Origin of the sequence: Dokdonella ginsengisoli (assembly GCF_042652785.1) — a bacterium.
Classification (GTDB): Bacteria; Pseudomonadota; Gammaproteobacteria; order Xanthomonadales; family Rhodanobacteraceae; genus Dokdonella_A; species Dokdonella_A ginsengisoli.
This window is the reverse complement of the sequence record NZ_JBHSHD010000002.1, coordinates 225,955-283,625: the sequence shown is the minus strand read 5'-3', so window position 1 is coordinate 283,625 and position 57,671 is coordinate 225,955. Positions and strand designations below refer to the sequence as shown.

The 57,671-nt window shown below is 70.2% G+C and carries 41 protein-coding genes and 2 pseudogenes (2 of these 43 only partly in view); 23 read left to right on the top strand and 20 right to left on the bottom strand.

Going from position 1 to position 57,671, the window contains the following annotated elements:
- From uvrD to wsfD, 3 genes are all read left to right on the top strand, one after another.
- Positions 1-1,183: the 3' portion of a DNA helicase II gene (gene uvrD, locus ACFO6Q_RS01525; protein WP_380018716.1), read on the top strand. Its footprint begins 1,046 nt before the window's first position; 1,183 of the gene's 2,229 nt are visible here — the last part of the coding sequence; its start codon lies beyond the left edge, outside the window; the stop codon is at positions 1,181-1,183.
- Between the two features lie 227 nt (positions 1,184-1,410).
- The gene (locus ACFO6Q_RS01520; RefSeq protein ID WP_380018715.1) at positions 1,411-7,620 is read left to right on the top strand and encodes a DUF3616 domain-containing protein; all 6,210 of its coding nucleotides are present in this window, start codon (positions 1,411-1,413) and stop codon (positions 7,618-7,620) included.
- A 101-nt stretch (positions 7,621-7,721) separates the two neighbouring features.
- A complete protein-coding gene (gene wsfD / locus ACFO6Q_RS01515) occupies positions 7,722-9,176 on the top strand; it encodes a glycan biosynthesis hexose transferase WsfD (RefSeq protein WP_380018714.1) in 1,455 nt (484 codons plus the stop codon).
- A gap of 331 nt (positions 9,177-9,507) precedes the next feature.
- Here the strand turns inward: wsfD and ACFO6Q_RS01510 are convergent, their stop codons facing one another.
- On the bottom strand, positions 9,508-10,422 hold the full coding sequence (locus ACFO6Q_RS01510) for an arginine deiminase-related protein (protein WP_380018713.1): 915 nt from the start codon (positions 10,420-10,422) through the stop codon (positions 9,508-9,510).
- Positions 10,422-11,009 (bottom strand): DNA-3-methyladenine glycosylase I, encoded by a 588-nt coding sequence (locus ACFO6Q_RS01505; RefSeq protein ID WP_380018712.1) that lies wholly within the window; start codon positions 11,007-11,009, stop codon positions 10,422-10,424. The genes ACFO6Q_RS01510 and ACFO6Q_RS01505 overlap by 1 nt, the downstream gene beginning before the upstream one ends.
- A gap of 67 nt (positions 11,010-11,076) precedes the next feature.
- On the opposite strand from ACFO6Q_RS01505, the gene ACFO6Q_RS01500 reads away from it, so the two are divergent.
- The gene (locus ACFO6Q_RS01500) at positions 11,077-11,958 is read left to right on the top strand and encodes a DMT family transporter (protein ID WP_380018710.1); all 882 of its coding nucleotides are present in this window, start codon (positions 11,077-11,079) and stop codon (positions 11,956-11,958) included.
- A gap of 28 nt (positions 11,959-11,986) precedes the next feature.
- Here ACFO6Q_RS01500 and ACFO6Q_RS01495 read toward each other — a convergent pair whose 3' ends face one another.
- Both ACFO6Q_RS01495 and ACFO6Q_RS01490 read right to left on the bottom strand, forming a co-directional pair.
- The gene (locus ACFO6Q_RS01495) at positions 11,987-12,436 is read right to left on the bottom strand and encodes a DUF2214 family protein (protein WP_380018709.1); all 450 of its coding nucleotides are present in this window, start codon (positions 12,434-12,436) and stop codon (positions 11,987-11,989) included.
- Positions 12,437-12,519: 83 nt separating this feature from the next.
- Positions 12,520-13,485 carry a pyridoxal-phosphate dependent enzyme gene (locus ACFO6Q_RS01490; RefSeq protein WP_380018708.1) on the bottom strand — a complete coding sequence of 322 codons (966 nt, stop codon included), beginning with the start codon at positions 13,483-13,485 and terminating at the stop codon, positions 12,520-12,522.
- A gap of 93 nt (positions 13,486-13,578) precedes the next feature.
- On the opposite strand from ACFO6Q_RS01490, the gene pepN reads away from it, so the two are divergent.
- Both pepN and ACFO6Q_RS01480 read left to right on the top strand, forming a co-directional pair.
- On the top strand, positions 13,579-16,227 hold the full coding sequence (gene pepN, locus ACFO6Q_RS01485) for an aminopeptidase N (protein WP_380018707.1): 2,649 nt from the start codon (positions 13,579-13,581) through the stop codon (positions 16,225-16,227).
- 152 nt (positions 16,228-16,379) lie between these two features.
- Positions 16,380-23,945, top strand: coding sequence for an InlB B-repeat-containing protein (locus ACFO6Q_RS01480; RefSeq protein ID WP_380018706.1), 7,566 nt, complete (start codon positions 16,380-16,382; stop codon positions 23,943-23,945).
- Positions 23,946-24,119: 174 nt separating this feature from the next.
- Here ACFO6Q_RS01480 and ACFO6Q_RS01475 read toward each other — a convergent pair whose 3' ends face one another.
- A complete protein-coding gene (locus ACFO6Q_RS01475) occupies positions 24,120-24,305 on the bottom strand; it encodes a hypothetical protein (protein ID WP_380018705.1) in 186 nt (61 codons plus the stop codon).
- Positions 24,306-25,307: 1,002 nt separating this feature from the next.
- Between ACFO6Q_RS01475 and mnmG the strand changes: the two genes are divergently transcribed.
- Entirely contained in the window at positions 25,308-27,185 is a 1,878-nt protein-coding gene (gene mnmG, locus ACFO6Q_RS01470; protein WP_380018704.1) for a tRNA uridine-5-carboxymethylaminomethyl(34) synthesis enzyme MnmG, read from the top strand.
- Positions 27,186-27,257: 72 nt separating this feature from the next.
- Here mnmG and ACFO6Q_RS01465 read toward each other — a convergent pair whose 3' ends face one another.
- From ACFO6Q_RS01465 to glyQ, 3 genes are all read right to left on the bottom strand, one after another.
- Positions 27,258-28,094, bottom strand: coding sequence for a YbaY family lipoprotein (locus ACFO6Q_RS01465; RefSeq protein WP_380018703.1), 837 nt, complete (start codon positions 28,092-28,094; stop codon positions 27,258-27,260).
- 299 nt (positions 28,095-28,393) lie between these two features.
- Entirely contained in the window at positions 28,394-30,538 is a 2,145-nt protein-coding gene (gene glyS / locus ACFO6Q_RS01460; RefSeq protein ID WP_380018702.1) for a glycine--tRNA ligase subunit beta, read from the bottom strand.
- 109 nt (positions 30,539-30,647) lie between these two features.
- Positions 30,648-31,553 carry a glycine--tRNA ligase subunit alpha gene (gene glyQ, locus ACFO6Q_RS01455; RefSeq protein WP_380018701.1) on the bottom strand — a complete coding sequence of 302 codons (906 nt, stop codon included), beginning with the start codon at positions 31,551-31,553 and terminating at the stop codon, positions 30,648-30,650.
- Between the two features lie 188 nt (positions 31,554-31,741).
- Between glyQ and tfpB the strand changes: the two genes are divergently transcribed.
- The 4 genes and pseudogenes from tfpB (at position 31,742) to ACFO6Q_RS01435 (ending at position 36,685) form a co-directional block, all read left to right on the top strand.
- On the top strand, positions 31,742-33,562 hold the full coding sequence (gene tfpB / locus ACFO6Q_RS01450; protein WP_380018841.1) for a type IV pilus assembly ATPase TfpB: 1,821 nt from the start codon (positions 31,742-31,744) through the stop codon (positions 33,560-33,562).
- Between the two features lie 157 nt (positions 33,563-33,719).
- A pseudogene (locus tag ACFO6Q_RS01445) lies at positions 33,720-33,875 on the top strand (ECF-type sigma factor); the annotation flags it as partial.
- Positions 33,876-34,181: 306 nt separating this feature from the next.
- Positions 34,182-35,630 (top strand): choice-of-anchor Q domain-containing protein, encoded by a 1,449-nt coding sequence (locus tag ACFO6Q_RS01440; protein WP_380018700.1) that lies wholly within the window; start codon positions 34,182-34,184, stop codon positions 35,628-35,630.
- 299 nt (positions 35,631-35,929) lie between these two features.
- The gene (locus tag ACFO6Q_RS01435) at positions 35,930-36,685 is read left to right on the top strand and encodes a glutamine amidotransferase (protein WP_380018699.1); all 756 of its coding nucleotides are present in this window, start codon (positions 35,930-35,932) and stop codon (positions 36,683-36,685) included.
- A 27-nt stretch (positions 36,686-36,712) separates the two neighbouring features.
- Here the strand turns inward: ACFO6Q_RS01435 and ACFO6Q_RS01430 are convergent, their stop codons facing one another.
- From ACFO6Q_RS01430 to ACFO6Q_RS01405, 6 genes and pseudogenes are all read right to left on the bottom strand, one after another.
- The gene (locus ACFO6Q_RS01430) at positions 36,713-36,928 is read right to left on the bottom strand and encodes a hypothetical protein (protein WP_380018698.1); all 216 of its coding nucleotides are present in this window, start codon (positions 36,926-36,928) and stop codon (positions 36,713-36,715) included.
- Between the two features lie 132 nt (positions 36,929-37,060).
- The gene (gene tatC, locus ACFO6Q_RS01425) at positions 37,061-37,825 is read right to left on the bottom strand and encodes a twin-arginine translocase subunit TatC (RefSeq protein ID WP_380018697.1); all 765 of its coding nucleotides are present in this window, start codon (positions 37,823-37,825) and stop codon (positions 37,061-37,063) included.
- A 114-nt stretch (positions 37,826-37,939) separates the two neighbouring features.
- A pseudogene (gene tatB / locus ACFO6Q_RS01420) lies at positions 37,940-38,126 on the bottom strand (Sec-independent protein translocase protein TatB); the annotation flags it as partial.
- A 43-nt stretch (positions 38,127-38,169) separates the two neighbouring features.
- A complete protein-coding gene (gene tatA, locus ACFO6Q_RS01415; protein ID WP_380018696.1) occupies positions 38,170-38,385 on the bottom strand; it encodes a Sec-independent protein translocase subunit TatA in 216 nt (71 codons plus the stop codon).
- Between the two features lie 76 nt (positions 38,386-38,461).
- Complete coding sequence (locus tag ACFO6Q_RS01410) at positions 38,462-39,142, bottom strand: lipid-binding SYLF domain-containing protein (RefSeq protein ID WP_380018695.1); 681 nt, start codon at positions 39,140-39,142, stop codon at positions 38,462-38,464.
- 71 nt (positions 39,143-39,213) lie between these two features.
- Positions 39,214-40,116 (bottom strand): NHL repeat-containing protein, encoded by a 903-nt coding sequence (locus ACFO6Q_RS01405; RefSeq protein WP_380018694.1) that lies wholly within the window; start codon positions 40,114-40,116, stop codon positions 39,214-39,216.
- A 166-nt stretch (positions 40,117-40,282) separates the two neighbouring features.
- Between ACFO6Q_RS01405 and hemH the strand changes: the two genes are divergently transcribed.
- Complete coding sequence (gene hemH / locus ACFO6Q_RS01400) at positions 40,283-41,398, top strand: ferrochelatase (RefSeq protein WP_380018693.1); 1,116 nt, start codon at positions 40,283-40,285, stop codon at positions 41,396-41,398.
- Positions 41,385-42,239 (top strand): alpha/beta fold hydrolase, encoded by an 855-nt coding sequence (locus ACFO6Q_RS01395; RefSeq protein WP_380018692.1) that lies wholly within the window; start codon positions 41,385-41,387, stop codon positions 42,237-42,239. Before hemH ends, ACFO6Q_RS01395 begins: the two co-directional genes overlap by 14 nt.
- 4 nt (positions 42,240-42,243) lie before the next feature.
- Here the strand turns inward: ACFO6Q_RS01395 and ACFO6Q_RS01390 are convergent, their stop codons facing one another.
- The 5 genes from ACFO6Q_RS01390 to ACFO6Q_RS01370 all read right to left on the bottom strand — a co-directional run bounded on the left by ACFO6Q_RS01390 (position 42,244) and on the right by ACFO6Q_RS01370 (position 47,105).
- On the bottom strand, positions 42,244-43,158 hold the full coding sequence (locus ACFO6Q_RS01390; protein ID WP_380018691.1) for a hypothetical protein: 915 nt from the start codon (positions 43,156-43,158) through the stop codon (positions 42,244-42,246).
- Positions 43,159-43,253: 95 nt separating this feature from the next.
- The gene (locus tag ACFO6Q_RS01385) at positions 43,254-44,018 is read right to left on the bottom strand and encodes a M48 family metallopeptidase (protein WP_380018690.1); all 765 of its coding nucleotides are present in this window, start codon (positions 44,016-44,018) and stop codon (positions 43,254-43,256) included.
- 32 nt (positions 44,019-44,050) lie between these two features.
- On the bottom strand, positions 44,051-44,968 hold the full coding sequence (locus tag ACFO6Q_RS01380) for a recombination-associated protein RdgC (RefSeq protein ID WP_380018689.1): 918 nt from the start codon (positions 44,966-44,968) through the stop codon (positions 44,051-44,053).
- Positions 44,969-45,100: 132 nt separating this feature from the next.
- Positions 45,101-45,970: a tRNA 2-thiocytidine(32) synthetase TtcA gene (gene ttcA, locus ACFO6Q_RS01375; protein WP_380018688.1), complete on the bottom strand. Its 870-nt coding sequence runs from the start codon at positions 45,968-45,970 to the stop codon at positions 45,101-45,103.
- A 160-nt stretch (positions 45,971-46,130) separates the two neighbouring features.
- Positions 46,131-47,105: a LysR family transcriptional regulator gene (locus ACFO6Q_RS01370; protein ID WP_380018687.1), complete on the bottom strand. Its 975-nt coding sequence runs from the start codon at positions 47,103-47,105 to the stop codon at positions 46,131-46,133.
- Between the two features lie 128 nt (positions 47,106-47,233).
- Between ACFO6Q_RS01370 and ACFO6Q_RS01365 the strand changes: the two genes are divergently transcribed.
- From ACFO6Q_RS01365 to ACFO6Q_RS01320, 10 genes are all read left to right on the top strand, one after another.
- Positions 47,234-48,703: a form I ribulose bisphosphate carboxylase large subunit gene (locus ACFO6Q_RS01365; RefSeq protein ID WP_380018686.1), complete on the top strand. Its 1,470-nt coding sequence runs from the start codon at positions 47,234-47,236 to the stop codon at positions 48,701-48,703.
- 30 nt (positions 48,704-48,733) lie between these two features.
- Positions 48,734-49,168, top strand: coding sequence for a ribulose bisphosphate carboxylase small subunit (locus ACFO6Q_RS01360; protein WP_380018685.1), 435 nt, complete (start codon positions 48,734-48,736; stop codon positions 49,166-49,168).
- A gap of 53 nt (positions 49,169-49,221) precedes the next feature.
- Complete coding sequence (cbbX, locus tag ACFO6Q_RS01355; RefSeq protein WP_380018684.1) at positions 49,222-50,109, top strand: CbbX protein; 888 nt, start codon at positions 49,222-49,224, stop codon at positions 50,107-50,109.
- Positions 50,106-50,900 (top strand): HAD-IA family hydrolase, encoded by a 795-nt coding sequence (locus tag ACFO6Q_RS01350; RefSeq protein ID WP_380018683.1) that lies wholly within the window; start codon positions 50,106-50,108, stop codon positions 50,898-50,900. The genes cbbX and ACFO6Q_RS01350 overlap by 4 nt, the downstream gene beginning before the upstream one ends.
- Positions 50,891-51,964, top strand: coding sequence for a class 1 fructose-bisphosphatase (locus ACFO6Q_RS01345; protein ID WP_380018682.1), 1,074 nt, complete (start codon positions 50,891-50,893; stop codon positions 51,962-51,964). Before ACFO6Q_RS01350 ends, ACFO6Q_RS01345 begins: the two co-directional genes overlap by 10 nt.
- 28 nt (positions 51,965-51,992) lie before the next feature.
- Positions 51,993-52,895 (top strand): phosphoribulokinase, encoded by a 903-nt coding sequence (locus ACFO6Q_RS01340; RefSeq protein ID WP_380018681.1) that lies wholly within the window; start codon positions 51,993-51,995, stop codon positions 52,893-52,895.
- A complete protein-coding gene (gene tkt, locus ACFO6Q_RS01335; RefSeq protein WP_380018680.1) occupies positions 52,892-54,922 on the top strand; it encodes a transketolase in 2,031 nt (676 codons plus the stop codon). The genes ACFO6Q_RS01340 and tkt overlap by 4 nt, the downstream gene beginning before the upstream one ends.
- Positions 54,923-54,990: 68 nt before the next feature.
- The gene (gene fba / locus ACFO6Q_RS01330) at positions 54,991-56,037 is read left to right on the top strand and encodes a class II fructose-bisphosphate aldolase (protein WP_380018679.1); all 1,047 of its coding nucleotides are present in this window, start codon (positions 54,991-54,993) and stop codon (positions 56,035-56,037) included.
- Positions 55,935-56,762 (top strand): phosphoglycolate phosphatase, encoded by an 828-nt coding sequence (locus tag ACFO6Q_RS01325; RefSeq protein ID WP_380018840.1) that lies wholly within the window; start codon positions 55,935-55,937, stop codon positions 56,760-56,762. The genes fba and ACFO6Q_RS01325 overlap by 103 nt, the downstream gene beginning before the upstream one ends.
- A gap of 69 nt (positions 56,763-56,831) precedes the next feature.
- Complete coding sequence (locus ACFO6Q_RS01320) at positions 56,832-57,038, top strand: YdcH family protein (RefSeq protein WP_380018678.1); 207 nt, start codon at positions 56,832-56,834, stop codon at positions 57,036-57,038.
- 52 nt (positions 57,039-57,090) lie between these two features.
- On the opposite strand, the gene ACFO6Q_RS01315 is transcribed toward ACFO6Q_RS01320, so the two are convergent.
- Positions 57,091-57,671, bottom strand: the final stretch of a protein-coding gene (locus ACFO6Q_RS01315; protein WP_380018677.1) for an N-acetylmuramoyl-L-alanine amidase. Its footprint extends 1,213 nt past the window's final position; only the last 581 of its 1,794 coding nucleotides appear in the window; the start codon falls outside the window, past its right edge; it ends in the stop codon at positions 57,091-57,093.

Here is a 57,671-nt window from a genome sequence, read left to right as displayed (position 1 = left end):
CGTGGCGATCCTGTACCGCTCCAACGCGCAGTCGCGCAACTTCGAAGAACAGCTGATCCAGCACGACGTCGCCTACCGCGTGTACGGCGGCCTGCGCTACTTCGACCGGGCCGAGATCAAGGACGCGCTGGCGTACCTGCGCCTGGTCGCCAACCGCCACGACGACGCGGCCTTCGAGCGCGCGGTCAACACGCCGCCGCGCGGCATCGGCGAACGCACGCTCGACGGCTTGCGTCAGCGCGCGCGGCGCGATTCGTCCTCGCTGTGGGAGGCGGCGCTGGCGGAACTGGGCGCGGGGGCGCTGGCCGCGCGCGCGAAGAACGCGCTGCGCGGCTTCCTGGAGCTGATCGAAGCCCTGGCGCGCGAATGTCTCGATGAGCCGGGAACCGGGAATGGAGAATCGGCAATCGCGGAAGCGGACGTTTCCGATTCCCGACCTCTCTCCGAACAGATCGAGCGCGCCCTGGCGCATTCGGGCCTGCGCGACTTCTACGAGAAGGACAGCCGTGGCAGCGCCGAATCGCGCGTGGAAAACCTCGACGAACTGGTCAACGTCGCGGCGCGCTTCCGGCGCACGCCGGAGGACGTCGAGGCGGGCCTGTCGGAACTGGCCGCGTTCCTCGCCCACGCCGCGCTCGAGGCCGGCGAGGGGCAGGGCGAGGCCTGGCAGGACTGCGTGCAGCTGATGACCCTGCACTCGGCCAAGGGCCTGGAGTTTCCGCTGGTGTTCCTGGTCGGCCTCGAGGACGGCCTGTTCCCGAGCCAGAAGTCGACCGAGGAGCCCGGCCGCCTCGAAGAAGAACGGCGTCTGGCCTACGTCGGCATCACGCGCGCGCGCGATCGCCTGGTGCTGAGCTACGCCGAGTCGCGCCGCCTGCACGGGGTGGAGTCGTACGCGCGGCCGTCGCGTTTCCTCAACGAGATCCCGGCCGAACTGCTGCACGAGGTGCGGCCGCGCGTGCAGGTCAGCCGCCCGGCCTTCGCCGGCCGCGTCGTCTCCGCCGCCGTCCCGGACACCGCCGCGCCGTTCAAGCTCGGCCAGCGCGTGCGGCACGCGAGCTTCGGCGAGGGCATCGTGCTCAGCTACGAGGGCGCCGGCGCGCACACGCTGGTCGAGGTCAACTTCGCCGACGCCGGGCGCAAGCGCCTGGTGCTGGCCTACGCCAATCTGGCGGCGCTGTAGGCGGTCCCGGCGAAGGCTGCGGCTGCGCCGAGCGCGTCGCCATCAGGCGCGATCTGGACTATCGTCCGCCCCGCGTCCGGGCACCCGGCGCCGCCTCTGAGCCGGCGGCGCCGGACATCGGCAGTGTGATGGCTGTCACGCCGAAGTCATGGGCGCCCCCTACGCTTTTTGATTGAATTCGGGGCCGCACGCTGCGGGTCCGTGCGTCGTCATCTGGAGAGCACTTCATGAAGGTCCATCGTTTCGCCCGGATCGCCCGGGCCGGAGCCTGTCTGCTTTCGCTCGGCCTGTGGCCGGCCTTCGCCGCGGCGGCGGCCGATCACGTGGTGATCAGCCAGGTCTACGGCGGCGGCGGCAGCGGTGCGCCGGTCACCTACAAGCGCGACTACGTCGAGCTGTTCAATCCGACCACGTCCGCGGTGAGCCTGGCCGGCTGGTCGCTGCAGTACGGCTCGGCCACCGGCACCGGCAACTGGTCCGTGCACACGCTGCCGGCCTCGCTGTCGATCGGCCCCGGCCAGTACCTGCTGATCGAGGAAGGCGGCGGCACCGCCGGCGCCGACCTGCCCACGCCCGACGTCACCGGCGGACCGCTGAACCTCAGCGCCACCACCGGCAAGGTCTCCCTGGTCAGCGCGACTGCCGCGCTGTCGGGCGCCTGCCCGACGGCCGGCGTGGTCGACCGCGTCGGCTACGGCAGCGCGAACTGCTCCGAAGGCGGCGCGGCGACGCCGGTGCTGACCAAGGAAAGCGGCGCGGTGCGCAAGGAAGCCGGCTGCGCCGACACCGACAACAACGCGGCCGACTTCGACGTCGTCGGCAACCCGGTGCCGCGCAACGGTGCCAGCCCGGTGCACAGCTGCGTCACCAGCATCGGCGGCCGCCTGCGCATCACCGAGTTCATGTACCAGGGCGCCAACGGCGAATTCGTCGAATTCACCAACGTCGGCGACCAGCCGGTCGACCTCGCCGGCTGGAGCTTCAGCGACAGCGCGCGCGCACCCGGTGCGGTACCGCTCGGCGCCTACGGCGTGGTCCAGGCCGGCGAGTCGGTGATCCTGACGGAGACCCCGGCGGCCGACTTCCGCACGGCCTGGGGCCTGTGCAGCGGCGTCAAGGTCATCGGCGGCAACACCGTCAACCTCAGCCGCGGCGACGAGATCAATCTCTACGACGCGAGCCAAGGCCAGATCGACCGCCTGACCTTCGGCGACAACGTCGCCGGCGTCGGCGGACCGCGCACGCAGAACGTCAGCGCATGGCCGTCCGCGGCCGCGCTCGGCCAGAACCAGATCACCGGCTGGACCCTGTCGGCCGCCGGCAACGCCGAAAACGCGCAGGCTTCCAGCGGCGGCGACGTCGCCAGCCCGGGCCACAGTGCGCACGCGATCGTCGCCTTCGACCCGTGCTTCGTCGATCCGGCCACGCCGCAGGTGGCGGTCGACGCGACGGCCACCTCGCCGTTCCTCGACCTGGCCGCCGCCACCGAAGGCGCCGCCAGCGGCGTCATCGACGACCCGACCGATCCGGCCGCCGTCGACGGCATCGCCTTCGCCTTCGCCGCCCCCGGCGGCGACGCGAACGCGCTGACGATCGCGGCGGCGAGCAGCAACGCGGCGGTGGTCGACGCCGCCGGCTTGCAGCTCTCCGGCAGCGGCGCGCAGCGCCTGCTGAAGATCGTTCCGCACGGCGTCGGCTACGCCACCATCACCGTCAGCGCGACCGATGCGAGCCAGCGCACCGGCACCTACACGATCCGCTACGCCGCCTCCGCCGCGGCGCCGTCGCCGGCCGACACGGTGTTCCTGACCGGCGCCAGCGACGCCTCGGCGACGGTCGCCGTCGACGCGCAGCACATGTTCGTCGCCGACGACGAGACCAACGTCCTGCGCCTGTACCGCCGCGACCGCTCGGGACTGCCGCTGGCCGGCTTCGACTTCAGCTCTAGCCTGAACCTGACCGACCTGGAGAACCCGGAGCTGGACATCGAAGGTTCCGCGCGCGCCGGCGACCGCGTGTTCTGGACCGGTTCGTTCAGCAACTCCAAGAGCTTCCACGTGCGTCCGAACCGCCACCGCGTGTTCGCCACCGACGTCACCGGCAGCGGCGCGTCGGCGACGCTGAGCTACGCCGGTCGCTACGACTGGCTGCTCGAGGACATGGTCGCCTGGGACCAGGGCAACGGCCACGGCCTCGGCGCGAACTACCTCGGCTTCGCCGACAGCAGCGCCGACGGCGTCGACTCGAAGGCGAAGGACGGCTTCAACGTCGAGGGCCTGGCGATCGCGCCGGACGGCACCACCGGCTACCTCGCGTTCCGCGCGCCGCAGCTGCCGACCACCGCGCGCCAGCAGGCGCTGATCGTGCCGGTGCGCGACTTCGACGCGCTGGTCACCGGCGCCGCCCCCGGCTCGCTGCCGCAGGGCTCGGCCGTGTTCGACGCGCCGATCTTCCTCGACCTCGGCGGCCGCGGCATCCGCAGCCTGGACCGCAACGAGGCCGGCCAGTACGTCATCACCGCCGGCGCGGCCGGCGACACCGGCGCGGCGCCGGACGACTTCCGCCTGTACGCCTGGACCGGCCATGCCGCCGACGCGCCGGTGGCGCTGGCGACCGACCTGACCGCGCAGGACATCGCCGGCGGCAGCTTCGAGTCGCTGGTCGAACTGCCGTCCGTGCTCGGCACCGGCACGATCCTGCAGGCCCTGCTCGATAACGGCGACAGCGTCTGGTACGGCGACGGCATCATCGCCAAGGACCTCGCCGAGCCGCGCTTCCGGAAGGCGGCCAGCGTACGCGTCGTCGCCGACATCGGCTTCCCGGCGAACACGGTGGCGACCAGCGACGGCACGCCGCAGAGCGCGGCGGTGAACCAGCCGTTCGCGGCGCCGCTGGTGGCGCGCGTGACCGACTCGTTCGGCAACGGCATCGCCGGCGTCAGCGTCGGCTTCGCCGCCCCGGGCAGCGGCGCCAGCGCGGCGCTGTCCTCCGTCACCGCGGTCACCGGTGCGGACGGTCGCGCCAGCGTGACGGCGACGGCGAACGCTACCGCCGGCAGCTACGCCGTGGTCGCCAGCGTCTCCGGCGCCGCGTCGACCGCCTCGTTCGCGCTGACCAACACCGGCGGCACCACGCCGGGCGCCGATCACGTGGTGATCAGCCAGGTCTACGGCGGCGGCGGCGCGACGAGCCTGCCGGCGGCGTACAAGAAGGACTACATCGAGCTGTACAACCCGACCGCGCAGGCGGTCGACATCGGCGGCTGGTCGCTGCAGTACGCCTCGGCCACCGGCACCGGCAACTGGTTCCCGCACGTGCTGCCGGCCGGCCTGTCGATCGCGCCGGGCCAGTACCTGCTGATCGAGGAAGGCGGCGGCACCGTCGGCGGCGATTTCCCGCTGACGCCGGACGTCGCCGGCGGCCCGCTGAACCTGTCGCAGTCCAACGGCAAGATCGCGCTGGCGAACTCGGCGACGGCGCTGTCCGGCGCCTGCCCGAGCGCCGGCGTGGTCGACCAGGTCGGCTACGGCACGGCGAACTGCTTCGAGGGCGCGGCCGCGACCGCGGCGCTGGGCAAGGAAATCGGCGCCGTGCGCAAGGGCGACGGCTGCACCGACAGCGACGACAACGCCGCCGACTTCGACATCGTCACCAACCCGGTGCCGCGCAACGGCTCCAGCCCGCTGCACTTCTGCGACGGCTCGGGCGGTCCGCTCACGCTGTCGGTCGGCGACGTCGCGGTCACCGCGCCGACCGCCGGCACCGTGCCGGCGGAGTTCACCGTCACGCTCAGCCGCGCCGCGGACAGCGACGTGCACTTCGATCTCGCCACCGTCGACGGCACCGCCGTGGCCGGTGTCGACTACGTGGCCGCTGCGCAGACCGGTGCGACGATCACCGCCGGCGGCACGACCTTCCAGTTCGTCGTGCAGGTCAACGCCAACAACACGCCCGGTGCGCCGAAGACCTTCAAGCTGCGTGTCGACAACATCAGCGGCGGCGACGTCACCACCACCGAGGCGGAGGGCACCGCCACGATCGCCAACTCGACCGGCCGCGTGCCGATCGGCGCGATCCAGGGTGACGGCGCGCATCCGGCGATGCTCGGTCAGCCGGCCTCGTTCTCCGGCACCGTCACCGCGATCGGCGCGGGCGGCTACTTCGTGCAGGACGGCGGCGACGGCAATCCGCTGACCTCCGACGCGGTGTTCGTCTACGGCGGAGTGCCGGCCACGCTCGCGGTCGGCGACACCGTCGACGTCAGCGGCACGGTGGCCGAGTTCTACGGCCTCACCGAAGTCACGAGCGCGACGACCACCGTCACCGGCACCGGCACGCTGCCGGTGGCGATCACGCTCGACGCGACCACGCCGTCGCCCGATCCGGAGCATCCGCGCTGCGAAGGCGGCAGCTTCGGCGCCGGCGACAGCGTCGCCGTGCGCAACTGGCGCTGCCTGCAGAGCATGCGCGTGACGGTCGCGGACGCCGCGATCAGTGCGCCGAACTTCCGCTCCAGCTCGCAGCCGCTCAGCGAAGCGTTCGCCTACGTCGCCAGCCAGCCGCGCCCGTTCCGCGGTCCCGGCCTGCCCTACGGCACGCAGGCGCCGTCGCCGCCGCCGGGCTACGACCCGCCGATCTGGGACGCCGTGCCGTACGTGTTCGGCATCGACACCAGTCACTTGATGACCGCGCAGGCCTTCAGCGGCGGCATGCACTTCAGCGCCACCGGCGTGATGGGCTTCGACTTCGGCATCGGCATCCTGTGGCCGACCGAGTTGGCGATCACCGACGACGGCCCGGACTATCCGGTGGCGGTGCCGGCGGCCCCGGCCGGCGCGCTGACGATCGGCTCGCAGAACATGCTGCGCCTGTTCAACGACGTGCACGACTCGGGCAGCATCGACGCCTGCGCCGACACCGATCCGGGTTCGTCCGACGTCTGCCCGACCAGCGAGCAGTTCCAGGTCCGCCTGAAGAAGCTGTCCAGGCAGGTGCGCGAAGTGCTCGGCGCGCCGGCCGTGCTCGGCACGCAGGAGATCGAGAACCTCGCCGCGCTGCAGGCGCTCGCCGACCAGATCCACGCCGACGACGCGAGCCTGACCTATCACGCGTATCTGGAGGAAGGCAACGACGTCGGCGGCATCGACGTCGGCGTGCTGGTGCGCAGCGACGTGACCGTCAACGCGGTGACCCAGCTGCGCAAGACCGAGACCACCGACACTGGCTGCAGCTCGAGCAATCCGCCGCCGTGCCTGCTCAACGATCGTCCGCCGCTGCTGCTGGACGCCAGCTTCGCCGGCGAGCGCTTCGCCGTGCTGGTCATCCACAATCGCTCGCTGAGCAGCGTGGAGACGCAGGGCTACGTGCGCGCCAAGCGTCTCGCGCAGGCGATGTCGGTCGCGCGCATCGCGCAGGCCTGGCAGACCGGCGATTCGGCGTCCGTGCCCGGCGCGGCCGCCGGCGTGCCGCTGGCCATCGTCGGCGACTACAACGCGTTCGAGTTCACCGACGGCTACGTCGACGTCACCGGCATCATCCGCGGCACCGCGGTGGAGTCGGAAAACCTGCTGTGGGACGCGAGCCTGCCGATCGTCGATCCGCCGCTGTTCGACGCCGGCACCACGGTGGCCGACGACCAGCGCTACTCGTTCTCCTACGACGGCTACGCGCAGGACCTCGACCACGGCCTGGTCACCGCCGACCTGCAGGCGCGCCTGCTGTGGATGGGCATCGCGCGCGGCAACTCCGACGTGCCCGCCGGCGGCCCGGACGCGACCGATGCGACCACCGCGCGCCGCAGCGCCGACCACGACGGCTTCGTCATGGCCTTCGCCGGCGCCGCGCCGACGACCTGGACGGTGACGCCGTCGGTGTCCGGCGGCCACGGCCAGATCGATCCGTCGGTGGCGCAGACGGTGGCCGACGGCGCCACGACGAGCTTCACGCTGACCGCCGATCCGGGCTACCACGTCGACGTCGTCGGCGGCACCTGCCCGGCCGGCGCGCTCGCCGGCGACGTCTACACGACCGGCGCGATCGTCGCCGACTGCACGGTCACGGCGAGCTTCGCCGCGAACGTCGCCGCCGCGGTCGCGGTGGACTCGGGCGATACGCAGAGCGCGATCGTCGGCCAGGCGTTCGCCGCGCCGCTGGTGGTGCGCGTGACCGACGCCGGCGGCCTGCCGGTCGCCGGTGCCACGGTGACCTTCACCGCTCCGGCCAGCGGCGCCAGCGCCGTGCTCGCGGCGGCCAGCGCGACCACCGACGCCGACGGCAAGGCCAGCGTCACGGCCACCGCCAACGGCGTCGCCGGCTCGTACACGGTGCAGGCCGGCGTGGCCGGCGTGGCCGCTCCGGCCACGTTCCAGCTGAGCAACCTCGAAGATCCGGGCGACGTGATCTTCCGCGACGGCTTCGACGCGACCCAGCCCGACTGAGCGGTGTGACGAGGCGGGAAGCCGGACGGCTTCCCGCCCGTCGCCGCACAAGACCGCGGCACGCTCTAGACTCCGCGCAAGACACGACGACGCAGAGCCCGGTGCACCGACGCGCGCGACACCCCCTCGTTTCGATCCTGCTGGTGCTGTTCTGGCTCGCCGGCATGCTGCGCGCGTTCGTGCTGTGGTCGCACGATCCGCTGTACGCCTACGCCAACAGCTACGACCAGACGCGCTACACGAACTGCTTCCATTTCTATCCCGACCGTCCGGCCGCGATCCCGCCGCAGCAGAACAGCCCGCAGGCGCCGTTCTCGGACTACCGCTTCGTCGCCACCGGCGACCCGATGTGCTACTGGTCGAGCGAGCTGGCCTTCACCGGCGCCACCGCGCTGATCTGGAAGACCGCACAGGCCTTGGGCAGCGGCGAGGTGCACGACGTGCGCTGGGTCGGCGCGCTGCGCTGGCTCGCCGTGCTGGCGCTGTCGATCGCGCTGTCGCTGGCCTGGCTGCGCCGCGGCGACGCGCGCGCGGCGCTGGCCAACGCCGCGCTGCTGCCGCTGCTGTTCGCCGACCCCGGCAACACGCTGTACCTCAACACGTTCTACGCGGAATGGACCGCCCTGCTGGCGGTGTACGCGCTGTTCTCGCTGGTGCTGCTGTGGCGCGACGCGCCGCGCGGCGGCCTGCGCTTCGGGCTGATCGCCGCCGCCGCGTTCCTGCTCGCCACGAGCAAGATCCAGCACCTGCTGCTGCCGTCGACGCTCGCCGTCGTCGTGCTCGCGCTCGATCGCTTTCGCCTGGGCCGCTTCGGCTGGCGCGGCGCGGCGCTGGCCGCCGGCGCGCTCGCCGGCTTCGCCGTGCAGTTCGTCCAGCTGCAGCGCGAGGGCGCGATGATGGACGCGATCGACCAGTACAACCGCGCCGACGTGGTCTTCACCGCGCTGCTGCCGTTCGCCGACGACCGCGCCGCGCTGCTGACCGAGCTGGGCATCGATCCGGCCTGCGCGATCTACAGCGCGCACCATGCCTGGGAATTTCCGGACCTGCCCGAGAACGTCTGCCACGGGCTGTCGGAGTTCTCGCGCCGCGACGAGCTGGCCACGCTGCTGCGCCACCCCGGCATCACGCTGCGCCTGGTGGTGCATGGCGTGCTCGGCCTGGATCCGTGGATCGCCAAGAACCTGGGCCAGGTCGAAGGCGGCGATTTCGCGGTGATGCCGGCGGCGCAGGCCAGTCTCGGCCGCGCGCTGCACGCCTGGCCGGCGCTGCAGCTCGGCCTGCTGGCGATTGCGCCGCTCGCCCTGCTCGTGCTGCTGCGCCGGCCCGGCCTGCGGCGCGGTTCGCGCGCGCTCGATCACGTCGCGCTGACGGTCGCGACGATGCTGGCGACGCTGGCGATCACCGTGCTCGGCGACGGGCTGGCCGACGTCGCCAAGCAGGGCCACCTCGTCGTCAACGCGGCGCTCGCATTGGTCCTGGCGGCCGTCGTCGCCAGCCTCGTGCGCGTGCGCGAGGAACCGCCGCGCCACGGCATGAGCGTCCTGTCGCGCTGACGGGGTGCTCGAACGACGCCGTTCCCGCGAATGCGGGAATGCCATGGCGGGCGCCGCCGGAAAAGCGAAATGGATTCCCGCTTTCGCGGGAATGACGTCGTCAACGTGGCGTTCGCCCGGGTCTTTGCGGCCGTCGTCGCCAGCCTCGTGTGCGTGCGCGAGGAAGCGTGGCGCTGGTGTCTCGTTCGCGCGAATGACCGGAATCGATGTCATCCCCGCGAACGCGGGGATCCATTGGCTTTCCCGAGGCGTAAGGCATGGGATTCCCGCGTTCGCGGGAATGACGTACGCGGTATCGGTGGGGCGTCGTAGCGCTACCGACGACTCGCCGCTAGAAAATCTCCGCGACGCAGCAGCGCAGGCTGCCGCCGGCCTTCTCGATCTCGTCCAGCTCGACCTCGCCGAGGGCGAAGCCGTGCCGCGCGATCGTCGCGCGCTGCTGCGGCGACAGCGACGCGGCAGCGACGGCGCTCAGCCACGCGCGCGTCGGTGCCAGCGCGATCGCGTTGCCGGCGAAGGCGCGCTTGTGCGCGTCGCCCAGGTGCACCGCGTCGCCGTAGGCCTGCGCGATCGCCGCCGGCACGGCCGCGTCGCGGAAGCCGTCGGCGGCGAGCAGCGGCAGGCGTCCGGCCAGCAGCGCGAAGACGACGTTGGTGTGGTATTCGCCGTCGGCCAGCGCGAAGCAGAACGTGAGGCCGAGCCCGAAGGCCTCGTGCATCGCGCGCGCGCCGGCCTCGTCGCAGCGTTCGGACAGGCCGCAGTAGCCGATGCCGCGTGCGCGGTCGATGACCAGCGCGCCGGTCAGCTCGGCGACGAGGTCGGTGCGTGGCGACAGGTCGGTCTGCGCGTAGCCGAGCACGTCGCGGAAGAACCCGCGCACGTCGGTGCGCGCCGCTTCGCGCCGGCGCACCGCATGGCGCATGCGGCCGACGATCAGGCGCCCGCGCGTGGTGGCGAACACGTTGTTCGGAAACAGCCCGTCCGGGCAGGCCGGGTCGCCGGGAAACGTCAGCACCGGCACGTCCTCGCCCAGGCGGCGCGCGAGTTCGGCGTGCTGGCGTGCCGCGCGAGCGAGGTCGAGCGCCGGTGCCGCCGCCATGTAGCGGTTGTCCTGCGCCGATTCCGAGGCGAGGTCCGCGCTCGCCGGCGCGACCAGGAACGCACCGCGCGCGGTCGCCGCGTGGCGGACCGGAAAGCGCCCGCTGCCGAACGCGGCGAGGAATTCGCGCGGCCCGGTGACGAACATCAGCGCGCCGCCGCGCGCAGGCACTCGCGATGACGGAAACACTCGACCAGATGGTCGTTGACCATGCCGGTCGCCTGCATGAAGGCGTAGCAGATCGTCGAGCCGACGAAGCGGAAGCCGCGCCGGCGCAGCTCCTTGCTCATGCGGTCGGACAGCGGTGTGGTGGCCGGCACCTCGCCGACCGCGTGCCAGCGGTTCTGCAGCGGTGCGCCGTCGACGAACGACCACAGGTACGCCTCGAGGCTGCCGAACTCGTCGATCGCCGCGAGCGCCGCGCGCGCGTTGTCGCGCACCGAGGTGATCTTCAGCCGGTTGCGGATCAGGCCGGCGTCGGTGAGCAGCTTCTCGATGCGCGCGTCGGTGAGGCGGGCGCAGCGCGCGATGTCGAAGCCGTCGAAGGCGCGCCGGTAGTTCTCGCGCTTCTCCAGCACGGTGCGCCACGACAGTCCGGCCTGCGCGCCTTCCAGGCACAGGAACTCGAACAGCGCGCGATCCTCGCGCAGCGGCACGCCCCATTCGCCGTCGTGATAGGCCTGCATCTTCTCGTTCTCGCCGCGGGCCCAGCTGCAGCGCGTCTTCTCGGTCATGGCGTGCTCCTCGTGGCGCGTATCATACGGAGCCCGCCGTCCGCCGACGCGTTTCGCCTGCGTGCCCATGTCCGTTTCCACCGAGCGCCGCGGCGCCCTGCTCGTGCTGCTGCTGCCGATCCTGGTCTGGAGCTACAACTGGATCGTCATGAAGCAGGTGCTGGCCTGGATCGGCCCGTTCGATTTTTCGGCGCTGCGTTTCGCCATCGGCGTGCTGGTGCTGATCGCGCTGATGCTCGTGCGCGGCGAATCGCTCAGGCCGCCGCCGCTGGGTCAGGTCGTGCTGATCGGGCTGGCGCAGACCGCCGGTTTCCAGGCACTGGTGCAGTGGGCGCTGGTCGACGGCGCCGCCGGCCGCACCGCGCTGCTCGCCTACACGATGCCGTTCTGGGTGGTGCCGCTGGCGTGGTGGCTGCTCGCCGACCGGCCCGGCCCGCGCCAGTGGTTCAGCCTCGCCGTCGCCGCGCTCGGCCTGATCTTCGTGCTGGAGCCGTGGCGCGGGCTCGGCGGCGCCGGCAGCGCCGCGCTGGCGATCGGCGGCGGGCTATGCTGGGCGCTCGGCACGGTGCTGTCCAAGCGCCTGTTCCAGCGTGGCGGCATCAGCGCGCTGTCGCTGACGACCTGGCAGATGGCGGTCGGCGCGCTGGCACTCGTGCTGCTGGCGCTGTTCACGCACGAAAGGCCGATCGTCTGGTCGAACGAGCTGGTCGGCGCGCTCGCCTACAACGCGGTGCTCGCTTCCGGGGTGGCGTGGCTGCTGTGGTCGTGGGTGGTCGAACGGCTGCCCGCCAACGTGGTCGGCCTGTCGAGCCTGGCGGTGCCGATCGCCGGCATCGCGTTCGCCTGGGTCATGCTCGGCGAACGGCCGTCGCCGGCCGAGTGGATCGGCATCGCGCTGATCGCGGCGGCGCTGGCGATCGTCAACCTGCGCCGTCCGCGGGCGTCCTGAAACGTTCCGTCGCTGCGCGGCGGGGCGATCAGCGCAGGCCGCGCGCCATCACCACCGCGGCAAGCGGAATGAGCGCGAGCAGGTGCAGCTCGATCATCACGAACCGCCGCGCCCGGCGCCACTGTGCTTCGGGAACGCGCCAGGACGGGTCGGCGCGCCACGCGCGGCGCCAGCGCAGGAAGGCCAGTGTCGGGGCGATGGAAAGCAGGCCGACCAGCACGAACAGGCCGACCTTGGCGTGGAAGGCCGGATTGTGCGCGTAGAACGACCAGCCCTTGAGGCCGAACACCGCACGCGCGGCGCCGGTCAGCAGCACCAGCACGGCGAGGAGGCCATAGCCGGCGTCGGCGCTGGCCAGGCGCGGCACGTCGAGCGCGGCGGCGCCGGCGCGCAGCAGGGTCCATTCCTTGGCGAGGAACCAGATCATGGTGAAGATCGCGGCGAAATGCAGGTAGGCGAGGATCGCGTCGGTCCACATGGATCGGACTCCTTGGGCTCGCAGCGTCGTGCGAGGTGGGTGGAAAAGCGCAGTCGCGGATGGCGGCTCGTCGATTCGGGCGGTCAGGGACGCTCGCCGAAATACCGGTCCAGGTCGACGTTGCCGCCGGAGAGGATCACGCCGACGCGGCGGCCGGCGAAATGCCCGGGGTGGCCGAGGATCGCCGCCAGCGCGATCGCCGAGGACGGCTCGACGATCAGCTTCAGGCGTTCCCAGATCAGGCGCATCGCCGCCAGCGTGGCGGCATCGGCCACCGGCAGCACGTTCACGGCGTATTTCTTCAGCAGGGCGAAGTTGATCGCGCCGAGCAGGCCGCGCAGGCCGTCGCAGACCGTGTCCGGCGCGAGTTCGGTGACGCGCTCGCCGCGGCGCAGCGACTCCCAGGCGTCGGCGGCGCCCTCGGGTTCGGCCGCATAAACGGCCATGCCCGGTGCCAGCGCGGCCGCCGCGATCGCGCTGCCGCCGATCAGCCCGCCGCCGCCGACCGGTGCGATCAGCGCGTCCAGCGGGCCGGTCTCGCGCAGCAGTTCGAGAGCCGCGGTGCCCTGGCCGGCGATCACGCGCGGATCGGCGTACGGATGGATCAGCGTCGCGCCGGTGTCGGCGCGTACCTTCTCGGCGGCCGCCTCGCGCGCGGCGATCGTCGGTGCGCAGCGGTGCAGGATCGCACCGGAGGCCTCGATCGCGGCGAGCTTGGATTTCACCGCGCCCTCCGGCACCACCACGTGCGCCGGGATGCCGCGTGTGCGCGCCGCCAGCGCGAGCGCCGCGCCGTGGTTGCCGGACGAGTGCGTCACCACGCCGCGCGCGGCGACCTCGTCGGACAGCGACCACACCGCGTTGCAGGCGCCGCGGAACTTGAACGCGCCGACACGCTGCAGGTTCTCGCACTTGAAGTGCAGTTCGGCGCCGGTCAGCGCGTCGAGCGAGCGCGAGCGCAGCACCGCAGTGCGCTGCGCGTGCGGCGCGATGCGCGCGGCGGCGGCCTCGACGTCGGCGAATTCGGGCAGGTCGGCGGATGGATTCACGGTGCGTGCACGGTTTCGCGAAAGGCGACGACGATACACGCGCGCGGATCGTGCATGCTAGCCTGCCGGTCGTCACTTTCTCCCTTTTTCCGCATGTCCGATTCCGCCAAGCCGCCCGTGCTGCTGTGCGACTACCGTGCGCCGGCCTGGCGCGTCACCGACGTCGAACTCGAATTCGATCTCGATCCGGCGGCGACGATCGTCGCCGCGCGCCTCGCCGTCGAGCGCGATCCGTCCGAGCCGGCGGCGCCGCTGCGGCTCGATGCCGAGCAGCTCGAGCTGCTCGACCTGCGCGTCGACGGCCGCAGGCTCGCGCCGGAGGAATACCGCTTCGAGACGGACGCGCTGACGATCCTCCTCGCCGTGCCGCGTGCGCGCATCGAAACGCGCGTGCGCATCGCGCCCGACACCAACACCGCGCTGCAGGGCCTGTACGCCAGCGGCGGCGGCCAGTCGCGCTTCCTGCTGACGCAGTGCGAAGCCGAAGGCTTCCGCCGCATCACGCCGTTTCCCGACCGTCCCGACGTGCTGGCGCGCTACACGGTCACCCTGCGCGCCGACAAGGCGCGCTTTCCGCTGCTGCTGGCCAACGGCAACGCCGACGGCGCCGGCGACCTCGACGGCGGCCGCCACTGGGCGCGCTTCGTCGATCCGCACCCCAAGCCGAGCTACCTGTTCGCGCTGGTCGCCGGAAGGCTGGAGTCGATCGAGGATTGCTTCGTCACCGCCGAAGGCCGTCGCGTACGCCTGTTCATCCACGCCGAGCCGGACGCGATCGGCCGCTGCGGCTGGGCCATGCAGTGCCTGAAGATGGCCATGCGCTGGGACGAGGAGCGGTTCGGCCGCTGCTACGACCTGGACGTGTTCCACATCGTCGCCACGCACGACTTCACGATGGGCGCGATGGAGAACAAGGGCCTGAACGTCTTCAACGCCAAGTACCTGCTGGCCGATCCCGAACGCGCCACCGACGACGGCTACCGCCATGTGCTGGCGGTGGTCGGCCACGAATACTTCCACAACTGGAGCGGCAACCGGGTGACCTGCCGCGACTGGTTCCAGCTGAGCCTGAAGGAAGGGCTGACCGTCTACCGCGAGCAGGAATTCGAGTCCGACCTGGCCTCGCGCACGCTGCGCCGCATCGAGGACGTGCGCGTGCTGTGGCGCGCGCAGTTCAGCGAGGACGCCGGTCCCCTCGCCCATCCGGTGCGGCCGGACCGCTACAGCGAGATCAACAACTTCTACACGGCGACCGTGTACGAGAAGGGCGCCGAGCTGGTGCGCATGCTGGCCAGCGTGCTCGGCCGCGACGGCTTCCGGCGCGGACTCGATCGGTATTTCGAACGCAACGACGGCCGCGCGGCGACGGTCGAGGATTTCCTCGCCGCGCTGGAGGAAGCCAACGACGTCCGCCTGTCGCCGTGGCTGGCCTGGTACGCCCAGGCCGGCACGCCGACCCTGGAGGCGAGCGAACGCTACGACGCGGCGGCGCGCTGCTACGAGCTGACCCTGGCGCAGCACACCGCGCCGACGCCGGGCCAGCCGCGCAAGCAGGCGCTGCCGATTCCGGTGGTGGTCGCGCTGTTCGACGAGCGCGGCGCGCGGCTGCCGCTGCGGCTCGACGGCGAGGCCGGCACGGCCGAGCGCGAGCGGGTGCTGCCGCTGCTGACCGAGCGCGCCACCTTCCGTTTCGTCGACGTGCCGGTGCGTCCGGTCGCCTCGCTCCTGCGCGGCTATTCCGCGCCGGTGCGCCTGCGCTGGAACGCCGATGCCGACGACCTGGCCGTGCAGATCCGCCACGACGACGACGGCTTCAACCGCTGGTTCGCCGCCGACGCGCTGTCGCGGCGCCTGTTCGCCCAGGCGCTGGCGAGCGGCGCGCCCGATGCGCGGCAGCTGGACGTGTGGACGCGCAGCCTCGCGCAGGCGCTGGCGGACCCGGCGCTGGATCCGGCGCTGGTCGCCGAGATGCTGTCGATCGCCGATGCCGGTTCGCTGGCCGAAGGGCTGGTCGACATCGATCCGGACGCCGTGCACGTTGCGCGCGCGCGCGTCGAGACCGCGCTTGCGCAGGCGCTGGCGGCGCCGCTGCTGGCGCGCTACGGCGAGCTGTCCGGCGCCACCGATGCGCAGGCGGTGGAACCGGCGGCGCAGGCGCGCCGCCGCCTGCGCAACGCCTGCCTCGCCGCCGTCTGCCGCGCCGACCCGGCGCAGCTGCCGCTGGCCGCGGCGCAGTTCGCGCAGGCGCGCAACCTGACCGATCGCCTCGGCGCGCTGTCGGTCCTGCTCAGTGCGCAGGCCGCCGGTGCGGAGGAGGCGCTCGACGCGTTCGCCGCACGCCACGCGGGCGATGCGCTCGTGCTCGACCAGTGGCTCACGCTGCAGGCCGTGCAGCCGCACGACGAGACGGTGGAGCACGTCGCCGCGCTGACCGCGCATCCGGCGTTCCGCTGGACCAATCCGAACAACGTCTACGCGCTGGTCGGTGCATTCGCGCTGCGCAATCCGCGCGCCTTCCATCGCGCCGACGGCGCCGGCTACCGCTTCGTCGCCGACGCCGTGGCGCGGCTCGACACGCTCACGCCGCAGGTGTCGGCGCGTCTGGCGACCGCGTTCGGCGGCTGGCGCCGCTTCGAGCCCCTGCGTCGCGCGCTGATGCATCGCGAACTGCAGCGCCTGGCTGCTCGCGACGCGCTGTCGCCGGATCTGGCCGACATCGTGGGACGAAGCCTGGCCGGCTGAAACGGGTCGATCGCGCCGATCGCGGTCGGCCATCTGCGCACATTCGTGATTTTCATTCGGGGACCTTGATCCCCCGGCAGACGAGATTCCGTAAGGAATGCCGTCGGAATGGCCGTTCGGGCCGTTCCACGAGGCATGCACCGGGGATCTCCATGAAATCGTTCGTTTCCAGATTCATTCTTTTCGTCGGGATCGTCTTCGCATCCCAGGCCGGTGCAGCGGGGTTGGGCGAGCCCGATCCCTCCTTCGGCGACGGCGGCACCCAGACCGTCGCGTTCAACCTCGCGGGAGATCTCCCCGGCGGGCAGAAGCACGACATCGCCTGGGCGATGGCGAAATCGCCGGACGGGCGCATCTACCAGGCCGGCGCGCTCGACAACGGCGGTGGCACCTTCAAGCTCGGCCTGACGCGCTTCTCGCCCGACGGCGCCGTCGACTTCAGCTTCGGCGTCGGCGGCAAGATCACCTACCAGCATCCCGGCCTGACCAGCCTGCTGGTGCTGGACATGGTGTTTCACCCGACCACCGGCCGGTTCCTGGTCACCGGCGCCGCGACGCGCACGGGCAGTCCGGACGTGGGCATGCTCACCTGCCGGTTCTACGCGGACGGCAGCATCGACACGACGTTCGCCACCACCGGCCCGGATCCGCTGCCGGGTTGCCGCTTCATCAAGATGGGCGAGCATGCGGTGGCCAAGTCGCTGGTCATCCAGCCGAGCGGCCGCGTCGTCATCGCCGGCTACACGGTGGTGAACGGCCTCGAGCGCGCGGTGATCGCCCGTCTGCTGCCCAACGGTGCGCTCGACGACGGCCTGTACGGCGTCGAGTTCGGCGACAACGGAATCCGCATTCCGTTTCCGGCCACGCCGAAGGGCAACCTGTTCGAGGATCTGGCGCTGTCGCCCGACGGGACGATCGTCGCCGTCGGCACCTTCGACGTCGGCGGCGATTCGTCGTTCCTGGTCGCGCGCTTCAACGACTACGGCGTGCTGGACCAGTCGCTCAAGGGCATCGGCGTGACGGCGGTCCAGTTCAACGACGGCGGAGCGAACCAGGACAAGGGACAGGCCGTCCACGTTTTCGACGACAACAGCATCCTCGTGCTCGGCAACGTCGAGCACGCCAACGGTTTCCATCCGGCCCTGCTCCGGCTGAAGCAGGACGGCACGCCGGACGACACGTTCGGCCCCAACCAGCCGGCGGACGGCAAGTCCATCTTCAAGGTGTGCAACAACTGCAACGTGCAGGCGTGGGATTTCCGCGTCCATCCCAACGGCTGGATCTACGTCGGCGGCGCGTATTCGAGCATCGGCATGTTCGCCGCCCGCTTCAACGCCGGCGGCCTGGTGGACCTGGGCTGGAATCAGAACCAGGGATTCACGATCGTCGATTTCGGCGGCCAGCCGGCGGACACCGCGTTTCGCGTCGACCTGCAGGGCTCGCGCCTGGTGCTCTCCGGGGCGACCGACACCGGCGGCGCCGCCGGCCTGAACTACGCCATCGCGCGTCTGGACCACGGCTCGGGCCAGCTGTTCGCCGTGACGCCGAAAGTGGCGGCTCCGGGCGGCGGCACGATCGCGCCGAACGCGGTGCAGCCGGTCATCCACAGCGGCCACGTCGCCTTCACCGTCGCTCCCAGTCCCAACCGCACGATCCAGAAGGTGACCGGTTGCGGCGGCGCCCTGATCGGCAACGTCTACACGACGGCGCCGGTCACCGACGACTGCACCGTGACGGCGTATTTCTCGACCAACGTCGAGCTCAACTACTACGCCGGCGCCGGCGGCTGGCTGCAGGGCGACGTCGCGCACATCGTGCAGAACGTTCCGTACGGCGGCAGCGGTACCCAGGTGCAGGCGTTCGCCGCCGAAGGCTTCCAGTTCAAGCGCTGGAGCGACGGCAACCTCAACAATCCGCGCATCGACGTGAACGTGACGCAGAACAAGAGCGTCGAAGCCGAGTTCGAAGTGCGCAGCTACAAGGTCGCACTGGTGCCGACGCCGGCGGCGGGCGGCACGGTGACTCCGGACGTCGGCCAGCTGATCGAGCACGGCAGCAAGGGCCTGTTCACCATCGCGCCCAAGCCCGGATACGGCGTCGCCGGCATCGGCGGATGCGGCAGCGTGGGTTCGCTGGTCGGCAACGTCTACCAGACGGTGCCGGTGACCGAGAACTGCATCGCGCCGGTGAATTTCGCCGCGAGCGACGCGCACTACACGCTCCGGTACCGGCAGGGACTGCACTGCGCCCTCATCGACGCCGACCCGAACGGTCTCGTCGAGCAGGTCGTCGCGTCGGGCCACGACGGTGATTTCGTCAAGGTGACCGGCCAGCCGGGATACGTCTTCCTGAAGTGGAGCGACGGCTCGACCGATCCCATCCGCAAGGACGACAGCGTCTTCGATCATCTCGACGTCACCGCCGAGTGCGTCGCCGAGAACTCGCTCATCCACACTGTCACGCCGGTATCGGGAAGCGGCGGCGCCCTGTCGCCGGTCGCCTCCGTGCTGGTCGCCGATGGCTACGTGACGAAGTTCGAGGTGCTGCCGAGCGAAGGCTTCGCCATCGATTCGGTGTCCGGTTGCGGCGCGGGAACGCTCGAAGGCAACGTCTACACGACCGGCAAGGTGACCACCGACTGCGCCGTGGAAGCGAGCTTCGTCGCCACGGACGCGCAGTACTCGCTGCAGTACGCGCCCGGCATCGGCGGCGAGGTGGAAGGCACGGCGGTGCAGGTCGTCAAATCCGGTGGCTGGGGCACGCCGGTCGAGGCCGTGCCGCATCCGGGGCGCGTCTTCCTGCAGTGGAGCGACGGCGTCACCGACAATCCGCGCCAGGACAAGTACGTCATCGCCGACGTCGAGGTGACGGCGGAGTTCGCCGAAGCCGGCGCATTGACGGTCACCCCGTTCGCCGGGCTCGGCGGAACGATCGCGCCCGACAAGATCCAGGTCGTGAAGGAGAGCGACGTCCTGGCATTCGTCGTCACGCCGGTTGCGGGATACGCCATCGCCGGCGTGAGCGGTTGCAGCGGCACGCTGGACGGCAAGACCTACACGACCGGCGCGATCGCGCAGAGCTGCATGGTCCAGGCCTGGTTCGAGCCGACGGACGAGGCCTATCTGCTGAAGTACGCGGCGGGTCCGAACGGCAGCCTCGACAACGGTCAGCCCGTCGTCGAAGCGTCCGCGCCGTCGGGCGGCGACGGCCCGTGGGTCACTGCCGTGCCCGCCGACGGCTACGTGTTCGTGCAATGGAGCGACGGCGTGGCGCAGAACCCGCGCCAGGACACCGGCGTCGTGGCCGACGTCGACGTGGTGGCGCAGTTCGTGCCGGAAGGCAGCCTGATCGTCACGCCGATCGTCGAGGGCGTCGGCGGCACGCTCGATCCCTCGCTCAAGCAGGTCGTCAGCGTGGGCGAACTCGCGCAGTTCGCGGTGCTGCCGCTGCCGGGCTTCGCCATCGACGAAGTCGCCGGCACCTGCGGCGGTGCGCTGGTCGGCAAGCTCTACACGACCGTCGCGGTCACGCAGAGCTGCACGGTCAAGGCCCGCTTCAAGCCCAGCGGCGAGATGTTCGCGCTGAAATACGAAGCGGGTCCCAACGGCACGGTCAACGGCGGGGCCGAAGTGCTCGACAGCATCATCGCCGGCGGCACCGGACCGGACGTGTTCGCCGAGCCGGAGCCGGGCTACGTCTTCACGCACTGGAGCGACGGCTCGCAGCAGAATCCGCGCGTCGACGCCAACCTCGTCGGTCCGATCAGCGTGATCGCGAACTTCGCGCCGGAAGGCAGCGTCGTGGTCACGCCGAAGGCGGGCCTGGGCGGCTCCATCGAGCCGTGGATCGCGCAGGTCGTCAATCCGGGCACCGCCGTCGCGTTCCAAGTGCTGCCCGGTCCGGGCTTCGCCATCGCCGGCGTCGCGGGAACCTGCGGCGGCCAGCTGGCCGGCAAGACGTTCACGACCGTCCCGGTGGCGCAGCACTGCACGGTGGAAGCCGACTTCGTGCCGAGCCAGGCGATGTATTCGCTGAAATACACCGCCGGCGCGAACGGCAAGGTCAACGACCAGGCGGTCGTATCCGAGCCGCACGTGATCGCCGGCGGCACCGGGCCGGAGGTGATGGCCCAGCCCGATCCCGGCTACGTTTTCGTGCAGTGGAGCGACGGCGTCACCGACAATCCGCGCATCGACGCCAACCTCATCGGCGACGTCGACGTCACCGCGATCTTCGCCGTGCAAGGCAGCCTGACGGTCACGCCGGTGGTGATCGGCGGCGTCGGCGGCGCGTTGTCGCCCGGCGACGTCCAGATCGTCGCGCCGGGCGCCATCGTCCAGTTCGAAGTGCTGCCGCAGCCCGGCTACGCCATCGGCTCGTCGCAATCCGATTGCGGCGGCATGCTGGTCGGCAAGCTCTACACGACGGCACCGATCGCCGCCAACTGCGCGGTCGAGGTCGCCTTCGTTCCGAGCGATGCGACCTTCACGCTGACCTACATGGCCGGCGAGAACGGATCGATCGACAACGGCCAGGACGTCGTCGTCGCAAGCAACGTTCCTGCCGGCGGCAGCGGCCCGCTGGTGACCGCGACGCCGGATCCGGGCTACTTCTTCGTCACGTGGAGCGACGGCAGCACGGAAAATCCGCGCGTCGACGCGAGCATCGTCGGCGACGTCGACGTCACCGCGATCTTCGCCCCGCAAGGCTGGAGGGTCGTCACGCCGAGCGTGATCGGCTTCAACGGCTTCATCACGCCGAACCTGCCGCAGGCGGTGGCGCCGGGCGAGAGCGCGGTCTTCACGGTATCGCCGCACGAAGGCTTCGCCATCGGCGCCGTGGAGGGTACCTGCGGCGGCAGCCTGCAGGGCAAGCTCTTCACGACTCAACCGGTCGCGGAAAACTGCACGGTCGTCGCGAGCTTCGTGCCGAGCGATGCGACCTATCATCTGGTCTATTCGACCAACGGCAACGGCTGGGTCAACCTGCAGGATTTCCTCGAGTTCGAGGTGCCGTCCGGCGGCACCGGTCCGATGATCGAAGCGTCGCCGTTCGACGGTTACTCCTTCGTCGGCTGGAGCGACGGTTCGACGGACAACCCGCGCATCGACGCCAACGTCGTCGCCGGCCTGGACGTCGTCGCCCTGTTCGCGCCGGAAGGCAGCGTGATGGTGACGCCGGTGGTGGTGGGCGGATTCGGCGGCTCGCTGCAGCCGGGCGACGCGCAGTTCGTGCCGATCGGCGGCACCACGCAGTTCACCCTGCTGCCGAGCGAAGGCCATGCGATCGGCAGCGTGGGCGGCACCTGCGGCGGCTCGCTGGCCGGCAAGCTGTACACGACCGATCCGGTGACCGATCACTGCACGGTCGAGGTGAGCTTCGTCGAGAGCGACGCCCAGTACATGCTGACCTACGTTCCCGGCCCCGGCGGCGAAGTGATCGGCGAGCAGGTGCAGCAGGTGATCTCCGGCGGAACGGGTTCGCCGGTGAAGGCGCAGCCGCTGCCGGGCCATTTCTTCGTGAAGTGGAGCGACGGCTGGATGGAGGACGAGCGTCAGGACGCCAACGTCGTCTCCGACATCGAAGTGACGGCGCAGTTCGCCGCGGACGGCACGCCGGTGTGGACGGTGACGCCGAGCTGGGAAGGCGGCGGCACCTTGCTGCCGAACGCAGCGTTCCCGGTGATCGACGGCGAGGCCGCGGTGCTGACGGTGGCGCCGAATCTGGGCTTTGGCATCGGCTCGGTGAGCGGTTGCGGCGGCCAGCTGGTCGGCAACCAGTACGTGACGGCGCCGGTGGCGGCGGACTGCGAAGTGCACGCGGTGTTCGTGGCGAGCGAGGCGACCTACACGCTGACCTACACGGCCGGCGCCAACGGCCAGGTGAACGGCGCCGCGCAGGTGCAGTTCGCCGAGGTTCCGTCGGGCGGCGCCGGCGACTGGGTGACGGCCACGCCGGCGGCCGGCTACGCGTTCGTGAAGTGGAGCGACGGCAGCACCGACAATCCGCGTCAGGATACGAACGTGGTGTCGGACCTCGACGTCACCGCGCAGTTCGCGACGGAAGGCGCATCGGTCTGGACGGTGACCTCGAGCGCGGGAGCGGGCGGCACGGTCTCTCCGCTGGGCGACGTGCAGATCGTCGACGGCGAGACGGCGCAGTTCACGATCACGCCGAACGACGGCTTCGCCATCGGACCGATCGACGGCACCTGCGGCGGCGTCCTGCAGGGCAACGTCTTCACCACCAACCCGGTCATCGGCGACTGCACGGTCGAAGTGACCTTCGTCCAGGGCAACGCGCAATTCACCTTGACCTACGTCGCCGGACCGAACGGCGCCATCAACGGCGACCTGCCGATGCTGTCGCAGAACGTGCCGGCCGGCGGCGACGGTCCGCTGGTGACGGCGACGCCGGCGGCCGGCTACGCGTTCGTGAAATGGAGCGACGGCAGCACCGACAACCCGCGCCAGGACACGAACGTGGCGGCCGACGTCGAGGTGACGGCGCAGTTCGTCGCGGACGGCACGCCGATCTGGACGGTGACGCCGAGCTGGGAAGGCAGCGGCACCTTGCTGCCGAACGCGGCGTTCCCGGTGGTCGACGGCGACAACGCCGTGCTGACGATGGCGCCGGACCTCGGCTTCGGAGTCGGCTCGATCGCCGGCTGCGACGGCCAGCCGATCGGCAACCAGTACGTGACGGCGCCGGTGACGGCGGACTGCGAGGTGCACGCGGTGTTCTTCGCGAGCAACGCGACCTACACGCTGACCTATACGGCAGGAGCCCACGGCCAGGTGAACGGTGCGCCGCAGGTGCAGTTCGGCGGTATTCCGTCGGGCGGCGACGGCCCTGCGGCGGTGGACGCGCAGCCGGCCGCCGGCTACGTCTTCGTGGCGTGGAGCGACGGCAGCACCGACAACCCGCGCCTGGACACGCACGTGATGGCGGACATCGACGTGACCGCGCAATTCGCGCCGGTGGGCACGCCGATCCACCTCGTCACGCCGAAGTGGAGCCTGGGCGGTGCGTTGAATCCGGCGGTGGACGTGCCGGTCGCCGAAGGCGGCAGCGCGCAGTTCACGCTGGTGCCGCAGAACGGCTACGGCATCGTCGACGTCGGCGGCAGCTGCGGTGGCAGCCGGGTCGGCAACGTCTACACGACCGATCCGATCGTCGCGGACTGCACGGTAGAGGCGGCGTTCGCGCCGAGCGCCGAGATCTTCAGCGTCACCTACATCGCAGGTCCCAACGGCACCATCAACGGCAACCTGCCGATGCTGTCGCAGAACGTGCAGGCCGGCGGCGACGGCCCGCTGGTGACGGCGACGCCGGCGGTCGGCTACGCGTTCGTGAAGTGGAGCGACGGCAACACCGACAACCCGCGCCAGGACACCCACGTGGCAGGCGACATCGAGGTGACGGCGCAATTCGCCGAGATCGGCGCGCAGACCTGGACGGTGACGTCGAGCGCGGCGGCGGGTGGCACGGTCTCCCCGATCGGTGACGTGCAGGTCGTCGACGGCGAGACGGCGCAGTTCACGATCACGCCGAACGACGGCTATGCGGTCGAGTCGGTCGGCGGCACCTGTGGCGGATCGCGGGTGGGCAACGTCTTCACGACGAACCCCGTCACCGGCCCCTGCACCGTCGAGATCGCCTTCGTCTACGACCGGATCTTCGGCAACGGCTTCGATGCCGGTGGCGGAAATCCGTGAGCACGCAAGGCGGGGCGGCCTTCGGGCCGCCCCGCCGAGAGCGAGAGGGTGGACGGGCCGATCAGGCGTTGCGATCCGCACGGCGGCGGATGCCGCCCGGGGATTGGCCCGCCGCAAAAAACGAAGGCCGCGGAAACCGCGGCCCTCGTTCCCCTGTCCCTACATCCGATCCGGTCAGGCCGGCAGTTTCGACAGCGCTTCGTTGATGCGTGCGCAGCGCGATTCCAGCTGGTCGACGGTATCGTTCGCGGCGGCGTGCTCGCGCGCGTTGTCGATCGCCATCTCCAGGCGGCCGAGTTCGATCATCAGGTCGTGCCGCAGGAAGAGCGGGTTGAAGCTGGCGCTGGCGAGGGTATTCATGGCCGAGGTCCGAAGTTTGCTGCTGTGAGCAGGTAACAGCAAAGGCCGTGCCAGGCGTGACAAATCGTTTCGGAAGGCTTTGCTTCGTTGCCAAAGGCCGTCCCCGCACGCATGATCCCCGTCGCAATGACGAAGCTCGTCGCAATTTGACCGCGATCGCGGTGACGCGGCTCGAAGCGACAAGATTTCGCGATCAGCGTCACAGTGTGCCAGCGCCATTCGCGCGGCCGCTGGAAACTCTCCGCCGGACTCGCAATGATGCCCGGCACCGCACGAATCAGCGCTCACTGGCGCCCGGCACCGGTCCTCTTGGATCCCCCCTGTTCCTACGACCGCCGGGCGCCAGCCTTATGCCCATCGTTTGCCGGCAAGAGGCTTTCGGCCTTCCTGAAAAGTGCGGCCGGGGAGGGTCGCAGGTAGAGCATCCGAAGTTGCAAGGAAAAGCTCGCGAGGGCGGCCCGGACCACAGCGATCTAAGGCCGATCGCAAAGATTCTCTGAGAAGTGCGGCCATGGATGGCCGCGGTTGGACGATCCGTAGTCGCAAGGCGGGAAAGCCGCGAGGACAGTCCAGAAGCTGGCGATCAAGGCCGATCGCAAAGATCCATTGAGAAGTGCGGCCATGGGTGGCCGCGGTTGGACGATCCGAAGTCGCAAGGCGGAAAGCCGCGCGGACAGTCCAGAAACTGGCGATCAAGGCCGATCGCAAAGATTCCATTGAGAAGTGCGGCCATGGATGGCCGCGGTTGGACCAGCCGAAGTCGCAAGGCGGAAAGTCGCGGGGCAGTCCAGAGGGTGGCGATCATGGACGATCGCAAAAGAAAAGATACCCCCACCGACGCGCGACCGGCCCCTGAATTCCGATCAACGACGTGCTCGCATACGTCGGGCGTCGGTGGGAGTACGCGGAATCTGCAGCAGATTTCGTGCCAGCGGCCCGGCAGCGCCTTGATAGAATGGCGGCCTCGCGCCGGTGCCGCGCCGCCGCACCCGGAAACTCGTCATGTACAGCTACGACGTCATCGTTGTCGGAGGGGGCCATGCAGGCACCGAGGCCGCGCTCGCCAGCGCGCGCAGCGGCGCGCGCACCCTGCTGCTGACGCACAACATCGAGACGATCGGCCAGATGAGCTGCAATCCGGCGATCGGCGGCATCGGCAAGGGCCATCTGGTCAAGGAGATCGACGCGCTCGGCGGCGCGATGGCCCGCGCGGCGGACCGCGCCGGCATCCAGTGGCGCGTCCTCAACGCCTCGAAAGGCCCGGCCGTGCGCGCCACGCGCTGTCAGGCCGACCGAGTTTTGTACAAAGCGGCCATCCGGCGTCTGGTCGAGACACAGGACGGGCTCGACCTGTTCCAGCAGGCGGTCGACGCGCTGACGATCGAGCACGGCCGCGTGGCCGGCGTGGTGACCCAGTCCGGCCTGCGCTTCCAGGCGCCGGCGGTGGTGCTGACCGCCGGCACCTTCCTCGCCGGCAAGATCCACGTCGGCCTGACCCAGCACGCCGGCGGTCGCGCCGGCGATCCGCCGTCGCTGGCGCTGGCCGAGCGCCTGCGCGAACTGCCGTTCGCGGTCGGGCGCCTGAAGACCGGCACGCCGCCGCGCATCGACGGCCGCACGATCGACTACGCGCAGCTCGAAGCGCAGCCCGGCGACGATCCGGCGCCGGTGTTCTCGTTCCTCGGCTCGCGCACCGAGCACCCGCGCCAGGTCAGCTGCTGGATCACCCACACCTGCGAGCGCACGCACGAGATCATCCGCGGCGCGCTCGACCGTTCGCCGCTCTACGGCGGCGTCATCGAAGGCACCGGCCCGCGCTACTGTCCGTCGATCGAGGACAAGGTCGTGCGCTTCGCCGAGAAGGCCGCGCACCAGATCTTCCTCGAGCCGGAGGGCCTGGAGACCCACGAGGTCTACCCGAACGGCATCTCCACCTCGCTGCCGTTCGACGTGCAGCTTGAACTGGTGCGTTCGATCGCCGGCCTCGCGCAGGCGCGCATCACGCGGCCGGGCTATGCGATCGAGTACGACTATTTCGATCCGCGCGGCCTCAAGGCCTCGCTGGAAACCAAGGCCGTCGCCGGCCTCTACTTCGCCGGCCAGATCAACGGCACCACCGGCTACGAGGAGGCCGCCGCGCAGGGGCTGATCGCCGGTCTCAACGCCGCGCGCGCGACGCAGCAGCGCGAGGCGTGGACGCCGCGGCGCGACGAGGCCTACATCGGCGTGCTGATCGACGACCTCGTCACCAACGGCACCGGCGAGCCGTACCGCATGTTCACCTCGCGCGCCGAGTATCGCCTGCAGCTGCGCGAGGACAATGCCGACCTGCGCCTGACCGAGCGCGGCTTCGAGCTCGGCTGCGTGCCGCAGCAGCGTTTCGACGCGCTGCGCCGCAAACGCGACGCGGTCGAGCGTGAAACCGCGCGCCTGGGCGCGCTGTGGGCGACGCCGGCGAATGCGCTCGGGCGCGAAGTCGCGGCCACGCTCGGCGTGGCCGTCTCGCGCGAGACCAACGCGCTCGACCTGCTGCGCCGGCCCGAGGTCGCCTATCGCGACCTGGTCCGCGTCGACGGCCTCGGGCCCGGCGTCGACGAGGAGCCCGTCGCCGCCCAGGTCGAGGTCGCGGTGAAGTATTCGGGGTATCTCGAACGCCAGCGCGAAGAGATCGAGCGCAATCGCCGTCACGACGAAACGCCGATCCCGGAAGCGTTCGACTACGCCGCGGTGCGCGGCCTGTCCGCCGAGGTGCTGGCCAAGCTGTCCAGCGTGCGACCGCAGACGATCGCGCAGGCACGGCGCATTTCCGGCGTCACGCCCGCAGCGGTGTCGCTGCTGCTGATCCATCTCAGGCGCGGCGGCGCGCGTCGCGTCGCCTGACCGGCGCCCGTCGGAACGACGGCGCCGTGGCGCCGGCGGCGGGAAGTCAGCCGCCGGTGCTCGGAACGGGTGTTACTTGCGCTTGCCGGCGTCGACCTTTTCCTGCGCCATCTGCAGGGCCTTGGTCGCGGCTTCGGCCAGCGGCTTGATGTCGGCGTCGGACAGCGTGCCGCCGCCGGCCTTCTCGTTGACGAGCACGCTGCCGTCCTCGCTCCAGCCGATCGTGGCGCCGCCCTTCTGCTGGACCACCATCGGCTTGCCTTCCTTGGTGAAGGCGTAATAGACCGAGTTGCGGCCGCCGGCGTCGAGCACGGTGTTGACGCGCACGTAGCGCACCGCACCGCTCTCGGCGAACGCGTCCCAGCCGATCGAGGCCGTGTCGGTCGTGTAGGTGCCGTCGACCTTCTTCATGCCGCCGATGTGCGCCTGCAGCTTCTTGTATTCTTCCTTGAGCTTCTCGGCCGGGGTCGCCTCGGCGTTCAGCACCACCTGCACCGAGGTGCCGGAGCCGTGCGTGAGCACCGGCGAGTTCAGCGCCGGTACGAAGCGGCGGTCGCCGTCCTGCAGCAGCACGTTGACGACGTAGGTGCGCGTGGCGTTGATCTTGCCCGCGTCGAAGTCGAGCGCGAAGGTGAACGGCGGCGCGCTGCCGCCGACCTCGACGATCTTCTCGGCAATGGCGATTTCCGGCTGCGCGACGTCGACCAGCTTGACGTCGAGCTTGGAGCCCGCCGCGACCGGAATCTGGTCGTGGAAGGTCACGGTGCCGTTGATCGTCGTGCCCGGCGCGATCGCCGGCGCGGCGGGAGCGCCGTTCTTGGCCGGCGCGTTCGCACCGCCCTGGTTCGCGGAATCGCATCCGCCGAGAAAGACCAGTGCGGCGACGACCGCGATCCATTGACTGCGCATGATGGCAAACCTCCAAAAGCTGATGACGAAGACAATCGTATATCGGGAGCGACGACCTGCCCCGTGCGATCAACGCGACGCAGGGCGCATCGGGGTCGGAACGCCGGCCGCGAGCTGGAGTCGGGCGGTCGGCGTGGGTCCTGAAGCGGTCACGATAATCCGCCCCGGCGCTGTGCGCAAATCCTCCCGCGGCAGCAGCTTACGCCGCCTGCGTGACGGTGCAGCGTTTTCTCCGGCCGCAGCGGGAAGTTCACAATCCGCGCAACAACGGCACGTTTTTTTGCCGCCACGGCCGGCGATCAGCCCGACGGCAGCAGCGAGACGTCAGCCACGCGCAGGAACAGGCTGCGCAGGCCGGCCAGCAGGGCGAGCCGGTTGGCGCGCACCTTCTCGTCTTCGGCCATAACCATGACGTCGGTGAAGTAGCGGTCGACCGGTTCGCGCAGGGACGCCAGCCGCTTCAGCAGGCCGACGTAGTCGCGCGCGGCGATCAGCGGCGCGGCGTCGGTCTGCGCCGCGGCCAGCGCGGCGGCCAGCTCGCGTTCGGCGCCGGCCTCCAGCAGCGTCTCGTCGACCGTGCCGGACGCGGTCGCGCCGGCCTGGCGCAGGATGTTGCCGATGCGCTTGTTCGCGGCGGCCAGCGACTGCGATTCGGGCAGCGCGGCGAACTCGACCACCGCGCGCAGGCGCTGGTCGAAATCGCTCAGGTCCGCCGGCTCCAGCGCGCGCACGGCCTCGAACGCCTCGCCGGAGAGGCCGCGGTCGGCGTAGTAGCCGCGCAGGCGGTCGAGCACGAAGTCGTACAGCTCGCGGGCCAGCTGGTCGCGGCGCGCGCCGGCGTCGAGCACCGGCGGCTTGCCGTCCTTGCCCTTGGGCAGGCCGCTGGCCAGGGCGGATTCGGGCAGGGCTGCCAGCGCCTCGGCGAACTGCGCCGGCAGGTCCAGCGCCAGCGGTGCCTCGATCAGCGTGCGCGCCAGGCCCAGCGCCGCGCGGCGCAGGGCGAACGGATCCTTGTTGCCGCTCGGCTTCAGGCCGACGGCGAAGATGCCGGCCAGCGTGTCGATGCGCTCGGCCACCGCCAGTACCTGCCCGACCCTGCCCTGCGCGATCGCGTCGCCGGCGTAGCGCGGGCGGTAGAACTCGTCGAGCGCCTGCGCGACCTCGGCGTTCTCGCCGTTGGCGGTGGCGTAGTAGCGGCCCATCACGCCCTGCAATTCGGGGAATTCGCCGACCATGCGCGTCATCAGATCGCACTTGGACAGCGCGGCGGCGTGCGTGGCCAGTCCGGCGTCGACGCCGACCCGGTTGCCGATCACGCGCGCCAGTTCCGCCACGCGCACGCTCTTGTCCCAGACGCTGCCGAGCGCCTGCTGGTAGGTCACGTTCTTGAGCGCTTCCTGGTTCGCCGAAAGCTTCGCCTTCAGGTCTTCGTCCCAGAAGAACTTGGCGTCGGCGAAGCGCGGACGGATCACGCGCTCGTAGCCCTTGCGGATCTCGGCCGGATCCTTCGATTCGATGTTGGCCACGCCGATGAAGCGCTCGGTCAGTCGGCCTTCGCCGTCGAACACCGGGACGAACTTCTGGTTCGTCTCCATCGTCGTCACCAGCGCTTCCTGCGGCACGGTGAGGAACTCGCGCTCGAACGCGCAGGCGATCGCGACCGGCCATTCGGTCAGGTTGGCGATCTCCTCGCGCAGCGCCTCGGACAGGCGCGGCACGCCGCCGGTTTCCTTCGCCGCGCGCGCGACTTCCTCGCGCACGCGTTCGCGCCGCTCGGCCGGATCGGCCAGCACCTTCGCTGCGCGCAGGCTGTCCAGCCAGGAGTCCGCGTCGGCGACGTGCACCGGCTGCGGATGATGGAAGCGGTGCCCGCGCGAGATGCGCCCGGACGCAAGGCCCAGCACCTCGCCGTCGACGACCGTCGCGCCGTGCAGCATCACCAGCCAGTGCGCCGGGCGCACGAAGGCGTAGTCGTGATCGCCCCAGCGCATCGGCTTGGGAATCGGCAGCGCCTTCAGCGCCTCGGTGACGATGTCCGACAGCAGCGCGGAGGTCGGCTGGCCCGGCTTCTCGCTGCGCGCGACGAAGCGCTCGCCCTTGGCGTCGGCGACGCGCTGCAGCTGCTCCACGGCGACGCCGTTCTTCGCGGCGAAGCCGGCCAGCGCCGGCGTCGGTGCGCCGTTCGCGTCGAGGCCGATGTTGAGATACGGCCCGAGCACCTCGGACTTCTGCACCGGCTGCTGCGCGGCCACGCCCGGCACCAGCACGGCCAGGCGGCGCGGCGAGCAGTAGGTCTTCGCGCCGGCGACGTCGGCGGCGACGCCGCGCCTGGCGAGACCTTCGCAGACGCCGGTCGCGAACGCGGCCGCGAGTTCGTCGAGCGCCTTCGGCGGCAGCTCTTCGGTACCCAGTTCGATCAGCAGGGAGGCGTTGTCTTGGCTCATGGCGGCGTTCTTTTTCCTTGCCGTCATTCCCGCGACAGCGGGAATCCGAAAGGCTTTTCAATGGATGCCCGCGTTCGCGGGCATGACGTCAGTGCGGGTTTCGTGGGTTTCAGGCGGCAGCCGGCGTCCTGCGCAGGCCCGGGAAGCCGAGCTTCTCGCGCTGCGCGTAGTACGCCTCGGCGACCGCGCGCGCCAGCGTGCGCACGCGCAGGATGTAGCGCTGGCGTTCGGTCACGCTGATCGCACGTCGCGCGTCGAGCAGGTTGAAGGTGTGGCTGGCCTTCATGACCTGCTCGTAGGCCGGCAGCGGCAGGCCGGCGGCGACCAGCTTCTGTGCCTCGCCTTCGCAGGTGTCGAACCACGCGAACAGCTTCTCGACGTTGGCGTGCTCGAAGTTGTACGTGCTCTGCTCCACCTCGTTCTGGTGGAACACGTCGCCGTAGGTGACGACCCCGTGCGGCGCCTGCGTCCAGACCAGGTCGAACACGTTGTCGACGTTCTGCAGGTACATCGTCAGGCGCTCGAGACCGTAGGTGATCTCGCCGGTGACCGGCCGGCATTCCAGGCCGCCGGCCTGCTGGAAGTAGGTGAACTGCGTGACTTCCATGCCGTTGAGCCAGACCTCCCAGCCCAGGCCCCAGGCGCCGAGCGTGGGCGATTCCCAGTTGTCCTCGACGAAGCGCAGGTCGTGCACGAGAGGGTCGACGCCGAGCGCCTTCAGCGAGCCGATGTACCGATCGAGGATGTCGTCCGGATTGGGCTTCATCACGACCTGGTACTGGTAGTAGTGCTGCAGCCGGTTCGGGTTGTCGCCGTAGCGGCCGTCGGTCGGCCGGCGCGAGGGCTGCACGTAGGCGGCGGCCCAGGGTTCGGGTCCGATCGAGCGCAGGAAGGTGGCCGGATGGAAGGTGCCCGCGCCGACCTCGGTGTCGAGCGGCTGGATCAGCACGCAACCCTGCTCGGCCCAGTAGCGGTTCAGCGTCTGGATGACGTCCTGGAAGGTCGGTCCCGGCATGCGGCAGCTCACGAAGTTGCACAGGAAAAGCGCGCTAGTATAGCGGCCGGCATGATCCGGCAGGCGGCCGGGGAGCGGCGCACGTCGCGATCCGGCGAACCGCAGGCGGGATCGAGGCGCCGGTCGCGGACCGGCGTGACCGCGTGAGTCGGGAACCCTTTCCGCGCAACTGTGAGGGACTGCGCCGCATGGCCAGCGTGACCCAGCTACCCACCGGCGCGAATGCTGCGGCGAACGCCCTCGGCCTGCATCGCCGGCTCGAGCTCGACGAGACCCTCGCCGCCCTGCTCGCCGACGGCCTGCTGATCGAGGCCGACGTCAAGCGCGTGCGCGCCGACGTGCGCACGGCGCGCGGCCGCACCGAGCTGCATCCGCTGACCCTGGTGGCGAACCTCAAGCTGGCCGATGCGCGCCATCCGGACAAGCCGCTGAGCCTGGAAGTGCTCACGCAGTGGCTCAGCGTGCGCGCCGGCCTGCCCTACCTGAAGATCGATCCGATGAAGATCGACGTGGCCGCGGTGACCCAGGTGGTCAGCCACGCCTATGCGCAGCGCTACCGCATCCTGCCGGTCGCGGTGAGCGAGATGCAGGTCGTGTTCGCCACCTCCGAGCCGTTCGACACGCGCTGGCTCGCCGATCTGGCGCACATCCTGCGCCGCGACGTGCAGCGCGTGGTCGCCAATCCGCTCGACGTCGGCCGCTACCTGACCGAGTGGTGGGGGGTGCAGCGCTCGATCCAGCGCGCCAAGGACGCCAAGAACGACACCGGCGACGGCCGCGCGATCCTGAATTTCGAGCAGCTGGTCGAACTGGGCAAGACCGGCGAGATCGGCGCCGACGACCGCCACGTCGTGCACATCGTCGACTGGCTGCTGCAGTACGCGTTCGAGCAGCGCGCGTCGGACATCCACCTCGAGCCGCGGCGCGATTCGAGCCCGATCCGCTTCCGCATCGACGGCGTCATGCACAAGGTGTTCGAGCTGCCCACGCCGGTGATGACCGCGGTCACCGCGCGCATCAAGATCCTCGGGCGCATGGACGTGGCCGAGAAGCGCCGGCCGCAGGACGGCCGCATCAAGACGCGCTCGGCCGGCGGGCGCGAGGTCGAGCTGCGCCTGTCGTCGATGCCGACGGCCTTCGGCGAGAAGATCGTCATGCGCATCTTCGACCCGGACATCGTGGTCAAGGAATTTCGCCAGCTCGGCTTTTCCGAGACCGAGGAGAAGACCTGGCGCGAATTCGTCGACCGCCCGCACGGCATCGTGCTGGTGACCGGTCCGACCGGCTCGGGCAAGACCACCACGCTGTATTCGACGCTGAAGGTGCTGGCGACGCCGGATCTGAACGTGTGCACGGTCGAAGACCCGATCGAAATGGTCTCGCCCGAGTTCAACCAGATGCAGGTGCACAACGCGATCGACCTGGACTTCGCGGCCGGCGTGCGCACGCTGATGCGGCAGGACCCGGACATCATCATGGTCGGCGAAATCCGCGACCTGGAAACCGCGCAGATGGCGGTGCAGGCCTCGCTGACCGGGCATCTGGTGCTGTCCACGCTGCACACCAACGACGCGCCGAGCGCGCTGACGCGCCTGCTCGACCTGGGCGTGCCGAACTATCTGATCCAGTCGACCCTGACCGGCGTCGTCGCGCAGCGCCTGGTGCGCACGCTGTGCCCGCACTGCAAGGCCGAGGCGGCGCTCGACGTGCAGGCCTGGGCCGCGCTGACGCACCGCTGGCATCTGGCGCCGCCGGCGAAGACCTATGGACCGAAGGGATGCCTGGAGTGCCGCAAGACCGGCTTCCTCGGCCGTACCGGCATCTATGAAATGCTGCGCATCTCGTCGGCGGTCCGCGCCCTGATCCAGTCGGACATGAATCTGTCCAAGCTCACCGAAACCGCGTTCGCCGAAGGCATGCAGCCGCTGCGCGCCTCGGCCGCGGCGCAGGTCGCGCGCGGCATCACCACGATTGCCGAGGTCGTCCAGGTGCTGCCGCCGACGGAGTGAGCGCCTATCGACGGAGCCGCCGGCGCAGGGCTTGAAGCGGGCGGATGGCGTCGAAAGCGGCCGCGACCTCGCGTGACGCCACCTCCGAAGCGGTCTACCGGAAGCTGCACGGCCTGGCACCGCGCGAGCGACATCGACCCGGTACGCAGGCCACGCCCACACCATCGCGCTCGTCCGCGAGGCCCGCCCGGACCGGTGCAAGCGCGACGATTCGCAGGCGATCGGCAACTTCCACGCGTACGCGGCGCGGGCGATGCACAACCGGCTGATCGACGCGGCCCGCCAGCGCATGGCCGCCAGGCGCGGCGGATAGCTGCACCGGACCGGTCTGGACGCCTTGGACGCCGGCATCGGTCGCGACGCCGAGAGCATGCGCTTGAACCCGACGCGGCGCTGCACGAACTGGCCAAGGCGGCCAGGGCATCGTCTGCCTGGGGGAGCGCGTCGCAGGCGACTTCAGATCGTCGCGGTGGAGCGGCTGCGCCGGGCGATCCTGAGCGGTACGCCCGTCGATGGCACGGTCGATCATGTTTCGGCGTCTATCGCCAAGGAGCACCCGATGGAGTCTGCACGAACCGCCGGGCGCGACTTCGGACTTCGCGCATGGAGATAGATCGTCATGAACCGCAGCAATCCCGATCTGCGCCGGCTGCCGCTGGCCAGTCTCATCCTCGCCCTCTTCGCCGGGCCATCCGCGGCCGCGGACGGCCCGGCATCCCTGTTGCCGACGGCCGCGACCTCGATGCACGCGGCGGCTGCGCTGGCACGGGGCGGCAACGATGTGACCGAACCGACTGCAACGGTGCGCTTCTACACCAACTGCGACGACGACGGCATGGGCAGCTTGCGCCAGGCGGTCAGTGCCTCGGCATCCGGTGATTCGGTGCGGGCCTCGCCGACGCTCTCGTGCAGCACGATCACCCTGCAGTCGGCGTTGATCTTCGGCCAGACCGATCTGGACATCCGCGGTCTGGGCGCGGACCGCACCACCATCACCGCCGCCCCGGGCGTCGAAGACGGCCTGATCCGCCATCTGGGTTCCGGTCGGCTCAACCTGCAGTTCCTCACCCTGAGCGGCGGTCAGAAGTACCGCAGCGACACGCAGGCGCAAGGCGGCTGCGTCTACGGCGCCAACGACGTGGCGATCAACAGCTCGCGCATCACCCGTTGCACCGCCAAGGGCATCGGCTTCGAGCAGGGACTGGGCGGCGGCGTGTTCTCCGGCGGCCTGACGACGCTGCGTCTGAGCGAGGTGAGCGGCAACCTGGCGACGTCCACGGGCGGCCAATACGCGAGCGGCGGCGGCGTGTACGCGATCGGCGGCGTCGACGCGGATCGCAGCGTGATCGCCGCGAACGTGGCGGATTCGACGAGCAACAGCTGGGGCGGCGGCTTCACCTCGGCCGGCGCGGTCACCATCGTCGACTCGGCCATCGTCAACAACAACGCGCGCACCTCGGGCGGTGCGCACATCCATCCGCCCGCCAGCAGCGCCAGCACGATCACCAACACCACGGTCTCGGGCAACAGCGCGTTGCGCGTGGGCGGGCTCACCTGCATCGGTCCGACCGCCATCGCCAGCAGCACGATCACCGCCAACACGTCGACCGACGGATTGTCCGGCGGACGCATCGTCGGCGGTGGCCTGGATCTGGGCAGCGGCAGCCACAGCATCACCTCGACGATCATTACCGGCAACCTGGCGGGCTCCGCCGACATCGCCGGCAGCATCAACTTGAGCGCCAGTTCGGGCGCCGTACTGGCCGGCAGCAACGACCACATATCGGGATCGACGCTCGCGTTGCCGTCAGGAACCCTCACCACGGCGATGCAGATGGAGCCGCTCGCGCTCAACGGCGCCTCCAGTCCCACCCATGCCCTGCGCGCGACCGATCCGGACGTCGATGCCGGCAGCGCGCCGGCCGGGCAGACGTACGACCAGCGTGGCTATCCATTCCTGCGGACGGTCGGCAGTCAAGCCGACATCGGCGCGTTCGAGCTGGATCCGGACATGCTCTTCGGCGACGGCTTCGATGCGTCGATTCCGAGGCTCCCCGCGCCCATGTAGGACGCCACGGCATCGCCGGGCGCCGCGTCGGAGCGGGTCACGCGGCGCCTGCGGTCTCGCCGAGGTCCGGGGGCGGGATCGCGGCGGCATCGCCGCCATTGAACCGATGGCGGCTGTGGCGGTCGCGTTGCGTCGGGCGACGCGGGTGCCCTCGATGTCGAGGAGGGCGACGGCGGATTCTCTTGACAGGTGCTTGCCCAGACACCAAAAGTGCCACCGGCCGCGCTGCCGCGCCCGGGGTGCGATCACACCGGGCGATACGCGAGGCCACAAACCCGCATTCGGCCCGGTAACCGTCGATGTCCTTCCAACCTCCGTTCGTGCGCGCTGCAGGCAAGGCCACGCTGCTCATCGTGCAGACCGGCAGCACGCTGCCGAGGATCCGCGCGCGTTTCGGCGATTTCCCGCACTGGTTCCGCATCAGCCTCGGCCTCGCGCGCGAGGAGGTCGACGTGGTGCGCGCCGACCTCGGCGAGAAGCTGCCGGCCACGATCGCGCATGCCGGCGTCATCGTGACCGGCTCGCCGGCGATGGTCAGCGAACGCGAACGCTGGAGCGAGGACGCCGCGGCCTGGCTGCGCGGCGCGATCGACGCCGGGGTGCCGGTGCTCGGCGTGTGCTACGGCCATCAGCTGCTCGCGCACGCCCTCGGCGGCCGCGTCGACTACCACCCGGCCGGGCGCGAGATCGGTACGGTCACGATCGAGCGGCAGCGCGCCGCCAACGACGATGCGCTGCTCGGCGGCGCGCCGGCCCGCTTCCCCGCGCACGTCTCGCATCAGCAGAGCGTGCTCGAGCTGCCGCGCGAGGCGACCTTGCTGGCCAGCTCCGCGCACGATCCGCACCACGCGGTGCGCTACGCCCCGAACGTGTGGGGGCTGCAGTTCCATCCGGAATTCAGCGTCGAGATCATGCACGGCTACCTCGCCGCGCGCCGGCCGGCCCTGAAAGGCGACTGTTCGACCGACTGCTGCAGCGCGCGCGCGAACCGGCCGACGCCGCTCGCCCGCACGCTGCTGCGGAGATTCCGCGAGATCGCCGTCCGGCGTCGCTGAGGCGACGCTCCCCGTCGAAAGGGTTCTTCAGGCCGCCTTGCGCGAACGGCCGCCGCGGCGGATCGCGGCCAGCGGATCGCCGAGCTTGAGGCCCGACAGATAGTCGTTGATCGCTTCGTTGGTCACGTCGTACAGCGGGCGACCCATCACGGCGGCGGCGGCCTTGAGACTGTCGCGTACGCGTTTGGATACGCGCAGGCTGGCATCACGTGCGTCGTCGTTTTCCACAATGGTCTTTTTCATGACTGTGCCATTGAGCGGTATTGTTTGCCTCGTAGACAAGTGTACTGCGCAGGCCGCGGCGATCGGCACGCGAGGCCGCGTCGCAGTGTGACGATTTGTAACATGTGTGGAGGCGCGCGTCGCGCGCCCGGTTCAATTCGTCGCCGAAGGCTGGCCCGACGAATCTCCGCGCATCAGCGCGCGCGCGCCGAAGATGCCCACTTCGTACAGCAGGCACATCGGCACCGCCAGCATGGTCTGCGACAGCACGTCCGGCGGCGTCAGCACGGCGGCGATCACGAACGATCCGACGATGGCGTAGCGGCGGCCCTCGGCGAGCTGTGTCGGCGTGACCACGCCGAGCGCGACCAGGATCACCAGCACCACCGGCACCTCGAAGCAGAGCCCGAACGCGAGGAACAGCATCAGCACGAAGCTGAGGTAGTGGCCGATGTCCGGCATCACGGCGACGCCAGCCGGCGCGACCGCCGTCATGAACGTGAACACCGCCGGCAGCACGAGGAAATACGCGAACGCGCAGCCGATGTAGAACAGCAGCACCGACGACACCAGGATCGGCACGGCCAGGCGCTTCTCGTGCCGGTACAGGCCCGGCGCGACGAAGGCCCACAGCTGGTACAGCACGACCGGGATCGCGATGAACAGCGCGACGAAGAAGGCGAGTTTCAGCGGGGTCAGGAACGGCGAGGCGACCTCGGTCGCGATCATCGTGCCGCCCTGCGGCAGATGCTGGATCAGCGGCAGCGCGAGCCAGCCGTACAGCTTGTTGGCGAACGGCAGCAGCGCGAGCAGCACCAGCAGCACGGCGGCGACCGCCTTGAGCAGCCGCGCGCGCAGTTCGATCAGGTGCGAGATCAGCGACTGCTCGCCGTCGTCGGGGCGCTCAGCGTCGCTCATCGGAGGGGGCGCCGGAAGGAGTAGGCGCGGTGGCATCGCGCACGGAGGTCTCGATCTCGCCGGCGGCCTGGTGCAGATCGGCGCGCACGTCGGCGGCGCGCTGCGTGTCGTGGATCGTGCGTTTGAGGTCTTCCGCGGCGAGTTCGCGTTCGATTTCGCCGCGCACTTCCTGCCAGCTGTTGCGCGCGCGGCGCAGCAGGGCGCCGGCCGTGCGCGCGACACGCGGCAGCCGCTCCGGCCCGAGCACGAGCAGGGCGACGACCGCGATCAGGGCGATCTCGCTGAAGCCGATATCGAACATGGCGCCTTCGCAGGTCGCGGCGGAATCGCCGCGACGTCAGCCGTCAGACCGAGTCGCGCTCGGACTTGGTTTCCGTGGTGCCCGGCTGCGCTGGCGGATCCGCCTTCAGCTGCTGCGCGTCCCCGTCCTGCATGCCCTTGCGGAAACCCTTGATCGCCGAGCCGACGTCCTCGCCGATGTTGCGCAGACGCTTGGTACCGAAGACCAGGGCGACGATGACCAGGACGATCAGCCAGTGCCAGATGCTAAAACTACCCATATCGATTCCTCTGAACGAAGCGGGCGTGTGCCCGCCGGTCTGCAGTCGTCCGGAAACCGAAACTCCCAGACCTCGCCTAGCGGCTAGTGTACTCCTCCAGTCGGTCGCGGAAGTCGACCACCGGGTCCGGCACGTTCTGCACGCCGCCGTCGAAAATGCGCCGCGCCGTCACGCCCTTGCCATAGACCGCCTGGTTCGCGTCGTTGTCGATCGTGATCGCGGTGCCGTCGAGCGCGGCGCCGGCGAACAGGCCGCGCGCACGCGAGTACGAATAGATTTCGGCCTTCAGCTGCGCATCGGTTGCGGCCTGGGCGGTGCGGCCGACCGGGCCGGCCGCGGCGGAGGCGTCGGCGCCGAGGGTGAACTTGCCGTGCACGATCGAATCGACGCCGCGCTGCGTGCGGAAGACCAGGATCACGTCGGTCGAGGAGACACCGGCCTGGAAGCCGATGCTGCCGCCGGTCATGCTGACGAAACTCGGATTGGACCAGGTGCCGTCGCGCGTCTTCACCGTGATCAGGCCCGAACCGTGGCGGCCACCGATGACGAAGCCGGCCTTGATGACGTCCGGCACCACGGCGACCGCGTGGGCGTTCTGCAGCAGGTCCTTCGGGATGGCCTTGTCGGGCGCCTCCATGACCTCCTTCAGCACGCGCACGGCGTTCTCGGCACGCTTGTTCTCGTCCTCGCCGGCGCGCGCCGGCAGGGCGGTCGCCGCGAACAGGGTGAGCAGCAGGGCAACGACGGCTTGGCGCATCGGGGTCTCCGGAAAGGCGAATGCTCAGGCTACCAGCCCGACATGAGTCCGCGATGAAGCCGAATCAATGGTCAGCGGCGCAGCGCGCGCGCCGCACCGCCGGCTCCGGCCGCCGCCAGCAGCAGCCCGAGCAGGGCCAGCGCCCACGGCGAACCGACCGGTGCCGCGTGCGTGCCGGTGGTGCCGCGCGTGCACTGCGTGGGACCGACCGTGAAGCCCTTCATGCCGACCTGGCGCAGCGATTCCGGGCCGGTGACCGGACCGAGCACGGTCACCGTGCCGGTGGCCGGGTCGATCGTGGCCAGATCGCTCCAGTCCGCGACGGGCTGGGAATTGTCCAGCGGCGGCACGTAGTTGATGACCGCCCACAGCGTGCCGGCGTCGTCGAAGCTCATCGAGATCGAGTTGACCCAGGTCGTCACGGCCGGGCCGAACGGCCCGATCAGGGTTGCAGCGCCCGTCTGCGGATCGATGCCGTAGAAGTTGTTGTCGCCCTTGCCGCCGGCGCCGTAGAGCCGGTCGCCGCGCGCAGCCAGGCCGGTGATCGTGTGGCCAGTCGAGCCGACCAGGGTCGTCGCGCCGCTCGCCGGATCGACCTTCCACAGCTTGTTGGCCACCGCCGACGACAGCCACAGCGTGTCGTCGCAGCCGGCGATCATGTTCAGGTCGAGGGCGTCGTTGCGGCTGGGATCGCCCTGGCCGTCGAGGCCGAAGCTGCCGATCACGCTGGCGCGGCCGTCCTGGGGGTCGATCTTCACCAGCAGCTTGAAGCCGCCCGCAGCGGCATAGAGCGAGCCGTCGGCGGTGGTCGTCAATCCGCTGATGTTGCCGATGATCTGGCCGCGGAACAGGCCCGACCGGCCCAGCTCGGTCGCCTGGCGGCTGTCGAGCTGGACGCTGTAAAGCGTATCGAACGCCTCTCCGTAGGCGACGTTCGCCGCCGCCCAGACACGGGGTGCGGAAACGGCAAGCATCCCTGCCGCGATCAAGCAGGTCAGTGGGCGCATGGCGGCGTGTTATCGTTATGGTAGTCGTCGCTCCGCGGTGGTCCGCGGTAGCGTTCCCGAGTCTAGCAGCAATCCCAAGCTCGTCAATATCTTAGGCGCGCACCCGCGGACGCGGGTTGCCCCGGTTCCCGCCATGCCCCGCTACTTCGGACAAGCCCCCCATCGCCACGGCAGCGAGCCGTCCGCCGGCGTGCTGCTGGTCAATCTCGGTACGCCGGGCGGGCCGGACAAGCGCTCGGTGCGGCGCTACCTGGCGCAGTTCCTGTCCGATCCGCGCATCGTCGAGCTGCCGGGCAAGCTGTGGAAGCCGATCCTGCACGGCGTGATCCTGCGCGTGCGGCCGGCGCGCTCGGCCGCGCTGTACGCGAAGATCTGGACGCCGGAAGGCTCGCCGCTGCAGACCGGCATGGCGACCTTGAGCACTCGCGTGCAGGAAGCGCTGAAGGTGCAGCGGCCGGGTCCGATCCAGGTGCGCTACGCGATGCGCTACGGCGAGCCGGCGATCGGCAAGGTGCTGCGCGAAATGGCTGCCTCCGGCGTGCGCCGCCTGCTCGTGCTGCCGCTGTTCCCGCAGTATTCCGGCACCACCACGGCGTCGGTGTTCGACGCGGTCGGTGCCGAGCTGTCGCGCTGGCGCTGGGTGCCGGAGCTGCGCTTCGTCGCCGACTATCCCACCGAGGTGCGCTACATCGAGGCGCTGGCGCGCAGCGTCGAGGCGTACTGGCAGCGCCACGGTCGCGCGCAGCGCCTGCTGCTGTCCTACCACGGCATTCCGGAAAAATACTTCCGCAAGGGCGATCCGTATTTCTGCCAGTGCCAGGCGACCGCCCGGCGCCTGCGCGAACGGCTGGACCTGAGCGAGGACGAGCTGATCGTCAGCTTCCAGTCGCGTGTCGGCCGCCAGTCCTGGCTCAAGCCGTACACCGAGGCGGTGCTGCAGTCGCTGCCCGGCGAAGGCGTCAGGCACGTGCAGGTGCTCTGTCCGGGATTCTCGATCGACTGCCTGGAAACGCTGGAGGAAATCGCGCTGACGAATCACGCGCGCTTCCTGCGCGCCGGCGGCGAACGCTTCGACTACATCCCGGCGCTCAATTCCGGCGACGACCACGTCGCCGCGCTGGCCGAGCTGATCCTGCGCCAGGGGCAGGGCTGGGCCGAATTCGATCCGGCCTGGGATGCCGGCCGCGCCTCGGCGCAGCAGATCGCCTCGCGCGCGCGCTACGAGCACGTCCGCGGTGAGCCGCGCTGAGGAACTGAGCATCCCGCTGGCGCAGGGCGCGCTGGCGGCGAAGGCCTGGGGCGATCCGGCGCTGCCGCCGCTGCTCGCCCTGCACGGCTGGCTCGACAACGCCGGCAGCTTCGATCGCCTGGCGCCGCTGCTCGCCGGCGAGCGCTACGTCGTCGCGCTCGACCTGCGCGGCCACGGCCGCTCGTCGCACTTGCCGCCGGACGGCTGGTACCACTACGTCGACCGCTTCGACGAACTGCGCGGGGTGTTCGATCATTTCGGCTGGGCGCGCGCGGGCCTGCTCGGGCATTCGCTCGGCGGCACGCTGGCCAGCCTGTTCGCGGCGCTGTATCCCGAGCGCGTCGACGAACTGCTGCTGATCGAAGCGCTCGGTCCGCTGACGAACGCGGCCGAGGACGCGCTGGCGCAGCTGCGCCGCGCGCTCGACCAGCGCGCCGCCTACGCGACGCGCCGGCCGCTGCGCGTCTTTCCCGACCTGCCGGCGGCGGTCGCGGCGCGTGTCGCCGCGAACGGGCTCAGCGAAACGGCGGCGCGCGCGATCGTCGAACGCGGCGTCACGCCGGCCGACGGCGGTCTGGTCTGGTCCAGCGATCCGCGCCTGACGCTGGCGAGCCCGGTGCGCTTCACCGAAGCGCAGGTGCAGTCGATGCTGGCGGGCATCCGCGCGCGCACCCTGCTCGTGCTGGCGGAACCGGAAACGAGCTATCTGCCGGCCGCGATGATGGAGGCGCGCGCGGCGCAGGTCGCCGGCATCCGCGTCGTGCGGCTGCCCGGCAACCACCACCTGCACCTGGAAGACGCCGGCGCGATGGCGTCGGCGATCCGCGCGTTCCGCGGCTGAACGTTCAGCGCGCGATTTCGGCCGCGCGTGCGGCCTTCGCCAGTTCGACCAGCGCGGCCTTCTCCGCGTCGCCCGGCTCGGTGCCGGCGGCGGTCCAGGTCAGCTCGATGGCGAGGCCGTTCGCGACGAAGCCGACACCGGCGCGCGGATTGCCGCTCTTGCAGGCGAACGACAGCTTGGCGCCCTCGCCGAGCTCGGGCAGGTCGCGGTACTGGCAGTCGGGCGTGCGCATGGCGTCGAGCGAGAAGCCGTCCGCCGTCTTCATGGCGGAAACCAGCAGCGCGCGCGACTGCTGGTCCGCCGCCATGCAGCTATTCTCGCCGTAGACCTGCACCTCGTGCGGCTTGCCGCCGAACAGCTTCTTCAATCCGGCTTCGTCGAGCCACGGGCACGAGGACGCCTTGCGCGCGACCGCCGGATCGTCGGCGCCGCGCAGCGCGCTCTGGCCGAGCTTCGCCGCGGCGCGGACGTCGGTATCCGTCACCGCGCGCTGCAGCACCACGGAGATCGTCACGACCAGCTTGCCCTTCTGCGCAACGATCGAGGTCATGCGCGGGCCTTCGGCCTCGTCGTCCTTCGGTTCGTAGCGGAAGGCGCGCTCGCCCAGGCCCGCCACGTCCTTCATCACGTACTCGCCGGCCAGACCCTGCCGCATGCCGTCGTAGATGCGGCCGGCGTCGGCCGCGGACGGCTTGAACTGCTGCATGAAGCTGACCGAATTCGGCGGCGCGCTCTCGTCGGAGAGGAAAGTGCAGTGGCCGACGGCGCCGCCGACCATCGTGTGCCACGGCGCGAATTCGGGAAAGGCCGCGTCGACCTCGGAGGTCGGCAGGAAGCCGCATTCCTCCGCGGCGTGGACGGTCGCCGCGGTGCCGGCGAGGGACAGCAGGAGCAGCGATCGGACGGCGGTGCGGAACATGGACACTCCTGAAGGAAGGGATCAGGAGTGGATATCACCGGATCGCACGTGAAACGCGCAAGCGTGGCGTGCTGCGCGCAGGCCGCGCGCGCGGATCACTCCGCTTCGGCGCGGATCAGGCGGTTCAGTTCGGCCTTCAGGGCCTGGCCGTTCAGGCGCAGCCAGTCGCGCTGTTCGCGCCATTCCGGATACAGCTTCTCCACCAGCGCCCAGAAGCGCGGCGAATGGCTGCGGATGCGCAGGTGGCAGAGCTCGTGCACGACCACGTAGCGCAACGCGGCCGGCGGCGCCAGCGCGAGGGCGAGGTCGAGCGTGACGCGGTCGCGCGTGTCGAGGCTGCCCCACAGGCTCTTGAGCGGGCGCAGCTTGACTGCCGTCGGCGCGCGGCCGAGTTCCGGGCAGTAGCGCGCGAGATAGCGGCTGACGTCGCGACGGATCTGCGCTTCGAGGAACGAGCGCATCAGCGCGCGCGCCGCGGACAACGTGGACTTGCCGTGCGGACGCGGCAGGGTCAGCACCAGGCGGTCTTCCTGCTGCTCGATGGCCGGATAGGCGCCGTCGCGCCAGGACAGGCGCGTGGTCTCGCCGCGCAGCGGGATCACCGTGGCCGCGCCGGGCTTGAGCGGCGGCGGGGCCGAACCCAGGCTCAGCTCGTCGAGTTTGCGCTCCAGCCATTCGCCGTGCTTGCGCAGGAACGCGAACACCTGGGCCGGATGTGTGCCTTCGGGGTAGGTGACGCGTGCGCCGCCAGAGGTCACCGTCAGGCGCAGACGGCGCGCCTGCGGATGGCTCTTGCGCAGAACCTTGATCGTCTCGCCCGCAGGAGTGGCCAATTCCAGATAGTCGTTCGCGACATCCACCGTCTTCTACTCCTGCGATCCCGCCGGCGCCGCTAGTCGCGATCTCCCGGGCGGGGCAATCCGAACCATTCTTCAAGGCGCTCGAACAGGGTCTTCAGTTCGAGCGTCATCAATGCAAAGCTCGCGTCCAGTTCGGCTCGCGCCGATTCGATGTTGTCGCGGTCGAGTTGGTCGAGCACGACGTCGAGGAAGCGCAGCTTGCGCACGGCGAGATCCTCGCCGAGCACGAAACTGATCCTCTCGTCGAATTCGAGGCCGAGCTGGAAAACCTGCTTGCCCGACTTCAGATGCTCCCGAACCTCGTCCGATTCAAGGTCCTGGCGCCGGCAGCGGACCACGGCGCCGGCCTCGGCCGGATCGCGCAGTTCGCACTCGTCGCCCAGGACCAGTCCTGCGGGCAGCTTGCCACTAATCAGCCAGTCCGTCATCAAGGCCCGCGGCGACTCCTCGGGGGCCATCGGCGTGGCCGGAAAGCGTCCCAGGGCTTCACGAACCTGACTGACCGCGTCCTCCGCCGCCTTGCGGCTGGCGCTGTCGACGACGAACCAGCCACCCTCCGCGTCGAGATAAGCAGACAGTCGTGACGGGCGTATGAAGGCACGCGGAAGAAGTTCGGAAATCACCTCTTCCTTCAATCGCTTGCGCTCTTTTCCGCCGACCCTGCGGCCTTCCTTTTCGGCCACCTTGGCGACTTTCTCGGCGAGCGCCTCGTTGACGACGACGCTCGGCAGCAGGCGCTGCTCGGCGCCGATCGAGAGCAGGCTGAACGCACCAATCTGGTGCATGAGCTCCTCGCTGTCGCGGCCGAACGGCGACACGAAGCCGCGTGTTTCCAGCTCCATCGGCCCGCACTCGCGCAGGCGCTGCGAGTCGAGGCCCTGGTCGAGCTTGTCGAGGGACTTGCTGGTGCTTTCGGGGAAGCGGAACAGGCTGAGATTGCGAAAGAACATGGAATGGCCGGGATTGGGGATTCGGGATTGAAGATCGGGTGGAGCAGGAACGACACGGGATCGCTCCGGTGTCGGTCGGAAGCCGTTGCCGAGCGTGGAACCGTACGCCGGCTGTAGATCGGCCGGCGCGCGCTAGGAAGGCTCGGCCGTCTCGCGCGCCTCACCGGCCAGCCACGCATGCGCGTCGGCGCGCATGCGGCCGACGGCAGCTCCGAGCCCGGTGAAATCGAACAGCGTGCGATCGGCCAGCTGCGACGGCGCGACGTTGCCGATCGCGCGGAAGATGCTGTCGACGCGGCCGGGGTGCTTTCGGTCCCATTCGGTCAGCATCGCCTTGATCGCCTTGCGCTGCAGGTTTTCCTGCGAGCCGCACAGGTTGCACGGCATGATCGGGAAGCCCTGCTGCGCGGCGTACTCGGCGATGTCGTCCTCGGCGCAGTAGGCGAGCGGGCGGATCAGCACGTTGCGGCCGTCGTCGGAGCGCAGCTTCGGCGGCATCGCCTTCAGCGAGCCCTGGTGGAACAGGTTGAGGAACAGCGTCTCGACGATGTCGTCGCGGTGGTGGCCGAGCGCGATCTTGGTGTAGCCGTGCTCGGCCGCGTAGGTGTACAGCGAGCCGCGGCGCAGGCGCGAGCACAGGCTGCACATGGTCTTGCCTTCCGGGATCACGCGCTTGACGACGCTGTAGGTGTCCTGCTCGAGGATCTCGAACGGCACGCCGACGCCGCGCAGGTAGTTCGGCAGAACGTCCGCGTCGTAGCCCGGCTGCTTCTGGTCGAGATGCACCGCGGTCAGCTCGAAGCGCACCGGCGCCTTCGCCTGCAGTTTCAGCAGGATGTCGAGCAGCGTGTAGGAATCCTTGCCGCCGGACAGGCAGACCATGACGCGATCGCCGTCCTCGATCATGTTGAAGTCGGCGATCGCCTGGCCGACCTGGTGGCGCAGGCGCTTGGCCAGCTTGCCGGCTTCGTATTCGTGCTTGCGGGACGCAATCGCGTTCATGGCGGATATCTGGTGCTGCGGCCGGCGACGGCCGCTCTGATTTTTCGCGATCGGCGAAGACCGCGGGAAGGATTTCGAAAGCGCAGCCGGGGCGGCCTTCCGGTCGTCGCGACCGGAAGGGATCGCGGCGGAAACCCGTCCATTGTAAACGCCGCCCGTCTCAAGTTCTGCGGCGGCGGCCGTCGCGTCGCGGACGCGGCGCCTCCGGCGCCGCGATCTCGGCCGAGGCGCTGGCGTCGGCGTAGCTGGCGCCGGAGGCGCATACGAAATCGCGGAACGCCTGCGCGATCGGCAGCAGCTGCTTGCCGCGGCGATGCACCACATGCCAGCGCCGCACGACCGGCAGCCCGGCGACGCGGGGAACGCGGACCAGACCCAGCGTACGTTCCAGTGCGAGCGTGTTCAGCGACAGGAAGCCGATGCCGAGCCCGGCCATCACCGCCTGCTTGATCGCCTCGTTGCCGGTCATCTGGATGACCTTGCCCGGCGAGAACTTCTCGCTCGCGAAGTAGCGTTCCATCACGTTGCGCGTGCCCGAGCCCGGCTCGCGCACGAGGAAGGTGTCCTCGGCCAGGTCCTGCAGGCGCAGGCGCCGGCGGCGCGCGGCGGGATGTTCGGGCGGCAGCACCAGGCCGTGCGGATGGTCGGCGAAGGCCAGCGCGACCGCGTCCAGCGATTCGGGCGGTACGCCCATGATGGCGAGATCGATCTCGTTGTCGCCGAGCAGCTGCAGGATGCGCGCACGGTTCTCGATCTGCAGCGACAGCACCGCGCCGGGATGCTGCCGCGTGAAGGTCGCCAGCAGGTGCGAGGCGAAGTACTTGGCCGTGCTGACGATGCCGACGTTGAGCTTGCCGTGCTCGCGTCCACGCATCGCGGCGATCTGCTGCTCCAGTTCGTCCAGCTCGTGCTGCACGCGGCGCGCGCAGGCGGCGACCGCCGCGCCGGCCTCGGTCAGGCGCAGCTGGCGGCCGACCAGTTCGGTCAGCGGCAGGCCGCAATCCTCTTCCAGCGCCTTCAGCTGCATCGACACGGCCGGCTGCGTGAGGTGGCAGACGCCGGCCGCGGCCGAGACGCTGCGCAGTCGCGCCACCTGCTCGAACACGCGCAGCTGGCGCAGCGTGACGCGCTTCATGGCGTCCTCCCGGGTATCAGGAAAATTGATGCAGCAGCCTAGCAGAATTGAATAGTCCTGATAGGCGGCCGCGCCTACAGTCGATCCCACACGACGCCACGTCGTCCCGCGAGCCCGAAGGACGCGCCATGAACAAGCCGACCAGCGACGCCACCCAGATCACCGACGCGAAGAAGCGCTACGCGGCCGGCGTGCTCAAGTACCGGCAGATGGGCTACTGGCTGCCCGACTACGAGCCGAAGGAAACCGACGTCATCTGCCTGTTCCGCATCACGCCGCAGGAAGGCGTCGATCCGGTCGAGGCCGCCGCCGCCGTCGCCGGGGAATCCTCGACCGCGACCTGGACCGTGGTCTGGACCGACCGCCTGACCGCCTGCGACAGCTATCGCGCGAAGGCGTACCGCGTCGAGCCGGTGCCGAACAATCCGGGCCAGTACTTCGCCTGGGTCGCCTACGACCTGATCCTGTTCGAGGAAGGCTCGATCGCGAACATGACCGCCAGCCTGATCGGCAACGTGTTCTCGTTCAAGCCGCTGAAGGCGGCGCGGCTGGAGGACATCCGCGTGCCGGTCGCCTACGTGAAGACGTTCAAGGGACCGCCGACCGGGCTGGTGGTCGAGCGCGAGCGCCTGGACAAGTTCGGCCGCCCGCTGCTCGGCGCGACGACCAAGCCCAAGCTCGGCCTGTCGGCGCGCAACTACGGCCGCGTCGTCTACGAAGGGCTCAAGGGCGGCCTGGACTTCATGAAGGACGACGAGAACATCAACTCGCAGCCGTTCATGCACTGGCGCGACCGCTTTCTCTACGTGATGGACGCGGTGAACAAGGCCAGCGCGGCCACCGGCGAGGTCAAGGGCAGCTACCTCAACGTGACCGCGGCGACGATGGAGGACATGTACGAGCGCGCCGAATTCGCCAAGTCGCTCGGCTCGGTCATCGTCATGATCGACCTGGTGATCGGCTACACCGCGATCCAGTCGATGGCGGCGTGGGCGCGCCGCAACGACATGATCCTGCACATGCACCGCGCCGGCCACGGCACCTACACGCGGCAGAAGAACCACGGCGTCAGCTTCCGCGTGATCGCCAAATGGCTGCGCCTGGCCGGCGTCGATCATCTGCACACCGGCACCGCGGTCGGCAAGCTCGAAGGCGATCCGCTCACCGTGCAGGGCTACTACAACGTCTGCCGCGACAGCTACACGCGCCAGGACCTGCCGCGCGGGCTGTACTTCGACCAGGACTGGGCCGACCTGAAGAAGGTCATGCCGGTCGCCTCGGGCGGCATCCACGCCGGCCAGATGCACCAGCTGATCGACCTGTTCGGCGACGACGTCGTGCTGCAGTTCGGCGGCGGCACGATCGGCCATCCGCAGGGCATCCAGGCCGGCGCGACGGCGAACCGCGTCGCGCTGGAGACCATCGTCAAGGCGCGCAACGAGGGTCGCGACATCCGCAACGAAGGGCCCGAGCTGCTGCGCGCCGCCGCGCGCTGGTGCACGCCGCTGCAGCAGGCGCTCGACACCTGGGGCGAAGTCACCTTCGACTACACCCCGACCGACAGTTCCGACTACGTGCCGACGCCGCAGGTGGCGTGACGGCGACTCGCACCCGGAGAACGCGCCATGATGAGCAATCCCAACCAGCGCATCACGCAGGGCCAGTTCAGCTTCCTGCCCGACCTGACCGATGCCGAGATCGCGGCGCAGGTGCAGTACGGGCTCGATCGCGGCTACGCCTGGAGCGTGGAGTACACCGACGATCCGCATCCGCGCAACACGTACTGGGAGATGTACGGCAACCCGATGTTCGACCTGAAGGACGCCGCCGGCGTGCTGATGGAACTGAACGGCTGCCGCAAGACCTTCCCCGGGCGCTACATCCGCCTGCTCGCCTTCGATTCGACGCGCAACGTCGAGACCGTGGTCATGAGCTTCATCGTCAACCGGCCGCCGGACGAGCCCGGCTTCATGCTCGAGCGGCAGGAGGTCGACGGCCGCTCGCTGCGCTACACGATCCGCACCTACGCGGCGGACCGGCCCGAAGGCGAGCGCTACCGCTAGGTCATTCCCGCGTCCCGGCGCCAATCCCCGAGCATCGACCCGAGCATCGACCGATGAACCAGGCGATCGATCTGAAGGCCCTGTGGAACGAGTCCGGCGTGCAGGCCGTGCTCGACGCGCTCGACGCCGAGCTGGTCGGGCTCGCGCCGGTCAAGCGGCGCATCCGCGAGATCGCCTCGCTGCTGGTGGTCGACAAGGTGCGTCGCGAATTCGATCTGCAAGCCGGCACGCCGTCGCTGCACATGAGCTTCACCGGCAACCCCGGCACCGGCAAGACCACGGTCGCGATGCGCATGGCCGAACTGCTGCACCGCCTGGGCTACAGCCGCAAGGGACACCTGGTCGCCGTCACGCGCGACGATCTCGTCGGCCAGTACATCGGCCACACCGCGCCGAAGACCAAGGAAGTGCTGAAGAAGGCGATGGGCGGCGTGCTGTTCGTCGACGAGGCCTACTATCTCTACAAGCCCGAGAACGAGCGCGACTACGGGCAGGAATCGATCGAGATCCTGCTGCAGGTCATGGAGAACCAGCGCGACGATCTCGTCGTGATCCTGGCCGGCTACAAGGACCGCATGGACACGTTCTTCCGCAGCAATCCGGGCATGAGCTCGCGCATCGCGCACCACATCGACTTCCCCGACTACCGCGACGACGAACTCGCCGCGATCGGCGAGCTGATCCTGGGCGGCTGGAACTACCGACTGTCGCCGCGCGCGCGCGAGGTGTTCGCCGACTACGTGCGCCTGCGCCGCACGCAGCCGCATTTCGCCAATGCGCGCTCGGTGCGCAATGCGCTCGACCGCGCGCGCCTGCGCCAGGCGCATCGCCTGCTCGAGGGCGGCGCGGCGGTCGACAAGGCCGCGCTGCAGACGATCGAGGCCGAGGACATCCTGCAGTCGCGCGTGATGGCGGCGGTCGCGCAGGAGGGCGGGCGATGAACGCGATCCTGCGCGCGCTGATCTTCGACGTCGACGGCACCCTCGCCGACACCGAGGAAACCCACCGCCGCGCGTTCAACGCGAGCTTCGCCGCGGCCGAGCTGCCGTGGTGGTGGAGCCGGCGCGTCTACCGCGAGCTGCTGCGCGTGGCCGGCGGACGCGAGCGCATGCGCGCGTACGCGCAGGCCAGCAGCGACGGCCTCGCCGAACGCGGCGATTTCGAACTCCTGCTGCGCCGCCTGCACGAGGACAAGACGCGCCGCTACGACGCACTGCTGCGCGCGCAGCCGCTGCCGCTGCGCCCGGGCATCACGCGCCTGTTCGACGAAGCCGGCGCGGCCGGCGTGCGCCTCGCGCTCGCCACCACCACGAGCGCGGCCAATCTCGACGCGCTGCTCGCGCCGCATTTCGGCGCAGCCTGGCGCGAGCGGTTCGCCGCCGTGGTCTGCGGCGGCGACGTCGCCCGGCTCAAGCCCGCGCCCGACGCGTATCTCCAAGCGCTGCGCCGGCTCGGATTCGGCGCGGACGAGGCGCTCGCCTTCGAGGATTCCGCCAACGGCATCCGCGCCGCGCAGGCCGCCGGCCTCGGCGTGGTGGCGACGCCGACCTGGTATTCGCTGGCCGAGCCGCTGCCGGCGGCGCTGGTCGTGTTGCCGCATCTGGGTGACGCGGTGACGCCGCTGCCGCCGGAAGAGCCCGGCGCGCCGTTCGTCGATCTGGCGCACCTGCGCAGCTGGCACGCGGCGCAGGCCGGATCCGCACCACCGAGGAGGGCCGCGGCATGCTGCTGACCGACAAGACCACGTTCACCGAATTCCTGATCGAGGCGCGGCGCACGCATCCGGAGGCGCGCGGCGACCTGAACGGCGTGCTGACCTCGGTCGCGACGGCCTGCAAGGCGATCTCGCGCGCGGTCGCGCACGGCTCGCTGGCGGACCTGCTCGGCAACGCCGAGGCCAGCAACGTGCACGGCGAACGGCAGAAGAAGCTCGACCTGATCGCCAACGACATCTTCATCCGCCTCAACGAGAACCGCGGCTACGTCGCCGGCATGGCCTCGGAGGAGCTGGAGCAGCCGTACCGCCTGCCGGCGGCGTACGAGCGCGGCAAGTACCTGCTGCTGTTCGACCCGCTCGACGGTTCGTCGAACATCGACGTCAACGTCTCGGTCGGCTCGATCTTCTCGATCCTGCGCGCGCCGTCGCCGGGCGTCGATCCGCAGCCGCAGGACTTCCTGCAGCCGGGCGTGCAGCAGATCGCCGCCGGCTACGCGATCTACGGGCCGTCGACGATGCTGGTGCTGACCACCGGCGCCGGCGTGCACGCGTTCACGCTCGATCCGCTGCTGGGCGAATTCATCCTCTCCCATCGCGACCTGAAGATTCCGCGCGAGACGCACGAATTCGCCATCAACAGTTCCAACAGCCGCTTCTGGGAGTACCCGGTGCAGCGCTACGTCGACGAATGCCTGAAGGGCTCCAGCGGCCCGCGCGACAAGGACTTCAACATGCGCTGGATCGCCTCGCTGGTGGCCGAGACGCACCGCATCCTGATGCGCGGCGGCGTATTCCTGTACCCGCGCGACAACCGCAACCCCGGCGTCGCCGGACGCCTGCGCCTGACCTACGAGTGCAACCCGATCGGCCTGCTGATCGAACAGGCCGGCGGCTGCGCCAGCACCGGCTACAAGCGCGTGCTCGAGGTGCGGCCGGAGACGCTGCACCAGAAGATCGGCTTCGTGTTCGGCTCGCGCAGCGAGGTCGAGCGCATCGAGTGCTACCACCGCGAAGGCGACATGCGCGACAGCGAGCAGCCGCTGTTCGCGCAGCGCGGCCTGTTCCGCACACCGGCCTGATCGAACGGTCATCGACGAGGGGAGAGCCATGTCCGAACTGCATCCGATCATCGCCATCACCGGTTCTTCCGGCGCCGGCACCACCTCGGTGACGCGCACGTTCTCCAACATGTTCCGGCGCGAGGGCATCAACGCGGCGATCGTCGAGGGCGACAGCTTCCACCGCTACGACCGCAAGGCGATGCGCGCCGCGCTGGCCGAGGCGGACAAGGACCGCCACTCCAATTTCAGCCACTTCGGCCACGAGGCGAACCTGTTCGAGGAACTCGAACGGCTGTTCGCCGACTACGCCGCGGCCGGCCGCGGCCGCCGCCGCCGCTACCTGCACGACGCCGCCGAAGCCGAGCCCTACGGCCAGGAGCCGGGCACCTTCACCGAGTGGGAGGACGTGCCGCCGTCGGACCTGCTGTACTACGAGGGCCTGCACGGCGCGGTCGTGCACGGCGACGTCGACGTCGCGCGCCACCCGGACCTGCTGATCGGGGTGGTGCCGGTGATCAACCTGGAGTGGATCCAGAAGCTGCACCGCGACCGCTCCAGCCGCGGCTACTCGACCGAGGCGGTGATGGACACGATCCTGCGCCGCATGCACGACTACGTGCACTACATCTGCCCGCAGTTCTCGCGCACGCACGTGAACATCCAGCGCGTGCCGACCGTGGACACGTCCAACCCGTTCATCGCGCGCGCCATCCCCAGCGCGGACGAGAGCTTCGTCGTGATCCGCTTCCGCGACCCCAAGGGCATCGATTTCCGCTACCTCATGTCCATGCTGCACGACTCGTTCATGTCGCGCGCGAACACGATCGTCGTTCCGGGCGGTAAAATGGAGCTTGCCATTGAAGTCATCTTCACGCCGTTCGTCTGGCGCATTCTCGAACGCAAGCAGAAAGCCCAGGCGCGGCAAGCCCATCTGGAGCGCGTCGCATGAGCAATCCCCAACCCGCCGTCGCGGCGGGCGTCGATACCCGTCTCGCCGATGCCAGGCGGGCCAATTCGATCCGCTTTCTGGCCGCCGACGCGGTCGAGAAGGCCAAATCCGGCCATCCCGGCATGCCGATGGGCATGGCCGAGATCGCCGTCGCCCTGTGGACGCGGCACCTGCGCCACAACCCGGCCGACCCGCACTGGGCCGGGCGCGACCGCTTCGTGCTGTCGAACGGGCACGGCTCGATGCTGCTGTACGCGCTGCTGCACCTGACCGGCTACGACCTGTCCCTGGACGAGATCCGCAACTTCCGCCAGCTGCACTCCAAGACCCCCGGCCATCCCGAGGTCGGCGTCACCCCGGGCGTGGAGACCACCACCGGCCCGCTCGGCCAGGGCCTGGCCAATGCGGTCGGCATGGCGCTGGCCGAGAAGCTGCTCGGCGCCGAGTTCAACCGGCCCGGCCACGCCGTGGTCGACCACCACACCTACGTCTTCCTCGGCGACGGCTGCCTGATGGAAGGCATCTCGCACGAGGTCTGCGCACTGGCCGGCACCTGGCAGCTGGGCAAGCTGGTCGCGCTGTACGACGACAACGGCATCTCGATCGACGGCGAGGTCAAGGGCTGGTTCACCGACGACACCGCCGAGCGCTTCCGCGCCTACGGCTGGCAGGTCATCGGGCCGATCGACGGCCACGACGTCGACGCGGTCGATCGTGCCATCGCCGAGGCGAAGGGCGAAGCCGGGCGGCCGAGCCTGGTCATCTGCCGCACCGTCATCGGCAAGGGCGCGCCGACGCGCGCCGGGACGGCCAAGGCGCACGGCGAGGCGCTCGGCGGCGACGAGCTGGCGGCCACGCGCAAGGCGCTGGACTGGCCGTACGCGCCGTTCGAGGTGCCGGACGACCTCTACGCCAGCTGGGACGCGCGCACGGCCGGAGCGGAGCAGGAGGCGGACTGGAACCGCGGCTTCGACGCCTATCGCGCCGCGCATCCCGATCTCGCCGCGGAACTCGCGCGCCGCCTCGCCGGCGAGCTGCCGGCGAACTTCCCCGACCTCGCCGCGGCGCTGATCGCCGACGCCGACGCGAAGGCCGAGACGGTGGCCACGCGCAAGGCCAGCCAGTACGCGATCGAGGCGCTGGCGCCGGCGATCCCGGAAATGCTCGGCGGCTCGGCCGACCTCACCCATTCCAACCTGACGCTGTGGAAGAACGCGCCGCTGCTCAGCGGCGCCGGCACCGGCCGCCACATCAGCTACGGCGTGCGCGAGTTCGGCATGGCGGCGATCATGAACGGCATCGCCCTGCACGGCGGCTACATCCCGTTCGGCGGCACCTTCCTGACCTTCAGCGACTACAGCCGCAACGCGATCCGCATGGCGGCGCTGATGAACCTGCGCGTGATCCACGTGTTCACGCACGACTCGATCGGCCTGGGCGAGGACGGCCCGACCCACCAGTCGGTCGAGCACGTGTCAAGCCTGCGCCTGATCCCGAACCTGGAAGTCTGGCGTCCGTGCGACACGGTGGAGACCGCGGTCGCCTGGAAGCTCGCGCTCGAAAGCAGGAACGCGCCGACCGCGCTGATCCTGTCGCGGCAGAACCTGCCGTTCGTGCCGCGCAGCGGCGAGCAGATCGCCTCGATCGCGCGCGGCGGCTACGTGCTGGCCGAGGCCGACGGCGGCGTGCCGCAGCGCGTGCTGATCGCGACCGGCTCGGAAATCGGCCTCGCGCTCGCCGCGCGCAGGATCCTGCAGGACGAAGGCGTCCCCACGCGCGTGGTGTCGCTGCCGTCGACCGAGGCCTTCGACCGCCAGGATGCGGCATACCGCGCCAGCGTGCTGCCGGCCGGCGTGCGCAAGATCGCCGTCGAGGCGGGCACGACCGCGCTGTGGTGGAAGTACGTCGGCCTCGACGGCGCGGTGGTCGGCATCGACCGCTTCGGCGAATCGGCGCCGGCCGCGAAATTGTTCGAATTCTTCGGCTTCACGCCGGAAAAGGTCGCACAGGTCGCGCGCGGCCTCTGAGCCCGCCTCGTCCCGGCGCGGGCCGGACGGGGCGGCAATCCATTCCGTCACCGCACCGGGAGAGCGTCATGGCCCTCGTCTCGCTGAAACAGCTGCTCGATCACGCCGCCGAGCACGGCTACGGCCTGCCGGCGTTCAACGTCAACAACATGGAACAGATCCACGCGATCATGCAGGCCGCCGACGAAGTCGACAGCCCGGTGATCCTGCAGGCCTCGGCCGGCGCGCGCAAATACGCCGGCGAGGCGTTCCTGCGCCGGCTGGTCGAGGCCGCGGTCGAGCAGTACCCGCACATCCCGATCGTGATGCACCAGGATCACGGCGCCAGCCCGGCCGTGTGCCAGGCGTCGATCCGCTCGGGCTTCACCAGCGTCATGATGGACGGCTCGCTGCGCGAGGACATGAAGACGCCGGCGAGCTACGAATACAACGTCGAGGTCACGCGGCGCGTGGTCGAGATGGCGCACGCGGTCGGCGTCTCGGTCGAGGGCGAGCTCGGCTGCCTGGGTTCGCTGGAAACCGGCACGGCGGGCGAGGAGGACGGCGTCGGTGCCGCCGGCGTGCTCGATCATTCCCAGCTGCTGACCGATCCGGAGGAAGCCGCCGACTTCGTCGCGCGCACCGGCGTCGACGCGCTGGCCGTGGCGATCGGCACCTCGCACGGCGCATATAAGTTCACGCGCCCGCCGACCGGCGACATCCTCGACATCGAACGCATCAAGGCGATCCACGCACGCATCCCGCACACGCACCTGGTCATGCACGGATCGTCGTCGGTGCCGCAGGACTGGCTGGCGATCATCCGCGAGTACGGCGGCGACATCTCCGAAACCTACGGCGTGCCGGTCGAGGCGATCGTCGAAGGCATCCGGCACGGCGTGCGCAAGGTCAACATCGACACCGACATCCGCCTCGCCATGACCGGCGCGATCCGCCGCGCGCTCGCCGTCGATCCGGGCGAATTCGATCCGCGCAAGTTCTTCAAGGAATCGGTGGCCGCCGCGCGCGGCATCTGCAAGGCGCGCTTCGAGGCCTTCGGCAGCGCCGGCCGCGCCGGCGCGATCCGGCCGGTGCCGCTGGAGAACTTCGCGCGCCGCTACGCGGAGGCGGCCTGAACGCCGCGGCGCCGGCGGGAGCGCCGTTCGCGGCGATCCTGTGCGATCTCGACGGCACCCTGCTCGACACGGTGCCGGACATCGCCGAGGCGGTGAACGCGATGCTGGCCGAACTCGGCCGCGCGCCGATCGCCGAGGGCGTCGTCGCCGGCTACGTCGGGCAGGGCGTGGACGTGCTGCTGCACCGCGTGCTCGGCGGCGGCCACGACGCGCGTGCCGAAGCCGCCCTGCATGGCCGCGCGCGCCGGCTGTTCGACCTCGCCTACGCCGCCAGCAACGGGCGTCGCGCGCGGCCGTATCCGGGTGTGGTCGCGGGGCTTGAGGCGTTCCGCGAGCTCGGCCTGCGCCTGGCCTGCATCACCAACAAGCCGCAGGCGCCGTCGGACGCGGTGCTCGCGCAGTTCGGCCTCGACCGCCGCTTCGAGTTCACGCTCGGCGGCGACGCGCTGCCGCAGCGCAAGCCGCAGCCGGAGCCGCTGCTGCACGCGGCGCATCGCCTGGGCGTGCCGGTGCCGGCCTGCCTGATGCTCGGCGACTCCGCCAACGACGCCAGGGCCGCGCGCGCGGCGGGCATGGCGGTGGTGCTGGTCGACTACGGCTACACCGAAGGCCGGCCGATCGGCGAGATCGAATGCGACGCGGTGATCCCGAGCTTCCTCGCGCTCGCCGAAGCCCTGCGTGCGAGCGGGCGGCGTTCGCTGCGGATCGCCGCCGGCGCCGCCTGAGAGCGGCGCGCGACGGCACGCCTGCCATGCCGCGGCGCTAAACTGCGCGCAACGCATCCGGGCGCCCACATGCTCACCGACGACCCCGCCGCCATCGTCCGCCGTCTCGCCGAGCTCCGGCTCGAGCATCGCGACCTCGACGTCGCGATCACCAACATGCCGCGCGGCCCCGGTTGCGACGAGCTGCAGCTCACGCGCATGAAGAAGCGCAAGCTCAGGCTCAAGGACATGATTTCCTATCTCGAGAACAAGCTGATCCCGGACCTCGACGCGTGATGCGCACGGCGGCCGGCGCGTGCGCCAGCCGCCGTGGCGGGTCCGTTCGCGATCAGTTCGGCGTCCAGCGCACCTCGTCCAGATACACGTTCACGGTGTAGGTCGTGTGCGCGCGTTCGAGCCAGATCGCGTCCAGCGTGACGTTCGCGGCGGTGATCGCGCCGTTGCCGCCGACCCAGGCGTTCCAGACGGCCGCATCGGCGAGGTTCCATTCGACCCAGGTCCAGGTGTCGGCCGGAACCGCGCGCAGGGTCGAGCGCTCGGTGCCGTCCGAATCGTCCACGCCCAGGCCGACGCTGAAGCCGCCGCCGGCGACGTAGACCCAGAGGCCGAGCTTGCCGTTGCGCGCCACGCTGGTGTTGGCCGACGGCGTGCCGCTGCCGGACAGGAAGCGCACCGCCCAGGGCTGCGTGTTCGACGGGTTGTCGACCAGGCGCAGGTGCTCCGAGCAGCTGCCCACGCGCGCGACCGTGCAGTCGCGTTCCGCGGTGGAGCTGGCGGCGATGCCGGTGCTGCTGCCGGAGTAGGCCGGCGCGGTGCCGAAATGGCCCTCGCCGCTTTCGAAGCCGTCCAGCGTGCGCGGGGTGCCGCCGCCGCTGCCCGGATTGAGCAGCGTGTAGTAGCGCCGCCAGT

What these genes read in the sequence shown, in the direction of transcription:
- ACFO6Q_RS01495 (WP_380018709.1), bottom strand. Translation starts at nt 12,436, where the DNA reads ATGTGGACCGACGCGATCCTCGCCTACCTGCATTTCGCCGCGATCTTC.
- ACFO6Q_RS01380 (WP_380018689.1), bottom strand. Translation starts at nt 44,968, where the DNA reads ATGTTCTTTCGCAATCTCAGCCTGTTCCGCTTCCCCGAAAGCACCAGC.
- pepN (WP_380018707.1), top strand. Translation starts at nt 13,579, where the DNA reads ATGTCCGATTCCGCCAAGCCGCCCGTGCTGCTGTGCGACTACCGTGCG.
- ACFO6Q_RS01465 (WP_380018703.1), bottom strand. Translation starts at nt 28,094, where the DNA reads ATGCGCAGTCAATGGATCGCGGTCGTCGCCGCACTGGTCTTTCTCGGC.
- ACFO6Q_RS01440 (WP_380018700.1), top strand. Translation starts at nt 34,182, where the DNA reads ATGAACCGCAGCAATCCCGATCTGCGCCGGCTGCCGCTGGCCAGTCTC.
- cbbX (WP_380018684.1), top strand. Translation starts at nt 49,222, where the DNA reads ATGAACCAGGCGATCGATCTGAAGGCCCTGTGGAACGAGTCCGGCGTG.
- ACFO6Q_RS01340 (WP_380018681.1), top strand. Translation starts at nt 51,993, where the DNA reads ATGTCCGAACTGCATCCGATCATCGCCATCACCGGTTCTTCCGGCGCC.
- ACFO6Q_RS01345 (WP_380018682.1), top strand. Translation starts at nt 50,891, where the DNA reads ATGCTGCTGACCGACAAGACCACGTTCACCGAATTCCTGATCGAGGCG.
- glyQ (WP_380018701.1), bottom strand. Translation starts at nt 31,553, where the DNA reads ATGCCGGGACCGACCTTCCAGGACGTCATCCAGACGCTGAACCGCTAC.
- ACFO6Q_RS01410 (WP_380018695.1), bottom strand. Translation starts at nt 39,142, where the DNA reads ATGCGCCAAGCCGTCGTTGCCCTGCTGCTCACCCTGTTCGCGGCGACC.
- ACFO6Q_RS01505 (WP_380018712.1), bottom strand. Translation starts at nt 11,009, where the DNA reads ATGACCGAGAAGACGCGCTGCAGCTGGGCCCGCGGCGAGAACGAGAAG.
- ACFO6Q_RS01405 (WP_380018694.1), bottom strand. Translation starts at nt 40,116, where the DNA reads ATGCTTGCCGTTTCCGCACCCCGTGTCTGGGCGGCGGCGAACGTCGCC.
- fba (WP_380018679.1), top strand. Translation starts at nt 54,991, where the DNA reads ATGGCCCTCGTCTCGCTGAAACAGCTGCTCGATCACGCCGCCGAGCAC.
- ACFO6Q_RS01390 (WP_380018691.1), bottom strand. Translation starts at nt 43,158, where the DNA reads ATGTTCCGCACCGCCGTCCGATCGCTGCTCCTGCTGTCCCTCGCCGGC.
- ACFO6Q_RS01480 (WP_380018706.1), top strand. Translation starts at nt 16,380, where the DNA reads ATGAAATCGTTCGTTTCCAGATTCATTCTTTTCGTCGGGATCGTCTTC.
- mnmG (WP_380018704.1), top strand. Translation starts at nt 25,308, where the DNA reads ATGTACAGCTACGACGTCATCGTTGTCGGAGGGGGCCATGCAGGCACC.
- ACFO6Q_RS01365 (WP_380018686.1), top strand. Translation starts at nt 47,234, where the DNA reads ATGAACAAGCCGACCAGCGACGCCACCCAGATCACCGACGCGAAGAAG.
- tatA (WP_380018696.1), bottom strand. Translation starts at nt 38,385, where the DNA reads ATGGGTAGTTTTAGCATCTGGCACTGGCTGATCGTCCTGGTCATCGTC.
- ACFO6Q_RS01320 (WP_380018678.1), top strand. Translation starts at nt 56,832, where the DNA reads ATGCTCACCGACGACCCCGCCGCCATCGTCCGCCGTCTCGCCGAGCTC.
- ACFO6Q_RS01370 (WP_380018687.1), bottom strand. Translation starts at nt 47,105, where the DNA reads ATGAAGCGCGTCACGCTGCGCCAGCTGCGCGTGTTCGAGCAGGTGGCG.
- hemH (WP_380018693.1), top strand. Translation starts at nt 40,283, where the DNA reads ATGCCCCGCTACTTCGGACAAGCCCCCCATCGCCACGGCAGCGAGCCG.
- ACFO6Q_RS01500 (WP_380018710.1), top strand. Translation starts at nt 11,077, where the DNA reads ATGTCCGTTTCCACCGAGCGCCGCGGCGCCCTGCTCGTGCTGCTGCTG.
- ACFO6Q_RS01430 (WP_380018698.1), bottom strand. Translation starts at nt 36,928, where the DNA reads ATGAAAAAGACCATTGTGGAAAACGACGACGCACGTGATGCCAGCCTG.
- ACFO6Q_RS01475 (WP_380018705.1), bottom strand. Translation starts at nt 24,305, where the DNA reads ATGAATACCCTCGCCAGCGCCAGCTTCAACCCGCTCTTCCTGCGGCAC.
- ACFO6Q_RS01360 (WP_380018685.1), top strand. Translation starts at nt 48,734, where the DNA reads ATGAGCAATCCCAACCAGCGCATCACGCAGGGCCAGTTCAGCTTCCTG.
- ACFO6Q_RS01435 (WP_380018699.1), top strand. Translation starts at nt 35,930, where the DNA reads ATGTCCTTCCAACCTCCGTTCGTGCGCGCTGCAGGCAAGGCCACGCTG.
- ACFO6Q_RS01350 (WP_380018683.1), top strand. Translation starts at nt 50,106, where the DNA reads ATGAACGCGATCCTGCGCGCGCTGATCTTCGACGTCGACGGCACCCTC.
- tatC (WP_380018697.1), bottom strand. Translation starts at nt 37,825, where the DNA reads ATGAGCGACGCTGAGCGCCCCGACGACGGCGAGCAGTCGCTGATCTCG.
- ACFO6Q_RS01520 (WP_380018715.1), top strand. Translation starts at nt 1,411, where the DNA reads ATGAAGGTCCATCGTTTCGCCCGGATCGCCCGGGCCGGAGCCTGTCTG.
- glyS (WP_380018702.1), bottom strand. Translation starts at nt 30,538, where the DNA reads ATGAGCCAAGACAACGCCTCCCTGCTGATCGAACTGGGTACCGAAGAG.
- ttcA (WP_380018688.1), bottom strand. Translation starts at nt 45,970, where the DNA reads ATGAACGCGATTGCGTCCCGCAAGCACGAATACGAAGCCGGCAAGCTG.
- tfpB (WP_380018841.1), top strand. Translation starts at nt 31,742, where the DNA reads ATGGCCAGCGTGACCCAGCTACCCACCGGCGCGAATGCTGCGGCGAAC.
- tkt (WP_380018680.1), top strand. Translation starts at nt 52,892, where the DNA reads ATGAGCAATCCCCAACCCGCCGTCGCGGCGGGCGTCGATACCCGTCTC.
- ACFO6Q_RS01510 (WP_380018713.1), bottom strand. Translation starts at nt 10,422, where the DNA reads ATGTTCGTCACCGGGCCGCGCGAATTCCTCGCCGCGTTCGGCAGCGGG.